This window comes from Cytobacillus sp. SAFR-174 (assembly GCF_051964675.1).
Classification (GTDB): Bacteria; Bacillota; Bacilli; order Bacillales; family Cytobacillaceae; genus Cytobacillus.
This window is the reverse complement of record NZ_JBQCMZ010000033.1, coordinates 1-41,999: the sequence shown is the minus strand read 5'-3', so window position 1 is coordinate 41,999 and position 41,999 is coordinate 1. Positions and strand designations below refer to the sequence as shown.

Annotated in this window: 45 protein-coding genes and 2 riboswitches; of the genes, 11 read left to right on the top strand and 34 right to left on the bottom strand. The window is 40.2% G+C overall.

Annotation, left to right across the window (positions count from 1 at the left end):
- Positions 1–292 precede the first annotated feature (292 nt).
- Together ACTHRG_RS22450 and ACTHRG_RS22445 are read right to left on the bottom strand one after the other, a co-directional pair.
- Positions 293–1,123, bottom strand: coding sequence for a hypothetical protein (locus tag ACTHRG_RS22450; RefSeq protein WP_076262898.1), 831 nt, complete (start codon positions 1,121–1,123; stop codon positions 293–295).
- 216 nt (positions 1,124–1,339) lie between these two features.
- Positions 1,340–1,549 (bottom strand): cold-shock protein, encoded by a 210-nt coding sequence (locus ACTHRG_RS22445; RefSeq protein ID WP_076262895.1) that lies wholly within the window; start codon positions 1,547–1,549, stop codon positions 1,340–1,342.
- 275 nt (positions 1,550–1,824) lie between these two features.
- Between ACTHRG_RS22445 and ACTHRG_RS22440 the strand changes: the two genes are divergently transcribed.
- Positions 1,825–2,118 (top strand): DUF6509 family protein, encoded by a 294-nt coding sequence (locus ACTHRG_RS22440; RefSeq protein ID WP_076262893.1) that lies wholly within the window; start codon positions 1,825–1,827, stop codon positions 2,116–2,118.
- A gap of 30 nt (positions 2,119–2,148) precedes the next feature.
- Here the strand turns inward: ACTHRG_RS22440 and ACTHRG_RS22435 are convergent, their stop codons facing one another.
- Entirely contained in the window at positions 2,149–2,541 is a 393-nt protein-coding gene (locus ACTHRG_RS22435; RefSeq protein ID WP_076262891.1) for a cytosolic protein, read from the bottom strand.
- A 156-nt stretch (positions 2,542–2,697) separates the two neighbouring features.
- Between ACTHRG_RS22435 and ACTHRG_RS22430 the strand changes: the two genes are divergently transcribed.
- Complete coding sequence (locus ACTHRG_RS22430; RefSeq protein ID WP_076262889.1) at positions 2,698–3,543, top strand: GNAT family N-acetyltransferase; 846 nt, start codon at positions 2,698–2,700, stop codon at positions 3,541–3,543.
- A 7-nt stretch (positions 3,544–3,550) separates the two neighbouring features.
- Here the strand turns inward: ACTHRG_RS22430 and ACTHRG_RS22425 are convergent, their stop codons facing one another.
- The 13 genes from ACTHRG_RS22425 to ku all read right to left on the bottom strand — a co-directional run bounded on the left by ACTHRG_RS22425 (position 3,551) and on the right by ku (position 16,686).
- The gene (locus ACTHRG_RS22425) at positions 3,551–4,057 is read right to left on the bottom strand and encodes a metallophosphoesterase family protein (protein WP_076262887.1); all 507 of its coding nucleotides are present in this window, start codon (positions 4,055–4,057) and stop codon (positions 3,551–3,553) included.
- Positions 4,058–4,134: 77 nt separating this feature from the next.
- A complete protein-coding gene (locus tag ACTHRG_RS22420; RefSeq protein WP_009332506.1) occupies positions 4,135–4,335 on the bottom strand; it encodes a cold-shock protein in 201 nt (66 codons plus the stop codon).
- Positions 4,336–4,473: 138 nt separating this feature from the next.
- Positions 4,474–5,928 carry a DEAD/DEAH box helicase gene (locus ACTHRG_RS22415; protein ID WP_076262885.1) on the bottom strand — a complete coding sequence of 485 codons (1,455 nt, stop codon included), beginning with the start codon at positions 5,926–5,928 and terminating at the stop codon, positions 4,474–4,476.
- A 296-nt stretch (positions 5,929–6,224) separates the two neighbouring features.
- A complete protein-coding gene (locus ACTHRG_RS22410) occupies positions 6,225–6,425 on the bottom strand; it encodes a cold-shock protein (RefSeq protein WP_076262882.1) in 201 nt (66 codons plus the stop codon).
- A gap of 213 nt (positions 6,426–6,638) precedes the next feature.
- Complete coding sequence (locus tag ACTHRG_RS22405; protein WP_076262880.1) at positions 6,639–7,520, bottom strand: bifunctional 5,10-methylenetetrahydrofolate dehydrogenase/5,10-methenyltetrahydrofolate cyclohydrolase; 882 nt, start codon at positions 7,518–7,520, stop codon at positions 6,639–6,641.
- Between the two features lie 84 nt (positions 7,521–7,604).
- Positions 7,605–7,687: riboswitch (ZMP/ZTP riboswitch) on the bottom strand.
- A gap of 569 nt (positions 7,688–8,256) precedes the next feature.
- Entirely contained in the window at positions 8,257–8,745 is a 489-nt protein-coding gene (locus ACTHRG_RS22400; protein WP_076262876.1) for a hypothetical protein, read from the bottom strand.
- 170 nt (positions 8,746–8,915) lie between these two features.
- Positions 8,916–9,875, bottom strand: a complete 960-nt coding sequence (locus tag ACTHRG_RS22395) for a nucleoside hydrolase (protein WP_076262874.1) — start codon at positions 9,873–9,875, stop codon at positions 8,916–8,918.
- 96 nt (positions 9,876–9,971) lie between these two features.
- Positions 9,972–11,636: a glycerol-3-phosphate dehydrogenase/oxidase gene (locus tag ACTHRG_RS22390; protein WP_076262873.1), complete on the bottom strand. Its 1,665-nt coding sequence runs from the start codon at positions 11,634–11,636 to the stop codon at positions 9,972–9,974.
- 258 nt (positions 11,637–11,894) lie between these two features.
- Positions 11,895–13,385, bottom strand: a complete 1,491-nt coding sequence (gene glpK / locus ACTHRG_RS22385) for a glycerol kinase GlpK (protein ID WP_076262864.1) — start codon at positions 13,383–13,385, stop codon at positions 11,895–11,897.
- Positions 13,386–13,420: 35 nt separating this feature from the next.
- Positions 13,421–14,245 (bottom strand): MIP/aquaporin family protein, encoded by an 825-nt coding sequence (locus ACTHRG_RS22380; protein ID WP_076262860.1) that lies wholly within the window; start codon positions 14,243–14,245, stop codon positions 13,421–13,423.
- Between the two features lie 174 nt (positions 14,246–14,419).
- Entirely contained in the window at positions 14,420–14,965 is a 546-nt protein-coding gene (locus ACTHRG_RS22375) for a glycerol-3-phosphate responsive antiterminator (protein ID WP_076262859.1), read from the bottom strand.
- A gap of 65 nt (positions 14,966–15,030) precedes the next feature.
- Positions 15,031–15,690 carry a phosphatase PAP2 family protein gene (locus ACTHRG_RS22370; RefSeq protein WP_076262858.1) on the bottom strand — a complete coding sequence of 220 codons (660 nt, stop codon included), beginning with the start codon at positions 15,688–15,690 and terminating at the stop codon, positions 15,031–15,033.
- Positions 15,691–15,831: 141 nt separating this feature from the next.
- The gene (gene ku / locus ACTHRG_RS22365) at positions 15,832–16,686 is read right to left on the bottom strand and encodes a non-homologous end joining protein Ku (RefSeq protein ID WP_076262857.1); all 855 of its coding nucleotides are present in this window, start codon (positions 16,684–16,686) and stop codon (positions 15,832–15,834) included.
- Positions 16,687–16,828: 142 nt separating this feature from the next.
- On the opposite strand from ku, the gene ACTHRG_RS22360 reads away from it, so the two are divergent.
- Positions 16,829–18,667, top strand: a complete 1,839-nt coding sequence (locus ACTHRG_RS22360) for a DNA ligase D (protein WP_076262855.1) — start codon at positions 16,829–16,831, stop codon at positions 18,665–18,667.
- 16 nt (positions 18,668–18,683) lie between these two features.
- Here ACTHRG_RS22360 and dapF read toward each other — a convergent pair whose 3' ends face one another.
- The 7 genes from dapF to ribD all read right to left on the bottom strand — a co-directional run bounded on the left by dapF (position 18,684) and on the right by ribD (position 26,298).
- Positions 18,684–19,667: a diaminopimelate epimerase gene (gene dapF, locus ACTHRG_RS22355; protein WP_076262854.1), complete on the bottom strand. Its 984-nt coding sequence runs from the start codon at positions 19,665–19,667 to the stop codon at positions 18,684–18,686.
- A gap of 126 nt (positions 19,668–19,793) precedes the next feature.
- A complete protein-coding gene (locus tag ACTHRG_RS22350; RefSeq protein WP_076262853.1) occupies positions 19,794–21,038 on the bottom strand; it encodes an EAL and HDOD domain-containing protein in 1,245 nt (414 codons plus the stop codon).
- Between the two features lie 269 nt (positions 21,039–21,307).
- Complete coding sequence (locus ACTHRG_RS22345; protein WP_076262851.1) at positions 21,308–22,606, bottom strand: NCS2 family permease; 1,299 nt, start codon at positions 22,604–22,606, stop codon at positions 21,308–21,310.
- Between the two features lie 228 nt (positions 22,607–22,834).
- A complete protein-coding gene (gene ribH / locus ACTHRG_RS22340; RefSeq protein WP_076262849.1) occupies positions 22,835–23,311 on the bottom strand; it encodes a 6,7-dimethyl-8-ribityllumazine synthase in 477 nt (158 codons plus the stop codon).
- Positions 23,312–23,325: 14 nt separating this feature from the next.
- Complete coding sequence (locus ACTHRG_RS22335; RefSeq protein WP_076262847.1) at positions 23,326–24,519, bottom strand: bifunctional 3,4-dihydroxy-2-butanone-4-phosphate synthase/GTP cyclohydrolase II; 1,194 nt, start codon at positions 24,517–24,519, stop codon at positions 23,326–23,328.
- Positions 24,520–24,544: 25 nt separating this feature from the next.
- The gene (gene ribE, locus ACTHRG_RS22330; protein WP_076262845.1) at positions 24,545–25,201 is read right to left on the bottom strand and encodes a riboflavin synthase; all 657 of its coding nucleotides are present in this window, start codon (positions 25,199–25,201) and stop codon (positions 24,545–24,547) included.
- A complete protein-coding gene (ribD, locus tag ACTHRG_RS22325) occupies positions 25,201–26,298 on the bottom strand; it encodes a bifunctional diaminohydroxyphosphoribosylaminopyrimidine deaminase/5-amino-6-(5-phosphoribosylamino)uracil reductase RibD (RefSeq protein ID WP_076262843.1) in 1,098 nt (365 codons plus the stop codon). The genes ribE and ribD overlap by 1 nt, the downstream gene beginning before the upstream one ends.
- 142 nt (positions 26,299–26,440) lie before the next feature.
- Positions 26,441–26,603: riboswitch (FMN riboswitch) on the bottom strand.
- A gap of 132 nt (positions 26,604–26,735) precedes the next feature.
- Between ribD and ACTHRG_RS22320 the strand changes: the two genes are divergently transcribed.
- Positions 26,736–27,557 (top strand): EcsC family protein, encoded by an 822-nt coding sequence (locus ACTHRG_RS22320; protein ID WP_076262841.1) that lies wholly within the window; start codon positions 26,736–26,738, stop codon positions 27,555–27,557.
- A gap of 18 nt (positions 27,558–27,575) precedes the next feature.
- On the opposite strand, the gene ACTHRG_RS22315 is transcribed toward ACTHRG_RS22320, so the two are convergent.
- From ACTHRG_RS22315 to ACTHRG_RS22280, 8 genes are all read right to left on the bottom strand, one after another.
- The gene (locus ACTHRG_RS22315) at positions 27,576–28,151 is read right to left on the bottom strand and encodes a TlpA disulfide reductase family protein (RefSeq protein ID WP_076262837.1); all 576 of its coding nucleotides are present in this window, start codon (positions 28,149–28,151) and stop codon (positions 27,576–27,578) included.
- Positions 28,152–28,240: 89 nt separating this feature from the next.
- A complete protein-coding gene (locus ACTHRG_RS22310; protein WP_076262835.1) occupies positions 28,241–29,029 on the bottom strand; it encodes a hypothetical protein in 789 nt (262 codons plus the stop codon).
- A 254-nt stretch (positions 29,030–29,283) separates the two neighbouring features.
- Entirely contained in the window at positions 29,284–30,129 is an 846-nt protein-coding gene (locus tag ACTHRG_RS22305; protein ID WP_076262832.1) for a patatin-like phospholipase family protein, read from the bottom strand.
- Between the two features lie 93 nt (positions 30,130–30,222).
- Positions 30,223–30,999: an ABC transporter permease gene (locus ACTHRG_RS22300; protein WP_076262830.1), complete on the bottom strand. Its 777-nt coding sequence runs from the start codon at positions 30,997–30,999 to the stop codon at positions 30,223–30,225.
- A complete protein-coding gene (locus tag ACTHRG_RS22295; protein ID WP_076262828.1) occupies positions 30,996–31,901 on the bottom strand; it encodes an ABC transporter ATP-binding protein in 906 nt (301 codons plus the stop codon). Before ACTHRG_RS22295 ends, ACTHRG_RS22300 begins: the two co-directional genes overlap by 4 nt.
- 2 nt (positions 31,902–31,903) lie before the next feature.
- Positions 31,904–32,101: a PLD nuclease N-terminal domain-containing protein gene (locus ACTHRG_RS22290; RefSeq protein WP_048011419.1), complete on the bottom strand. Its 198-nt coding sequence runs from the start codon at positions 32,099–32,101 to the stop codon at positions 31,904–31,906.
- 132 nt (positions 32,102–32,233) lie between these two features.
- Complete coding sequence (locus ACTHRG_RS22285) at positions 32,234–33,235, bottom strand: helix-turn-helix transcriptional regulator (protein WP_076262826.1); 1,002 nt, start codon at positions 33,233–33,235, stop codon at positions 32,234–32,236.
- 69 nt (positions 33,236–33,304) lie between these two features.
- Entirely contained in the window at positions 33,305–33,643 is a 339-nt protein-coding gene (locus tag ACTHRG_RS22280; protein ID WP_076262824.1) for a DUF4870 domain-containing protein, read from the bottom strand.
- Positions 33,644–33,869: 226 nt separating this feature from the next.
- Here ACTHRG_RS22280 and ACTHRG_RS22275 point away from each other — a divergent pair, with 226 nt between their 5' ends.
- From ACTHRG_RS22275 to ACTHRG_RS22260, 4 genes are all read left to right on the top strand, one after another.
- Positions 33,870–34,649 carry an undecaprenyl-diphosphate phosphatase gene (locus ACTHRG_RS22275; RefSeq protein WP_076262900.1) on the top strand — a complete coding sequence of 260 codons (780 nt, stop codon included), beginning with the start codon at positions 33,870–33,872 and terminating at the stop codon, positions 34,647–34,649.
- A gap of 15 nt (positions 34,650–34,664) precedes the next feature.
- A complete protein-coding gene (locus ACTHRG_RS22270; protein ID WP_076262822.1) occupies positions 34,665–35,249 on the top strand; it encodes a DedA family protein in 585 nt (194 codons plus the stop codon).
- Between the two features lie 138 nt (positions 35,250–35,387).
- Positions 35,388–36,509, top strand: a complete 1,122-nt coding sequence (locus tag ACTHRG_RS22265; RefSeq protein ID WP_440232071.1) for an amidohydrolase — start codon at positions 35,388–35,390, stop codon at positions 36,507–36,509.
- 314 nt (positions 36,510–36,823) lie between these two features.
- Positions 36,824–37,384: a GNAT family N-acetyltransferase gene (locus tag ACTHRG_RS22260; protein ID WP_076262818.1), complete on the top strand. Its 561-nt coding sequence runs from the start codon at positions 36,824–36,826 to the stop codon at positions 37,382–37,384.
- A gap of 143 nt (positions 37,385–37,527) precedes the next feature.
- Here the strand turns inward: ACTHRG_RS22260 and ACTHRG_RS22255 are convergent, their stop codons facing one another.
- Positions 37,528–37,686 (bottom strand): hypothetical protein, encoded by a 159-nt coding sequence (locus ACTHRG_RS22255; protein WP_175609174.1) that lies wholly within the window; start codon positions 37,684–37,686, stop codon positions 37,528–37,530.
- A 210-nt stretch (positions 37,687–37,896) separates the two neighbouring features.
- On the opposite strand from ACTHRG_RS22255, the gene ACTHRG_RS22250 reads away from it, so the two are divergent.
- Positions 37,897–39,264: an MATE family efflux transporter gene (locus tag ACTHRG_RS22250; protein ID WP_076262816.1), complete on the top strand. Its 1,368-nt coding sequence runs from the start codon at positions 37,897–37,899 to the stop codon at positions 39,262–39,264.
- Positions 39,265–39,306: 42 nt separating this feature from the next.
- Here ACTHRG_RS22250 and ACTHRG_RS22245 read toward each other — a convergent pair whose 3' ends face one another.
- Positions 39,307–40,080, bottom strand: a complete 774-nt coding sequence (locus ACTHRG_RS22245; protein ID WP_076262813.1) for an SDR family oxidoreductase — start codon at positions 40,078–40,080, stop codon at positions 39,307–39,309.
- Between the two features lie 219 nt (positions 40,081–40,299).
- Here ACTHRG_RS22245 and ACTHRG_RS22240 point away from each other — a divergent pair, with 219 nt between their 5' ends.
- Both ACTHRG_RS22240 and ACTHRG_RS22235 read left to right on the top strand, forming a co-directional pair.
- Complete coding sequence (locus ACTHRG_RS22240) at positions 40,300–40,785, top strand: Hsp20/alpha crystallin family protein (protein ID WP_076262810.1); 486 nt, start codon at positions 40,300–40,302, stop codon at positions 40,783–40,785.
- Between the two features lie 13 nt (positions 40,786–40,798).
- Positions 40,799–41,296: an Hsp20/alpha crystallin family protein gene (locus tag ACTHRG_RS22235; RefSeq protein ID WP_076262807.1), complete on the top strand. Its 498-nt coding sequence runs from the start codon at positions 40,799–40,801 to the stop codon at positions 41,294–41,296.
- Here ACTHRG_RS22235 and ACTHRG_RS22230 read toward each other — a convergent pair.
- Positions 41,293–41,790, bottom strand: coding sequence for a GNAT family N-acetyltransferase (locus tag ACTHRG_RS22230; RefSeq protein ID WP_076262805.1), 498 nt, complete (start codon positions 41,788–41,790; stop codon positions 41,293–41,295). The genes ACTHRG_RS22235 and ACTHRG_RS22230 overlap by 4 nt on opposite strands.
- Positions 41,791–41,999 lie beyond the last annotated feature (209 nt).

Genomic DNA, 41,999 nt, shown 5'->3' with positions numbered 1-41,999 from the left:
AGCTCGAGTTGTCTTTTCAAAAAAGACTAATGATTTAAACGTTGACGTATTGTTCGTTCAGTTTTCAAAGATCAATCTGTTCAGCTGCTATCTCTTAAAGCAACTTTATTATAATACCATTTACAGTCTTCCGTGTCAACAAACTTTAAAAATTTATTTTTTGTAAGATGTTTTGTGAAAGCTGTTCTTAAATAATAGCATTGTCTATGTTTCAGGTCAACGGATTATTCGTGGTATATTATTCCATTTGCTTTTTCTTTAATTCTCAGAAAGCCCTCATGAATGACATGAGTTAATTGCATGACGGGAACATATAATTATTTAATTTCCTGATTAACATTAGCAATAGTATAAGTATCACACTAAAGAAAATAGGATTCCAATAAGAGCTTATTTCTAAAATGTCCATCCTTACCATAATGATATGAAATGCAAAATCCGCAAAAAATAATAAAGTTAGCCATCTGAATCGATAATATTTTATTATAACAACGGTCAGCAGCATTGCATAAATAATCCAGATTAGCACACTGAAAGCTACATGGTCCTTATAAGGAGACTCAAACCAGCCGATTTTATATTGATGAGATCCTGCGATAGCCGTTAAACCAAAAGAGATTCCTTGAAAGATTGTGGTGATAGCCATATACACAGTTATAAATTGAATGAAAAAAGATGGGTCTTCGACTTTATTCCTCCACCATTTTATAACAAATACAGACGCAAACAATATTGCAGGAGTAAACCAGGATTTCCACCAGTTATGTTCATATATGCCAAGCCAAAGAAATAGCTCTTCTATTCCATAAATGCAGGCTATTATCAAAATTATCCACTTAAAGCGGATTCTAAAAGCGGCTATCGCCATCAATACACTAGGAATAAAAAATGCCTGTGAAATACTGGACCCAAAAACATCATCATACAAGTGGATTGAAAAGAAATTCGGATAATAGGAGTAAGCATCAAATAAAATTAAGACGATATATTCCATTAAAAAAGAAAGTCCCATGGCGAAGAAATAAACCGCCAGATTAAAACGAAAGTCAGTTTTTTTATAAGCTATATAAATAAGACCTATGCTTATGAGCACTAATCCAAGAAACCAAAGCAAATTTGACATTCTTCCACATCCAGTTTAGCTCGTTTCCATTATTTTGTTCATCCCGGACAAACATATACTTCTTCCCGGAACGAGAAAATTGTTCATAAAAAACGCGATATCCGAAATACAAGCGCCGTCTGCGGAACAAATATAAAACAGAGAAAGTATTTTAGTCGAGACTTTCTCATAATTTATTATGCAAAAATAAAAGGGCGATTAAGATCGCCCCTGCACTTATTTAGAAAATATGCTGTTATTGTTAACGACTTGCAATTCTTTAGTCGTTTCTTTCATTTCACTTTTGCAAATCGGACAAAGAGGTACCTGGCTGCTTTTGAAATTGTCCCTTATCCAGCAATTGCAGGCCTCAGATGTACACTCCCAAATTTTCACTTCTTCAACCTTGATTTCTTCCATGTTTTTTCTGCCAAATCCCATCGCCATTTAACGGCACCTCCCAAAGAGTAAGACCCTTACCCAAAATAAAAATCACTTGCTATATAAAGTGACGAACCACTGGCTCTATATAACAAGTGTTATGGGCAATATTATATTCTTTTAACTAAATTTAGTATAACATATTTAAAAGCTTCTGTCAAAAAGTTCTAAACCTGCAGCTGTAATCATTGAAAATCTTCAAAAAATCGATAAATACTATTAACCCAATCCGGGAAAAGTGTATAATGACTTGTACAGCAGCGATAGAAAGGGTGAAGTCCATGAACATTACAAGTTATACTGTTGAGTACATACAGGATCCTACTGGCATTTTAACAGGTGACCGCTACGAATTCTTTTTAGATATTGATGTGGATGAAGAAGATGAATTATATTCAGAAAATGGCATTAAGCTAAGAGTGCTTTATTTTAAAAATGGAGAAGACGAGAGGATTCTTAATTATCATTTTGTTGAAGGAGCTTCTGGAACGGTTTTGGATTTCGCTTTAGATGAAGATGAAGAGAAAACAGTTTCAGTTTTCTGCCGGGACAACCTTTCCCAGGCAGAAGAATAAGAGCAGGTTTCCCCTGCTCTTTTACTTTATTTAAATTCCCTTTCCCTCTTCAATAATGTGATACATTAAATGCGCTAAATGCTGTATAGGTGTATATGCCTCTTCCCTGTCCACATCATTTCCTTCATTAAAATCAAGGTCATTCAGATAAAGAGCAGTGAATTGATAAAAATCTTTTAATTCAAAAGCAAAGCATGCACTGGGCTCTTCCGATTCCCCTTCATATTGGAGAACCATATAAGATTCTTTGCCGTCCTTATCGAGAGCATCAAAAAATATAAAATAGCCAACATTTGAGTTCAATTCAAATAAATGCCTTGTTCCGCCTTCTGTATATTGCTCAAAGTCATTTTCATTCAGCTTCTGAACAACCATCTGCTGTATATTGTCTTCCTTATGGAACTTTACTGTGAAATTTTCCATTCAATCTCCCCCTTAATCCATACAATCCTAACATATTGCTATATTTATTAATATAAATTCAATCAGCATTCGTATGTTTTCAATTTTAGGACTATTCGTTTAATCCATTTTCTTATATTATTGGTTTATCCATTTTTTATACAGGAGGCCGCCTGATTGCTGACAAAAAAACAATTAGACGATATTCGATCTCTCCAGCAAATATGCGAAGAGACAGAGAATATCAAATTAAAATTGAATTGGGATACATTGAAATCAAGACCTGCAGATGAGAAACATGATTTTTTCCATTATGATAAAGGCGGAAAATTATTGGGGTACCTTGCTCTTTATAGTTTCGGAGGCCCGGTGGAATTATGCGGAATGGTCCATCCGGATCATAGACGCAAGGGCATCTTCTGCAGTTTGTTCAATGAAGCGGTAAAACAATTGACCCAGGCAAGCAAATTGCTTATTAATACACCAGCCTCTTCTGAATCCGCGAAAGGTTTTATAAAGTCATTAACTTGCAACTATTCTTTCTCCGAGTATCAAATGAAACGCCATAAAAGCGCGGAGATCGGATCCATAAACCAGGAAGTCACTATGAGGAAAGCAGTGAGCAGTGACCTGAATTTCATTAATCATCTGGATATAGTATGCTTCGATGTTCCAAAAGAAGAGGCAGAGGCGTTTAATAATAATATCTTGGGCAGCGAAAATGAAAAGACATTAATAATTGAATATAAAGGTGTAAAGTCCGGCAAAATCAGGATTCAAATAGAAGAAGATGCTGCCTGGATTTACGGCTTTGCTGTCGATCCTCTATTCCAGGGAAAAGGAATCGGCAGGAGTGCCCTTACTAATGCTGTTAACCATCAGCACAGCAAGGGAATCAGCTGGGTGCATCTTGAAGTCGCTGCAGAAAATGACCATGCTCTCTCATTATACAAATCATGCGGCTTCGAACCATACGGCACACAGGATTATTATGAAATTGACCTTGCTGCACTTAAGATTTAATGAGGATTTATTCCTTTGAATCGAAAAAAACATGATTGAATATTAACTCATCTGTAATTTCCAGGATGCCGAACGAATAGTTCGGCTGCCTGCGCTTGTCCGTTGGAGACCCGGGGTTAAAGAGAATAATCCCATTATGACATTTCTTGACCGGGATATGCGAATGCCCGAAAATAATAGCATCAACTTCTTCATCATTGAAAGCCTCAATACTTCTTTTTTCAGTTGTTTTCCCCTTTCCATGACCATGGACAACACCTATTTTAAAACCCTTTTTTTCAAGCAGAATTTTTTCCTTCAAAATAGCGCGCAGTTCATCATTGTCAGTATTTCCATATACCCCCTCAACCGGCGCGTGTTTCAGTAATTTCTCATAAAGTTCGATGCTCTGCCAATCCCCTGCATGAATAATTAAGTCACAGCCGTTCATTTCATTCAGCAATACTCCTGGCAGCTGTTTTGATTTCTTTGGCATATGGGTATCGGATAAAATGAGGATTCTAATCACTATCATCCCTTTCTCTTACTGTTGTACCTTATTTACCCCAAAATGAAAAGAGAGCCCCCATCTAGGGACTCTCTTTTCAATCATTATAACTTTGTTACATTTACAGCTTGCGGTCCACGCTGGCCCTGCTCTATGTCAAAGTTAACTTCCTGGCCTTCATCAAGGGTTTTGAAACCTTCTGTCTGGATTGCAGAGTAATGAACAAATACATCTTCTCCGCCTTCAACTTCGATAAAACCAAAACCTTTTTCTGAGTTAAACCATTTTACTTTACCTGTTGCCATGTAAATTTCCTCCTAATATCAATAACTCACAGAGTGATTATTACCCTGCATTTACTAATATGGGTAAAATCTTCAGTTTTTATAATAAAATATTCAAAAAGCAGTAAAAAAAATCTTTTTTTCCGCTATTCAGCCGCATTATCCCTTATTGCTATTGCTGCGTGGCTTACTGCTGCGTCTGTCGCGACCGCCTTTAAAATCTCTTCTATCGCGTCCGCCGCCTCTGGATCTGTCGCTGAATCTTCTTCCTCCGCGATCACCTTTTGGTTTTCTGGCACGGACAGGTTCAACCGCAGTTAATTTAACCGGTGTGACATCAGGACCTTTAGTCAGCAATTTAAAGGCTGCAGCAAGCAAAGTAACAGAATCTGTATCTTCAAGAAGATTTTCCGCCACTCTCTTGAAGTCTGCGTGTTCTTCTTTTTCAATAACTTCCATAAGTTTATTAATTGTCGCCTGCTGATTGCCTGCAACAACATCCTTAAAGGAAGGAACTGGCTTTTTCGCCATTTTGCTCTTTGTAACATTTTCAATTATTTTCAGGTGGTCAATTTCTCTTGGAGAAACGAATGTAATCGCAAGCCCCTTGTTTCCAGCACGGCCTGTACGTCCAATCCGGTGAACATAGCTTTCAGGATCCTGCGGGATATCGAAGTTATAAACATGGGAGACGCCTGAAATATCAAGGCCACGGGCAGCAACGTCAGTGGCAACCATGATATCAATTGTCTGTTCTTTAAATCGGCGGATTACCTGATCTCTTTTCGCCTGTGGAATATCGCCATGAATTCCTTCAGCCGAATATCCTCTCTTAATGAGTCCTTCCACCACTTCATCTACACGCTTTTTCGTTCTGCCAAATACAATCGCCAGCTCAGGTGATTGAATATCCAGAAGATTGCAAAGCACATCAAATTTTTGTTTTTCATGCACTTCCATATAATACTGTTCAATATTTTTAACAGTCATTTCTTTTGCTTTCACTTTTACCATTTCAGGCTCCTGCATGAATTTTTCAGCAAGTGACTGAATTCTTCTTGGCATTGTTGCCGAGAAAAGAAGGGTTTGGCGCTCACCTTTAATTTCACTCAGGATTCTTTCGATATCCTCGATGAATCCCATATTGAGCATTTCATCCGCTTCATCCAATACAACCATCTTGATATTGCTTAAGCGGATTGTTTTTCTTTCAATATGATCAATTAATCTGCCTGGTGTAGCAGCAATGATATGAGGGTGTTTTTTAAGCGCACGGATTTGGCGGTTAATATCCTGACCGCCGTAAACAGGAAGCGTCCGGACTCCTTTTACCTGTCCTATCCGGTTTAATTCTTCTGCCACCTGTACAGCAAGCTCCCGTGTTGGCGCAAGGACAAGACCTTGAATACCTTCATTTAAATCAATCTGCTCTAAAAGCGGTACACCGAAAGCAGTAGTTTTTCCTGTTCCAGTCTGCGCCTGGCCAATCATATCCTTCCCCTGCATTCCGATTGGAATCGCCTGTGCCTGAATTGGTGTTGGTTCCTCGAAGCCCATATTGGAAAGAGCTTTTACTATTTCATTACTTAATCCAAAATCTGAAAAAGTTGTCAAAATATGTGTTCCTCCTTGAATTATATATGTTATTAGGTTCTGAAAGACTTTTTTGTATAAAGACAATGACACTTTACTAGGCTTTCCAGTTTGCATCTCTTTTTTACATTTCCGTTTGCAATAATTTTAAACTTTTTGTAAGTGAAGAATTTTAATTGGGTGAAATGAAAAATACATATCCTAAAAGCAGGTGTTTCAGAAGATCTGTTTTGAGGAATGCTGAAGGCTACAAAGTGGATAAGCAAACATAAAAAGGTGATGCATGATTAGACATGCATCACCTCATTTAAGCAAAATTATGCTTTTGTTACGTTAGCAGCTTGAGGTCCACGGTTACCTTCAACGATTTCGAAATTAACGTCTTGACCTTCTTCTAAAGTTTTGAAACCTTCAGTTTGGATAGCGGAGAAGTGTACGAATACATCTTGACCTTCTGAAGATTCGATGAATCCGAAACCTTTTTCTGCATTAAACCATTTAACTTTACCTGTGTTCATTTGTGTTGCCTCCCAATAAGTTGTTTTTCACTATAATGTACCATATAAACTTAAACATAAAAAAGCCGCAGCTGCCAGAAATGAGGATGAAGGATCGCCTACATTTCTTTGCAGCTACGTCTACTTATCCAAAAAGTATATTACGAACTTTACAGCGTTAACTTAATAATAAACGACACCCATCTATAAGTCAATCCTTTTGGAGGTCAATTTTTAATTAGGGATAAATTGACTATTTATGATTTTCTTATTAGTTAGCGTCTTTTCCGTAGCCAGAACTGTATGTTTCAAAAGCATGGAAATCGTAACAGGTCCTACTCCACCAGGTACAGGTGTAATAGCAAACGCTTTTTCGAAACAGCTGCCATACTCTGCATCTCCAATATTTCCTTCATTATATCCGGCATCAAGAACAATAGCCCCTTCTTTAATCCATTCACCCTTAACAAAGTTAGGTTTTCCTACAGCTGCAACTACAATATCAGCCTGCTTTACAATTCGGGGCAGATCTTGGGTATATGAATGGCAGGTTGTGACCGTTGCATTTCGATTGAGTAAAAGGGCAGAAACCGGCTTGCCAAGGATTGGGCTTCTGCCGATGACAACAGCATGCATACCTTCAGCATTCAATTTATAAAAATCCATAATTTCCAAAATAGCTGCAGGTGTACAGGAAGGATATTCACCATAGCCGAAAGCAGTTTGACCATATCCGAGGCTTGTAACACCATCAACGTCTTTTTCAATTGCAATGGCTTCAAAAGCTTTGCGTTCATCTATATGTCCAGGTACGGGATGCTGAAGAAGGATTCCATGTACAGAAAGATCATCATTCAGTTCTGCAATTTTCTCCAGCAGTTCTACTGTTGTTGTATCCTTTGGCATATGGATACGTTTTGATAAGATCCCCAGTTTTTCACATGCATTTCCCTTCATTCTTACATACGTTTCAGACGAAGGATCATCTCCCACTAAAATAGTAGCTAAACAAGGCTCAACACCCTTTACCTTTAATTCTTCAATTCGATTCTTTAATTGGTCTTTCACATGTTTTGCCACAACAATTCCATCAAGAATAATCTTTTTTTCCGCCATGCATATTCCTCCTATAGGAAAAGCACCTATTCGGCTTGCGGGCTTTTCCATTTTGTTATGAAAAAAAGAGACAAGGGTATCCCTTATCTCTGCCCAGACGACCGGCTATACATAGACGCAGCTCCCCAGCGGTTGATTCCGCATTGTCGTCAGTCACTGCGATTTTGAAAAGCTATTCTAATGAGTAGATAATAGCACAAAAACACAAATAATTAAACTGAAATTTATTAAAATGTTCGTGTTTTTTTAAAGTAAATAAAAAAGGACAGCATATACTGTCCTTATAAGTGATATATTTGAGTTAATTAATTATTACCTAAAACAATGAAAGCCCTTCCTCTCTTCCATCCTTACGGCTCCTAGACCGCGCCAGTGGGAATCAGGTTGGTCGGAATCCTTTCCGACTTAGATGCTCTCTGAGATTTTAATATTAAATGGTAAGAAACTTACTGAAGTAAAAATACGGAGAAGTGTCTGGTTTACAGAAGATGATTAAGAAGAACATTCAGCGTTAAGCTGTCCACACAAATTATTCTTAATTACAAACACATACTTACTCTTTCAAAATCCTAAAGAGCATAAAACATAATAAAAAGCCGCAGTTCCACTAAAAAGAAGGTTCGGATGCCGAACATTCCAAGTGAATTAACGACTTCAAAATATACCTCAAATACTTCAATCACTATAATATCTTATATGCTGTTATCTGTCAAGAAAAAATCTTGTCACCCTTAGGTTAGCTTTCTCCCTTGTACTCGGTTACATCAAAATAATCGGTTGTATCTTTATAGTCATTAAAGCCTATATCCAGATCATGAAAATACCGGTGCAGTTTGATTAATACGTCTTTTTCTTTGGTGCCTGACTGCACAGTTTCTGCCAGACTTCTTATTGTGCCAAGGTCTGTCTGAAGATTTTTATTCTCCGCTGATATTTTTTTAAGCGAGTTGACGATTAAATCAGCCTGCTCTCTTTGCTTAGACCAGTTGACTTTACGGTCTCTGCCCCAGCCAAGTGTTTCATTATAAAAAGTATGATTGGAAGCAATAAAGTCTCCTAAATTATCGTACATTAATCCCTGTGCGGTTACCTCCGTATTTGCCGAGGTCTTTTGCATCTTAGAATCATCCTTATTTAAAAAGACAAGCACACTGTATGCCAGGGCAATGGCTATGACCATTCCGAGAATTGAAAGAGTCATGTTTAACTTTTTATTTTTCAGCAATTCGAAAGCCTCCATTTGATTTTGATTAATGAGACGCAAGTTTGCCATTTTAATTATTTCGAAAGAATCTTCCACTCACCGCAAAGGTCTTCCATGTTAATACATTCTATGTGAACTTCCCATTCCCCTTCAACCCAAATAAAAAAGCTTTTAACACAATGTGTCAAAAGCTATTTCTGATTTTTCTGAGATAGGAAAACCTCCATAAAATCAATGACAAACCGTTCCATATCAAGTTCCATCGCAATATTGTCAAGTGTCTCCTGCGGTTCCTCTTCCGGCTTAGGCCTAAAATCTGCTATGCTTTTTCCTTTGGCCTTTCCAAACTGTTCAATTCTCACTCTTCGTTTAACATATTTGACGAGATCTGGATTTGTAAGAACACTTAAAACAAGAACATCATGGAGAGGTGCACCCTGAATTCCCGGAACAAGCTTTTGGTAAGCTTCGTAATAATAATCATAAGCAGGTTTGATTAAATCTTTAAAAGGTGACTGGGTATTATTTGCGATAAAATTAATCGTCTCAGGACGGATAATCGCTTTATTTGTTACATTCAGAGGAAATATATAAATGTTTTTTGCTTTTTCCAGCACTGAATCCGCTGCGATGGGGTCAGCATAAAAGTTGGCTTCTGCCTCTGGCGTTACATTTCCCGGAACCAGAAACGCACCTCCCATTAAATAAAATGCATTCACATCTTGATATGCATCCTTTCCATAAAGAATGAGCGGCAATGCCAAATCAGTCTGCCTCCCGACACCAACGATCACAAGGTTATTTTTGTATTGATTTACAATTTCAATAATTTTGTCTATATCATATACCTTTATTTTGCTGCTAAAATCCTCCGGAGGCTGAATGGGCCCCAAGCCTTCCTCTCCATGAATTTCAGGATAAAAGACAGCAGCCTCACCGGATAATGGACCGCTTGCCCCTGCTATAATGGGAATGTCCTCTCTGCCGGCAAGCTTCAGTAAATAGGCAGTATTATTAATGGATTCTTCTTTGGTTATGTTGCCATAAGCGCTGACAACACCAACTAAATTAATCTCAGGATGCTGAAGGGCATACATTAGGGCAAGTGAATCATCAACCCCTGAGTCAACAAACATGAGAACATTATACATAACCCACCTCCGCTACCTATTTATACTATAGTATGCCTGTGGAATGTCCCTATTGTTTATATTCTCCTACTAAAAAAACTCCCCGAATGGAGAGCTTTAGTCCTGATCAGCAGGCTTTATCGCAAAGCTTAGTTCCTGGTTCAGCTGATTCTCAAAATTACTTTCTGCAGCCTGGTCCCATTTAAATGTATCTGCCATAAATGAAATTACTTGCCTTTGATAATTTCTTACCGTTTCAATATCAAATAGAAGCGCTCCTGTTCTGCGGTTAAAAAAGTCAACAGGAGTGGCAGCCATTTCATATTCAATGGCATATTTCAGCTTTGCCCACAACACAATCGGCAGGCCATAATTCTCAGCTTCACCGCTGTCCGCTTCAATCATATTAAAAATGATGCCAACGTTAGAACCATACATTTTAACGAGGTGATTAGACTGTTCAGCTGATAGACCAATACTAGTTCCTTTATCAATCTGGAACATAATAAATTCCTGGAACTTGGTTGATCCCCCTACATTCCCTCCAGAAATGGGCAGTGTTTTTGTGATACTGCTGCTAAATGTCCTATTCGAATCCTGTTTAAATTTTTCAGCAAGCAAATCAACAATGGTTTCGGCCATTTTCCGGTACCCGGTCAGTTTCCCGCCGGCAATTGTCAGTAAACCAGTATCCGACTCCCAAATTTCATCCTTGCGTGATATTTCGGAAGGGTCTTTTCCTTCTTCCCAAATAAGCGGACGAACACCAGCCCAGCTTGATTCAATATCATTCTCCGCTATTTTCACAGAAGGGAACATAAAGTTAATAGCGTTAATAATGTAGGTTCTGTCATTTGCAGTCATTTTAGGATTTACAGGATCTGAATCAAAGAAAGTATCCGTTGTCCCCACATATGTTTTTCCGTCTCGCGGTATGGCAAATACCATTCTTTTATCAGGAGTATCAAAGTATACAGCCTGTTTCAATGGGAACTTGGATTGGTCGATTACCAAATGAACACCTTTAGTCAGACGCAGGGTCTTTCCTTTCCTGGAACCGTCTTTCTCACGGATAGAATCAACCCAGGGACCAGCAGCGTTAATGATTTTTTTCGCTCTGATTTCATGAACCTTGTCTGTCAGCTGATCTGCAGCAGCAGCTCCGCATACTTTACCTTGTTCATCATATAAAAGATTTTCGACCTTCAAATAGTTAACTGGAAGAGCGCCTTTATCTGCTGCAGCTTTCATTACCTCTATTGTAAGACGGGCATCATCTGTGCGGTATTCCACATAATAGCCGCCGCCCTTTAGTCCATCCTTCTTTATAAGAGGCTCTTTTGACAGTGTTTCCCGGACACTGAGCATATTTCTTCGTTCAGACTTTCTGACGCCTGCGAGAAAATCGTATACTCTAAGGCCGATTGAAGTTGAGAATTTTCCAAACGTGCCTCCTTTATGCATTGGAAGCAGCATCCACTCCGGCGTAGTCACATGGGGCCCATTTTCATATACAATCGCCCGCTCCTTTCCGACTTCGGCTACCATTTTAACTTCAAATTGCTTAAGATATCTTAATCCTCCGTGAACCAGTTTGGTTGAACGGCTGGAGGTTCCCGCTGCAAAATCCTGCATTTCAACGAGCGCTGTTTTCATTCCCCGTGTTGCCGCGTCCAGAGCAATTCCTGCTCCCGTTATGCCGCCGCCAATAATCAGAACATCAAATTCTTCCGCTGTAAGTGTATTTAACATGTCAGTACGATTTAAATTAGAAAATGTCATTGCTGTCTCCTCCTTATTGAAAAGGCTAGTAGTTGTAACTGCCCTTTTAAAGCAGGGAATTAGAAAAGCGTAAGCGCCTTGCCCACCCCCGACACCTCGAGGGGGTAGGCGCTGTAGCTAGACATAAAAAGAGACCACAAAATACATTATCGATAAGACGATAATGATTTTGTGGTCTCTCCGCATCTCCTGCCGAACTATTAACTTAAGTTTATTATAACATATAGGATATGATTTGTGCAGAAAACTTACTTCAGATTATTTAAATGCAATAGCTGCGTTTACAGCTTTTTTCCAGCCTTGATAAAGATCTTCACGGACTTTCTCTTCCATTGAAGGATGATAAGATTCATCAATTGCCCACTGCTCAGCAATTTCCTCCTGTGATTCCCAGAACCCGACAGCCAATCCCGCAAGGTAAGCTGCCCCCAGTGCAGTAGTTTCATTGATTACCGGCCTTTCTACGGGAACGTCCAGAATATCTGACTGGAACTCCATCAGGAAATTATTTCTCACGGCACCTCCATCCACTCTAAGTGTTTTAAGTTCAATGCCAGAGTCAGCTTCCATCGCAGAGAGGACATCTTTTGTCTGATAAGCCAGTGCCTCAAGTGTTGCACGAATAAAATGTTCTTTGGACGTCCCACGTGTGACTCCAAAAACTGCTCCCCTTACATCACTATCCCAATATGGCGTCCCAAGGCCAACAAAGGCCGGAACTACATAAACTCCATCTGTCGAGTCCACTTTTTTGGCGTAGCTTTCACTGTCCTTTGCATCTTTAAGCATTCTCAACCCATCTCGGAGCCATTGAATAGCAGAGCCCGCAACAAAAATGCTGCCCTCCAATGCATATTCAATTTTCCCCTCAAGTCCCCAGGCAATGGTTGTTAGAAGTCCATGTTCAGACTGCACTGCTTTTTCACCTGTATTCATAAGCATGAAACAGCCTGTGCCGTAAGTGTTTTTAGCCATTCCTTTCTCGAAGCATGCTTGTCCAAACAGCGCAGCCTGCTGATCCCCCGCCGCACCGGCGATCGGTACTTCCTTTCCGAAAAAGTGATAGTCAATGGTCTTAGCATACACCTCGGAAGATGGCTTCACTTCAGGCAGCATCGCTTTCGGGACTTCAAGAATATTCAGGAGCTCTTCATCCCACTTAAGTTCATGGATATTAAACATTAATGTGCGGGAGGCGTTGGAGTAATCGGTCACATGCGCTTTCCCTCCTGATAGCTTCCAGATAAGCCATGTATCAATGGTTCCAAACAATAATTTTCCCTGTTCCGCCTTTTCCCTAGCCCCTTCCACATGATCCAATATCCACTTAACCTTTGTTCCTGAGAAATATGCATCAATTAATAGGCCGGTTTTTTCTCTGAACAGGCCGTTATAGCCTTTCTTTTTCAAGTCATCACAAATTTCGCTGGTCTGCCTTGACTGCCATACAATCGCATTGTAAATCGGGGTCCCGGTTTCTTTATCCCAAACAACAGTTGTCTCCCTCTGATTTGTAATGCCAATGCCCGCAATTTGCTCAGGCTTTATGCCGGATTCTGAAAAAACCCCTGCAATCACCGATAAAATTGAACCCCATATTTCATTAGCATTATGTTCAACCCAGCCAGGCTTTGGAAAATGCTGTGTGAACTCTTTTTGTGCCGTGTGCACAATTTCTCCTTTTTTATTAAAAAGAATGGCTCGTGAACTTGTAGTTCCCTGATCTAATGATAAAATATATTTTTCCATAATATACTCCTCCTAATCTCGTTCAATACTCTTATTTATGCAGCCACTTTAGAAGAATCAACTTCTCCCTGCTGTTTTCTGCCAAAAATATACGAAAGAATTAATACTATTATATTAACACCCAGCACTCCCCATAACATACCTGAAGCCTTGCCATCGAACATCACCTGATAGAACGCTGATCCCATTAATCCCCCAAGGATTGGCCCGGCTACCGGGATCCATGCATATCCCCAGTTCGATTTCCCTTTGCCTGCAATGGGAAGAAGAAAATGGGCAATGCGCGGCCCCAAATCACGGGCCGGATTAATTGCATAGCCGGTTGTCCCTCCAAGCGACATGCCGATCACAACAATGAGAAGGCCAACAGCAATCGGATTTAACCCTTCAGTAAATTGATTTGCTCCTATAAACATCAAACCCAATACAAGAATGAACGTCCCGATTATTTCACTCAATAAATTTGAAAAAGTATGTGGAATGGCAGGACTTGTTGAGAAAACAGCAAGCTTTGCCCCCTGGTCTTCTGTTTCCTTCCAATGCGGCAGATAGTGAAGGAATACAATCACCCCTCCAAGGAACCCGCCCAGGATCTGAGCCAGAATATACCCGGGTACGTCCTGCCACGGGAAATCACCGCTAAGCGCAAATCCAATGGTTACAGCAGGATTTAAGTGTGCTCCGCTAATCGATCCTACAGCAAAAACCCCCATGGTTACAGCAAGTCCCCAGGCAATCGTGATAACAATCCACCCTCCATTAAAAGAGAAAGTCTTTTTTAAGTTCGCCCCGGCAACAACGCCTCCTCCAAAAACAATCAAGATCATTGTTCCAATCATTTCTCCCATAAAAGCAGACATCCGATAATCCCCTTTCCATTTTTGGCTGATCGGAAAACAAAAAAGGAGACCCACGACAGATTAAGCCTAAAAAGGCTAAACTGTGTGAATCTCCTAATCTCCGACACATAAATTAACTTGTTACTCCCAGTATACAAATCTATGAAAACGTTGTCAAACGATACATGAACTTCTTCATGAAAACTTTTCCCATAATTCAATTTTTGAAGTTGTAATGGCAACCGCTCCCGCATCAAGCGCATTCCTCACCTCTTCTTCTGAACGGATGAGGCCTCCTGCAAAAATAGGGGTATTCAAACGCTCATTCACTTCTTTGATCATCCATGGCATGGCTCCAGGCAAAACTTCTATATAGTTCGGACGGGTTTTCTCGACTAATTTATAACTCTTTTCGAGTGCGTGCGAATCGATGAGGAAAATCCTCTGGACAGCAATCACACCCTTTTGCTTTGCTTTCAGGATGACGCTGGATTTTGTAGAAATTAACCCGTATGGCTTGTATTCCTGGCAAATATATTCAACGGCATAGTCGTCGCTTTTTAAGCCATGAATCAGATCAACATGATAAATCATTTTTTTGTTATGTACCTTTGCCATCTGCGAAACATGTTTCAGCTGTGAAATATGCATATCGAGAAACACACCAATTTCAAAGGGACTTTTTAGGAACTTTTCAAATTCTTTCATATTGGATGATGCGGGCAAAATTTTTTGATTCATTCTTTCCACTCCTGTTTCGGTTATTTCCCTATGTTATTAAGAATGTGCGTATTTCTCAATACCTATTATATATTTTTGCGGTACTCATAATAGCGGAATGCAATAATCATGATGGTCAGCCAGACACCTCCGGCTGCAAAACCAGCTATTACATCACTTGGAAAATGAACACCTAAATAAATGCGGCTTAATCCTATCATGATGATAAAGCATCCCAGCATCACTGTCCATGCAGCCTTCCAGCGCTTTCGTTTTGCCAGATGGATGATCATATAGGCAAGTGAGCCATAAAAAATAAAAGATCCCATTGAATGTCCGCTCGGAAAACTGAACCCCTGCTCTTCGATCAGAGGTCTGATATCCGGACGTTCTCTTTTAAAGATCCACTTCAGCAGCAGGTTGAATAGTGCTCCGAAACCCGATGAAAGAACCATGAACGAAGCAAGTGATCTCTTTTTAAACAGGCACAATAGTACAGCGGCCAAAGTTACAGAAATAGCCAGCCACTTTACGGACCCTAAAAAAGTAATTACACTCATATACTCTGTGAGCCGGGGAGAAATAAATGCCTGTATATAATGGATCACAGACTCGTCGAAACGAATTAGCTCATTTTCCTTTAATTCGTCGACTATTTCAATAAATAACAGCATAAATCCGCCGAAAACTGCTGCCGCCAAAGCTAGGTAAAAGATATTTACTAATGTTAAATTCTTCAATTTCATTTTCAACAAATCCTTTTTCTTATAGAATTACCACTGATTCCTATAAGAGGAACATATTTTTGAAGGTTTTATTAAATTTTCTGCATTTGCAGCTTTCCAGTAAAAAACCGGGTTTGCATCTGCAAATCCGGTTTCAGTTCATCAAGCTTGCTTTTTAGCCTTTGTTTTTGTTGAAGCACGTTTCTTTTTAGCTGCAGGCTTTTTCTTTGTTTCAGCATCACCAGGCTTCGTTTTATCAATGGATGCCTGCAGTGCAGCCATAAGATCGGTGACATTTGCGGCAGGCTCTTTTTCAACAGGGGTGACGATATCTTTGCCCGTCCGTTTTGCTTCAATAAGCTCCAAAAGGGCAGTACGGTAGTCATCATTATATTTCTCAGGCTTGAATTCCGTGGTTAATTGATCAATCAGCATGATGGCAGTATCGATTTCCTTCTCTGTCACTTTGTCTTCTGCAGGCACATTTGGCACATCAGCAGCCTTCCGTACTTCATCCGGGTAATGGATCGTTTCCATAACAAGCGTGTTTTCATATACACGGACCACAGCCAGCTGTTCCTTGGAACGGATAATGATTTTTGCCAAACCGACTTTTTCAGAAGTCTCAAGCGCTTTTCTCAAAAGAGAATATGCCTTTCCTCCACCGTCCCCAGGAGACATATAATACGTACGATTATAATAAATAGGATCAATCTCCTGTATATTTACAAAGTCCATAATTTCGACAGCTTTATCCTCATTTTCCTGTTTAAGCTTTTCTAAATCCTCATCCTCTAAAACGACAAACTTTCCTTTTGTGTATTCATAAGCTTTTACAATATCCTCGTTCTTAATTTCCTTTTCACAAACAGGACATGTTTTCTCATACTTAATTGGCGAATGACATTCCTTATGAAGATTTCTCAGCTTAATATCCTTATCTTCTGTAGCCGAATGCAGCTTAATTGGTATATTCACCAGCCCAAAACTGATGCTTCCTTTCCACATCGTATGCATAGTCAGACTCCCATTCTTTTTAATGTATTACTCCTAATTTGTGTATTAACAAAATCGGAAATACGCTAAAAGAATTGGAAACTGAGTAGTTTTAGCGGCAAATGACAAAACTATAATGACGATTGCAAAGGAGGCCAAATGAATGAGACCTATGCTTCCTACATTAACTTTCGATGTTCCGGATGAGAAGGAATGGCTGTTTGAAGCAAAGTATGATGGATTTAGAGCGATCTTGCACTGGGACAAGGAACCTGCGCTGACAAGCAGGAACGATAAACCTTTATTAAATCTTTTCCCGGAAATTAAAGCTTTCCTGGAACAGCACAAAGATAAATTCGAACCATACCTTCCACTTATATTAGATGGAGAATTAGTCTTGCTGGAGAATGCCTATAAAGCTCATTTTGGATCCATTCAGGTCAGGGGCAGAATGAGATCTGAAAAAAAGATTCTTGAGAAAGCAAGAACAGCTCCCTGCCGTCTTCTTATTTTTGACATTTTGATAATAAATGGCAGAAAAATTGCCAATAAAGAGTACTTCGCCAGAAAAGCAGAGCTTGAAGCCTTATTTAAAGATTGTAATTTACCTTTAAAACCGGATGAGAAGGATTCCAGACTGATACAATTAATCCCTCCATACCGAAGTTTTAACGAACTTTGGGAAAAAATCGTTCTTCATGACGGTGAAGGAATTGTGGCAAAGCAGAAGAAGAATAAATGGGAAGAAGGAAAGAGATCCTCTTTATGGCTGAAATTTAAGAACTGGAAATACGTTTCCTGCTTTATCACTGCTTATGAAAAATCAAATGGCTACTTTTATGCCGGTGTCTACCAGGGAGATTCTGTGATTACAATCGGGCAGTTTCTTTTTGGCTTGAAGCCGGACGAAAAACAAGCCTTATTTCAAATAATCAAAGAAAATAAAGCAGACGAGAACAGCCAATTCATATATGTAGAACCTGCGATCTGTGTGGATGTTAAATATCTCGAGATCTATGAAGAGCAGATGCGGGAGCCGCACTTTCACCAGTTTCGTTTCGATTTGAAGCCTGATGCCTGCACATATGATCAATTTTTACAGCAGCAGAAAAACCTGCCTCCCGAGATAGAAATCACGCATCCGGAAAAACCATTATGGAAAACGCCGGCTATTCAAAAGATTGATTACATTCATTTTTTAAGAGAAATTGCACCTTATATGCTGCCTTTTTTAAAAAACAGGCTTTTAACCGTTATCCGCTACCCCCATGGGATTTTTGGCGAACCCTTCTACCAGAAAAATTGCCCGGAATACGCACCAGGCTTTGTAGAAACCGAAATGTCAGAAGGTATTGATTATATAGTCTGCAATCATTTAAAAACACTGTTGTGGCTTGGCAACCAGCTTGCTTTTGAATTTCATATACCGTTCAAAACGCTGGAAAGCTCCGGACCAAGTGAAATCGTTTTTGATCTGGATCCGCCTTCCCGGGACGCTTTTCCCCTGGCCATTAAAGCCGCTGTTTACATTAAAGAGGTGCTTGATCAGCTGAAATTAATTAGCTTCGTTAAAACATCAGGCAATAAAGGATTGCAGGTTTATATTCCTTTGCCGGAAAATACTTATACCTTTGATGATACACGGCTGTTCACAGAATTCATTGCCCAGTATCTCCTAAACAAAGACCCGGATTCCTTTACAATTGAAAGATTAAAGAAAAACCGGGGCGGGCGGCTTTATGTAGATTATATCCAGCATGCAGAAGGAAAGACGATCATAGCCCCCTATTCACCAAGAGGAAATGAAGCGGCTACGGTTGCCGCTCCGCTGTTTTGGGAGGAAGTTGGCGAAAAGCTGTCCATGGAAAGATTTCAAATAACCAATATGATCAAAAGAATCAACAGCGATGGCGATCCTTTTAACACGTATTTTCAAACAAAGGAAATTCAGCCTTTTTCACCAGTGCTGGACTTCTTAAAGCAGAACAATAAAAAAGGATAAGGCCCCATGCCTTATCCTACAACCATTCATTAAGTACTGCCTGAGCATATTCCTGAAGTTTAGCATACTGCTTAATTTCTCCAGTATATTCCTCTTTAGGGGAAAGTGAAAACTCTGCAGGGTTTTCCATGTTGATATCTGCTTCACAGCGGTAAACATAGCTGGCATTTCCAATTAAGTCAATAGATTGCCTGCCGTTCTCTTCATGGACTACACAGCGCACCTTTCCGCCATTATTATATACCTCTACAGGCTCTTCGATTTTATTCAGCCCATTCATGCAAGTGACAAGTGTCGAGGCGGACATGGCCGTACCGCAGGCATTGGTAAACCCGACTCCCCGTTCAAATGTTCGTACATAAATCTGCCCTTGTTTTAATGGCTTCACAAAGCTGACATTTACCCCATCAGGAAAAAACTCATTCGGCCCGTTCAAATATTCGCTGATATCTTTTTGCAGATCAGATGCTATTTGCTCCTTCTCCACAATCGAAATAAAATGGGGATTAGGGACTGCTAAGGCTGTGAAATCCAAATCCTCTGATATTCCGCTGACTTTTTCATTAATGACAGTATCTTTATCGAGAACTAAAGGAAGATCCTTCAGGTCAAATGAAACAGGTGAAATCTCAACCAGGTATGTTGGAATGTCCTCAAAGATGTCTTCTTGCTTTTTCACCTGTAAATCAGCTTTCATGGTCTCTATGATAGCTTCTTTCAGCCCAAGAAGTTCACAAACATAACGGGCAACGCATCTCAATCCATTTCCGCACATTGAGGCTTCAGATCCATCCGGATTAAAAACACGCATCCTGGCATCTGCTTTTTCGCTTTTTAATACGAAAAGAATTCCATCGGAGCCCAGCTCAGTGCTGCGGTCGCATATGGCTCTCGCAAGCTCAGCGCGATTATTTTCTGTAAAATGATACGTATTGGAAATCTCATCTATAATAAAGAAATCATTTCCTGATCCATGACATTTCAATAATTCAATGTTCAATGTAATACCTCCAGACCATTAGTAACTCAACTTATAGATAAGAGTGCCATAAAAGCTTTTATTATTCAATAATTGTTTTCTATATTATATAGACTCGGAGAATATAGTTCTACAAACCTTGCGGCCTTAGTTTGTGATCTTTTCAGGGTTCAGCAGCTGATTGGACCAGGCTAATGCTTCTGCATAGATCCTAAAAATAGTTTTTTCATCAACATTCAGCTTCTCGCACATTTCACTGATGCTGCTCCATTGTGCTTTCTCTACTGCAACAGCAAGATCTAGTATCTCTTTAAGATTATTATTTTCTCCGCGGAGGGCTTCACAAATATTATCCTGCAGGGGAAGCTCATCAAGAATTTGCTTCATCGGGATATTAAGCAATGAATCCATTAATGAAAACATTCCTGTCATAAAATAGCTTGACGAAACGCTTTTTCCCGTTTGAAGTCTGCCAATTTCCTCACACATTTTCGCGCGAGTCATTGATAACCTGATGGTCTCTTCAGCCATCTGAGAATTTTTAACGATATTTTCCCTTACTGCCAGTACATAGATCCATTTTTCAAGTTCTATCAGACCCAGGAGAACGATGGCCTGCCGGATTGAATTTATCTTTTGCTTAGGACGATAAGCCGGTGAGTTTATCAGTCTCAGCAATTTATAAGAAAGTGATATGTCACGTTCTATTAACTCGGTTATGCGGTCAAGACTTGGCTCCTCTTTTGACAGGTTTTGAATCATCTCATAATAGGATTGAAAATATGCCGGTACATCATGTGTAGACATAATAACAGGCTTCGCAAAAAAGTAACCCTGAAAATAATCATATCCCTTGCTTTTGGCTTCCTCGTATTCCTCTCTGGTCTCAACCTTTTCAGCCACTGTTTTTATTTTAAGCTGGTTAACAAGCATTTCTATTTTTTCCCGCATATCCTTTGGGGTGTTAAGAAAATCCACCTTAATGATGTCTGCATATTTCAGCAATTGTCTTGCAAATGGATTGGTTAGATTGAATACATAATCATCCAATGCTATCTGATAGCCAAGCTCCTTTAAATCCCTGCATATCCTGACAAGATCTGCGCTCGGTTCCACCGTTTCAAGGATTTCGACAACAATTTCACGAGGCCTGAAATAAGCAGGCACCCTGAGCTTCAGCAATTTTTCCGTGAAATTTATAAAGCACGGTTTTCCATCAGATAGCTGATCAATACCGATATTTAAAAAACTATTAATAATAACCTCAGCCGTAGCCTGATCTTCGTCTATATCAGGGAATGCATTTACCTGATTATTTCTATAGAGAAGTTCATAAGCGAACACTTCTTCCTTAGAGTTAAAAATCGGCTGTCTTGCTACAAACACTTCCATTGACATACCTCCGAAAACGCCTATTACTATAGACCTATTCTAACTCAGGTTAGTTATTACGCGTGTCGAAACTTGTTGAATATATAGAATTTTTTTATTTTATTTAGAATTTTCCTTTTTTCGCAGTGTATTTTTCTATTAATGTTGTCCGTTTATTTCCGCCCCAATCAACTCAGCAAAGAATATACATAAAGCAGCAAACCTTGCGAAAAACAGTTTTCCACAAAAAGAAAAAGGATGCCCCATATAAAGGCATCCCATTATCTATATTAACTAATCACATGAAAAACAAAGTTGAATAAAAACAAAGCAGCTATTACATATAAAGCAAATGAAACTTCCTTTGCTTTGCCTATCGAAATCTTTAAGATTGGATAAAGAATAAATCCAATGGCAATGCCGTCCGCAATACTGTAAGTGAACGGAATCATGGCAATGATAAAGATAGCCGGAAAGCTTTCGCTCATATCCTTTAAATCAAGATTGCGGATGTTTTGAAGCATCAGTCCGCCAATAATGATCAGAATAGGGGCAATCGCGCTGTTGGGGATCAACTTAATAACAGGAATAAAGAATGCGGATAGCACAAACAGCATCCCGGTTGTAACTGCTGTCAATCCTGTACGTCCCCCGGCAGCCATACTTGCTGCACTTTCAACCGTTGCAACAGTCGGGCTTGTCCCAAAAATACCGGACAATAATGCTGAAACAGAATTTGCCTGAAAAGCACGCTTAAACTGTTCCGGCCTGTTAATAAAACCAACATGACCATGGACTAATCCGATATTTTCAAAAACCAGAACCATTGTCAAAGAAAAAATGGCAATCCAAAAAGTGACGGAAAGCAAGTTATCAAATGACATTGCCCCAAATACTTCCATATAATCAGAGAGTGCGAACGACTTTTCATCAGTCTTCTGCACATCTATCAGCCCAAAAGCCCATGCGATCAGTGTTCCTGCCACAACAGTAATTAAAAAGTTGCCAGGTACGTTCCGCATGAATAAAATGATGGCCAGCAGGAACGTTAAGATGGTTGCAAGCACTTGCGGGTCGCCAAGCTCACCTAAAGCAATAATGGAGTTCGTCCCTTTTTCAACGATACCGCCTTTTTCAAGTCCAATCAGCATCAGGAAAAGCCCCAGTCCCACTGTGATCGCTTCTTTCAGTGAATTTGGAATCGATTCACTTAATGTCTGTGCAAATCGCGAAAAAGCCACGAAAACAAAGATCAGACCGGATATGAATACTACAGCCAATGCTTCCTGCCAGGATAAGCCCATGGACTGGACCATAGTATAGGAGAATAAAGCATTGATTCCCATTCCAGGCACAAGGAGGATCGGTACATTTGCCCAAAACCCCATAATCAAACAGCCGACAACCGATGTTATAATGGTTGCAAAAATAGCTGCTTCCAAAGGTATTCCTGCTTCAGAGAGAATTAGAGAGTTAACTGCAATAATATAAACAATCGTAAAAAAGCCGATTGCCCCAGCCATAACCTCCCTTTTAACAGTTGTTCCATTTGAATTCAGCTGAAAAAGCCGGTTAAACCACTTATTCATAAATACTACCTATCTATTCAATTAGCCCTCTCCCTACCCGCTCTCCCCGCAGATATAAACACGGGTGAGCCACAAGCAGTATTTTATCAAAAAAAATTCATTCTGCCAATAGAAAGGTCAGACGTCTGCTCATATTTATTTTTAAAAAAATCAGCGTGAATTCTCACGCCGATTTGATATGCCGCTCCCTATCTTTCCAACAACCATACTTAATAAGATATGAAACCTTTATTCACCATCTGTTAACTGTCTATACAGATTGCCCATTTCAATAGCTCCAACAGCTGCTTCCCATCCTTTGTTTCCTGCTTTAGTGCCAGCACGCTCAATAGCCTGTTCAATCGTGTCAGTTGTCAGAACTCCGAAAATAACAGGGACACCGCTCTGCAATGCTGTCGCTGATACTCCTTTTGCCACTTCGCCGCTGACATAATCAAAATGTGGAGTAGCTCCGCGGATTACTGTGCCAAGTGTAATAACTGCATCATATTTTCCGGATTGGGATAGCTTTTTAGCTGCAAGCGGGATTTCGAATGCTCCAGGAACCCATACTACTGTCACGTCTTCTTCACTCACTCCATGGCGCTTAAGTGCATCTTCCGCTCCGCTTAAAAGCTTGCCCGTAATGAATTCATTAAAACGCGACACGACAATTGCCATTTTTAATCCTGTTCCTACTAAATGTCCTTCGATTACCTTTTTCATCTCAAATCGCTCCCTTAAAATTGTAATAAATGCCCAAGTTTCGTTTTCTTTGTTTTTAAGTAATTCTCATTTTCAGATTTGGCAGGCATTTGAAGAGGAACCCGTTCGGCTACCTCCAGGCCATAACCTCCTAATCCTGCAATCTTGCGGGGATTATTGGTTAGGAGGCGCATTTTTTTTACCCCCAGATCCCTTAGGATTTGTGCACCTACCCCATAGTCGCGAAGATCGTCCTTAAATCCGAGCTTATGATTTGCCTCAACGGTATCATATCCCTCTTCCTGAAGCTTATAGGCTTTCAATTTATTAATCAGGCCGATGCCGCGTCCTTCCTGTCTCATGTATAAAAGAATTCCCCGGCCTTCTGTCTCAATCTGTGCAAGTGCTGCTTCAAGCTGGGGTCCGCAGTCACAGCGGTTAGACCCGAATACATCTCCGGTCAGGCACTCAGAATGAACACGAAGCAATACGGGTTCATTTTCATCAATTTCTCCTTTTACAAGAGCAACATGGTCTTTTCCATCAACAGTGTTTGTATAGCCTACTGCTTTAAAATCTCCAAATTCTGTTGGAAGCTGAATCTCCACTTCTCTTTTTACAATGGAGTCATGTTTCAGTCGATACTCGATCAATTGCTGAATCGTGATCATTTTTAAGTTAAACTTTTCTGCCACTTTTTCAAGGTCATCTACGCGCGCCATTGTTCCATCATCTTTCATGATTTCACAGATAACCCCGGCAGGTGCAGCACCGGCAAGACGAGCCAGGTCAACTGCCGCTTCAGTATGGCCAGCCCTCCTAAGGACTCCTCCTTTTTTTGCAACTAAAGGAAAAACATGTCCCGGACGGGAGAAATCTGAGGGCTTAGCGTCACCCTCGAGCATTTCTTTTATTGTGAAAGCACGCTCAAAAGCACTTATGCCTGTAGTGCTTTTCACATGATCAATACTGACTGTGAAAGCTGTTCCATGGCTGTCAGTATTGACTTCTGCCATCGGATTCAGTTCCAGTTTTTCAGCCAGCTCCTCAGTGATGGGTGTACAAATCAGGCCTCTTCCTTCTTTGGCCATAAAGTTGATGGTTTCCGGTTTCGCATATTCCGCGATTGCCAGGAAATCCCCTTCATTTTCCCTGTCTTCATCATCACAGACAATGATGACTTTTCCTGCTTTTAAATCTTCCAAAGCCTCATTTATTTCACTGAACATGGTTTATTGCCCCTCCTTTTGCAAATTATAAAAAGCCATTCTCCTTAAGGAATCCTTCTGATATTCCTTCTTTAGGCGGTGTGTTCTCCTGCTGCTGCCTGTTCATGAAGGAATATAGGTATTTGGCAAGCATGTCAAACTCGAGATTGACAATGTCTCCAACTGTTTTGAACCCTAGTACCGTTTCACTCGCTGTGTGGGGAATGATCGAGACGGTAACGGTATTGTCTTCATTGCCGAATACAGTCAGGGAAATCCCATCCACAGCGACAGAACCTTTCATAATAAGCAAATGGCTTAAGGCAGCCGGCACAGATATTTGTATATAAATAGCATTTTCACTCGATGTCTTTTTGAGGATCTGACCTGTACCATCCACATGCCCTGTCACAAAGTGCCCGCCAAAACGGCCATTTGCCGACATCGCCCTTTCCAAATTGACTTTTGTTCGTTCTTTAATGGCTGAAAGCGAAGTACTTTTGAACGTTTCAGGCATGACATCTGCTGAAAATTCATTTTTTGCAAATTCCGTAACCGTGAGACACACGCCATTTACCGAAATGCTGTCCCCCAATTGGACATCTGATAAAACTTTGGAGGCCTGAATCGTCAGTTTCATCGCCTTGCCTTGCTGGACTACTTTTTTTACGGTTCCAAGCTCCTCAATAATTCCTGTAAACATTATTGCCTGGCCTCCCTCAGCGGTTTTGCGGTTATTCGAAGGTCTCCGCCAATCCTTTTGATTTCTGTGAATTCCAGTACAGGGGAGTCTATTACATAGTCGGCACCATCCCCGCCAATAAATGGAATCGCCTTATTGCCTCCAATAATTTTAGGAGCCATATAGAGGATCATCTGCTGAAAGAAACCTTCTTTAATAAATGAAGCATGGATCTCAGACCCGCCTTCAACAAATAAAGTCATGATGTTTCTTTCACCTAAGTTTTTTAATACTTCTTTAATCGGCACTTCATTAGCAGGAAAAGAAAAAACTTCTGTTTTATACTTCCTTATTTCCTCTGCTTTTGTCGAATCTATTTCACAGCCGGTAAAGATGATGGTCTTAACTGACTGATCTCGGATGACATTTGCGTCTGCCGGAATTCTGAGATTTGTATCTAAAACAACTCGAATGGGATTTTTTCCGCCTTGGGGCAGCCTGGCGGTTAAAAGGGGATTATCGTGAATGATCGTATTTACACCTGTAAGTATTGCGTCATGTTCATGCCGTAGACGGTGTACATCCTGCCTGGATTCTGGAGAGGTAATCCATTTGCTGTCACCGGTTTTTGCAGCTGTTTTCCCATCAAACGATGAAGCTGCTTTAATGGTTACGTATGGTGTCTTTGTTTTTATAAAATGGAAAAATGGTTCGTTTAAGGCATCTGCTTCCTCTTTCAATAAACCGGTCACCACGTCAATACCGGCATCCTGCATCCTTTGGATTCCTTTGCCTGACACCAGAGGATTTGGATCGGCAGAAGCAATAAAAACCCTATTAATTCCTGAATTAATAATTAAGTCTGCGCATGGTGGAGTCCTGCCAAAATGGCTGCACGGTTCAAGAGTGACATAAATATCAGCGCCTTTAACCTCATCGCCAGCCGCAGCAATCGCATGGACTTCTGCATGGGGAGTTCCCGCTTTCAGGTGAGCACCCATCCCCAGAATTTCACCATTTTTAACAACAACCGCACCCACCTGCGGGTTAGGACTTGTTTGTCCTTTGGCTGCCGCTGCCAGACTGATGGCTAACTTCATATATTCCTGGTGGTTCAAATTATGTGAGTCCTCCTTCCTTTATAATTTCTCCAAATTAAATATGAAACGGCAAAACCCCGTACACCAGAAGGTGAAACGGGGCAAAAAATCATGACGAAATAAGCGTTTAAAAAATGAAATTTTAAACGCGTTACTATACTCATTCCTTCTCCCATCCAGACTTTCACTGTCGGCTTTGGAATTTCACCAAATCCACCGCTATTATTAAGCACCTATCTCTGCTAATAAAACCGGGTCACGGACTAAGAGGGCATACCCTCATCACCGCCGGTTGGGAATTTCACCCTGCCCCGAAGGAAATCCTATTCTATTAAAAGAATCTTACCATGAATAGCCGGAATATACAAAGAGAATTGGTTATCACAGATTTGAAACTTTTGCTTTAACCAGCCGTATACTTAAAATATAGAAGAAGGAAAGAAAGGGCGGTACTAATGATTGAACCGAAAGAACAGCTTATAAATGAATTAAAGAAATGCGAAGAATGGGAAAAAGACCAAGGTGATTTGTGGTTTTGGGAGAAGCTCGGGAGGCTTCCTTTCAAACTTATTGATAGATTCACACCGGAGTTCATACAAAAAAAGGTTGGAGTGATTCTTGATGAGCTTGGCACGTATATTCAATCAGGAGGAAGATATTTAAGTTCAGCAGCAGCTTTAAAGAATTATTATCCTGGACAGAATATACATACCCTGAAGGATGTAGAAGCCCTGCCTATAGTTAAGATGGATGAAGCCGCGGAAAAGCTAACCTCAAACCGAAAAAGAACCGCTGCATTGCAGGGTGCGGGAACAGGAGTCGGAGGGATTTTCACCCTGACCATTGATATCCCCCTTCTCCTCGGCATTCAATTAAAAACACTGCAGGATATTGCGATTTGCTACGGCTTCGATCCTGCAGATAAAAATGAAAGAATGTTCATCGTCAAAATCCTTCAATTCGTTTCCAGTGATATTGTTGGAAAAAAAGCTATTCTGCAGCAGCTTACCATGTTTGGTTCTAAAGAAGAAGGACCGAAGAGGGAAGTCGTTTCTGAGCTTCAAGGCTGGAGAGAGGTTGTGTTTTCTTACAGGGACCAAATAGGCTGGAAAAAACTATTTCAAATGATTCCTATTGCCGGATTGCTTTTCGGGGCATTCATAAATCGCTCTGCCGTTAATGATATTGCAGAAGCCGGCATTATGCTATACAGAAAAAGGGTAATCGTTAATCGACTTCACCAGGATATGATTGCAGATATAAAACCGGAGAGCTAATAAGGCTCTCCGGTTTGTTTATGGAAGCTTTTTGATTTCCTTCTCCATATATTCTTCATTTAAGGCTCCCAAAACTTTTTCTCTAATAACTCCATCAGAGTCAATAAAATAGCTAGTAGGATAGGCCATAATATTATAATCCGCACCAACAGTGCCTTTTACATCCATAGGGATTGTAAAAGTCAGACCCAGCTCTTTCACGAACTTCTCAGCGTCTCCGTTATTCTTTTCAGTGTTTGTTAGATTTACGGCAAGAATATCGAATTTTTTATCTTTGTACTTTTTATACAGCTTCTCCATATGCGGCATTTCAGCGCGGCATGGAGGACACCAGCTTGCCCAAAAATTCAGAAGTACAGATTTGCCTCTGTAGTCACTGAGTTTCACTGGATTTCCTTCCATATCTGTAAGTTCAAAATCTGGAGCAAGGCTGCCTTTCTCCAAACCAATAGGCAAATCCTCAGGATCATCAATTTTATCGTATTTTTGCATTTGTCCAGCTTGCTCTACTACTCCCTTTTCCTTAAGAATGGTCTTGTCAACAATGAACAGTAAAAGGACAATAACTGCAGCTGCCAGTAAAAACTTTTTCATTCCAACACCTCTAAACTGATTTCCCTATACTTAAGCTGAATTTATCATACTATATGGGGAATGCAGAATCTATAAATGTGCACATGGCTTTAATGATTGCGATAAAGAAACAGTGCCGCAAAAATGGCATAAATTCTGCACTTTTCTTTTGCATCCAGACTAATATTGAAGGATAGGACAGGTGTGTTTGGATCCTTAAAGCGCTTTCCCCACTCAAAGGGCATCCACCCTTTGCGAAGACGTGCAATTCTATTCGATTGATCATCCAAAACCTGCAGATCTGTGTGTAAAAAGGTTTTAGGAAGGGCATACTGCATATCTCCATTCTGAAACAGCAGAGTGTTTCCATCCTTTTTAGATTCGATTATTTCCCTGCAGCGGCCATCTGATGACAAGATTTCGATTCCCTTTTTACGGATGATGATTGATGCCTCAAGATTTTCAGTATGGTCATATATTCCCAGCCTTTTTGGAAAGAATCGGTCAATAAAATAAGGAAGGAACCAGCGAAGCTTCCGCATTTTCATATCTCTGATTTCACCTATCAACATTCCTTCGGGATCAAAAATAACCATTCTGAGAGAAGGAGCCGGCAAAAAAGCGATCAGCACACTTGACTGCTCTAAAAACGATAGTGGGGCTTGTCCTTTATAGTAATAATTACTTGCAGCTGCCTCGGCTGCCCTTTGTTTATTCAGCAGATACATTTGATGACACAAAAAACTATAAATAACAAAAGGGATTAAAATAACAATGAAAATAGCCCCCGGAAATTTGTTAAAGAATAACAATAGAAAGAAAGTTGGGGGCATAAGTGCTGTAAGGCTTGCATTCAAAGAGATGTCAGCTGTTTTCTGGTAATAGTGCTGGATATTCATCAGTAAGTCTCCCCTGCATTATTTAATTCTCTCTATATTCTATTAATCAGGTCCAATAAAAATGAATTATGAGAGGATTTAATTATTGGGAGCTCTTTATAATTCACTCAAAAAATAAAGCTGATGGAAAGTTTCCGCCAGCCTGATTGATAGAATTATTTTAGCGCATTAACTGCATTTTTTTCATTTTATTCAAATTAAGGATACCGGCAATTTTTGTTATACGACATATCCCCGCACCCTGATAGATACGGTTAGAATTGATTGATTCTATCAAATGATTTTCTTGCATCATCATATCCCTGGAGATATAACTTTTCCAATTTTTGAGGATTCCGTTCCATCCGACCCACTGTTAATGGCTCCTGCGGCTGGACGACAAGAACTGTCCCCTTCTTTTCTTCCTGCTCTACATAGCGAAGGGTCTCGTTATAGGTCAGGTACCGTTCTGACAGTGCTTTTTGCAGCCCGGTATAATGGGGATATTTCCTTTTTACCATAAAAGCAAATTTAGATGGCTTTTTGGAATAGCCCCGGTTTCTTGTCAGGATTACTATATTTTTATTGAATCCATCCTGCTGTGCTTTTTTGATTGGTATGGGATCGCTGATTCCTCCATCAAGGAGGACCCTATTATTAAAAGCGACCTCAGGTGCAATAAAAGGCAGGGAACTGGATGCTTTTAAAACCTTCAGCACATCTTTCCCATAGTCTTTTCTATTGAAATAAACAGGCTTTCCTGTATGGCAATCTGTTGTTCCAATTACAAATTCAGACTGGTTTTTATAAAACTCTTCGTAGTGATACGGGACAAGCTTATTCGGTATTTCATCAAAAATAAAATCCATTCCGAAAAACTGACGCGATTTAAAGAAATTCCGCCATGAGATATATCGCGGATCTGTTACATAATCCACGTTTACAATTTTGTTTCTGCCCTTTTGTTTGGACAAATAAGAAGCGGCATTGCATGCCCCTGCAGAAACACCAATAACATAAGGAAAGCTGAGGTCCTGTTCAAGAAAATATTCGAGAACACCTGCTGTATACACTCCACGCATTCCTCCGCCTTCAAGCACCAGGCCCGTTTCACTGATCACCTTTCATCTTCCTTTCTATCTTTTAAAGCCATACTACCAAAATAGCACACTCCGATATACAAATATGCCCAAAAGGAAGGAACTTGCATGAAATCAGGCAAGTTCCCTTCGTTTAAATATCGCAATGGATGCAAGTATGGAAAACGTAATGGCAATTACAGAAACAATGATACTCGGCAATAATTCATCAGGGAAGTTACCGCCCATGATAAAAGTATTTGTATAAGCAGACAGAAGGGCCGGACTCCACTCCAGCAGATGAGAAAGCGAAGTGCTCAATAAAGTTACTATGACTATAATGCCAATTGAGATAAATCCAACTGCCCCAGGCGATTTCACAAAGGTATTGAAGAGGATGACTATAGTGATTATAAGGGTAAGCCAGATACCATAAACAAAGAAGGATTGAAGAAAATCCGCGAAAGGAATAAATTCAAATAATATGCCCACATAGTACCAGGAGAGGAAGTAACCCAGAAAATATGATAACCATATGAGTATCATCAAACTGGTCCACTTAGCTGTTACAAAACCGGCGTACGATACGGGTTTTACCAGGATTAGTTCTGCAACACCGCTTTTCCTTTCACCGGCAATGCTTCCCATTGTAATTAAAACAATAATAAGCACACCAAGCGTATTGAACTGACTAAGACTTGCAGCAAGCGCTTCACCGGCTGAAGGAACAGGAAGCTCGATGACCGCCCCTTCAGGCAGCCCGCCAAGTGAATCAACAATTTGAGGCAAATAATATAAGGTCAGAGGCTCTTTTACAGCTATCAAAATAAAAGTTAACGGCACCCAGATCCATTTGAAGTTTCTGGCCAGCTCGAGCATCTCTTTTTTTAATAATGTTACCCATTGCTTCATTTTTTCACCACCTTCATGAAAACATCCTCAAGGCTCGTTCTGCTGATTTCAAACTTAACCAGCGGCCATTTCTGTTTCGCAATTTCAGCTAGAAATAAATTCCTGGCATCCTCAATATTCTTCACCAAAAAGCTTGCCCTATCTCCATTCACTTCCATTGAAGAAACAGGCGGAAGCAGAGATATCTCTTCAGCATATTCACCAGTATTCGTTTTAAAAACCAGGTCAATCTTAGCCTGCTGATGCCTGGTTCTAAGCTCTGCCAATGTCCCGGATTCAATCAATTCACCACCATGGAGGAATAAAATTTCATCACATATTTCTTCTGCATCATTTAGAATATGGGTGGAAAACAGAATTGTCGTTTCTTTTTTCAGCCTGTTCAACAGCTCCAGCACTTCCCTGCGTCCAAATGGATCAAGCGCTGAAACCGGTTCATCGAGCATGACAAGCTTGGGGCGGTGAATGATCGCCTGAGCAATGCCAAGCCGCTGCTTCATACCTCCTGAGTATTTTCCAATCCGGCGGTTTTTAGCTTCGGATATACCGGTAAGTTTAAGAAGCTCCGCTGCTCTGTCTTTTGCTTCTGCTTTGGGAAGTCCTGCAAGCTGACCTGCGTATTCAAGAAATTCCCTGCCTGTCATCCATTCATAAAAAACAGGAAATTGAGGAAGATAGCCTATTAATCTTCGAAAATCCGCTTTTTCTCCCCCTTCATACACAATCGTGCCGGAATCCGGCTTCACCAGGCCGGCAAGCATCTTAAGTGTAGTTGTTTTTCCTGCTCCATTTGCTCCCAGCAGGGCAATACATTTTCCTTCAGATAATTGAAAATCCAGACCTTTTATTACCTCCTGATCCTTAAACTTCTTTTTAAGATTTGTTATGCTTACAACCGGCATATTCAGCTTCTCCTTCCGAAAATAAAGTAAATGATTGGCCCTAGCAGATTAATAAATAAAATGACGAGAGCCCATACCCATTTCGGGCCATTTGCTTTTTCTATTTTTACGAGATCAATAATCGCAACGGCCATCAATATTAGCTGAATAATGACAATGGGTGCAAGAATTGCCCAGTTAATGCTCTCTAAAATTTCCATTTCGATGTCCTCCCTTATTGTACTGTCATTCATATGACGTTTAAGTACAAAAATCGTTCATAGGGATTTCAACTATTTTTCTAATGAAAAGACACCCCACTATTGGAGTGTCTATAAGTTTAATAGCTGAGATTAATCCATTTCTTTTTCATACACAGCCATCATATTTTTGATTTCGTTTGTTACCTGATCAATAAGTGAGGATGGTGAAAGCACCTTGGCCTGATTACCCCAGTTGAGGAGCCATTTGACAAGTCCATCACTCACAATGGCTTTTGCTGATAAAACGAAATGGTTCTCATCCAGTTTTCTTATGTCTGCATCCCGCCCAAATTTATCAATTATCACGTTGATCAAATCGTTGTGGAATCGGATTTTTATCCACTCTTCAGATCCGGCATACATATGAAAGGTTGAACTCACATACTTGGATACATCAAAGGGTTCATATGCGAATTGTTCTTCCGTTATATGAACATTGCGTAGACGGTCAATCCGATAATGGCGGATTTCTTCTTTGGCAAAATAGTAGGCTATTAAATAATAAAAGTCATTTACCCATGTGAGCGCCAGCGGTTTGACCCTGTATTGCCCTCCATTATGGCTTAAAACAAATTCCTTGTTGAGATTATATCTTCCATATTGAAATGTGACGATTCTCCGCTCGGAAATGGCTTCATGCAAGTCATTGATAGCCAGCCGAACCAGTTTACTTTCACTTTTCACAGAGGAATCGATCAATATTTCATTATGGAGCTTTTTGGCATGATGAATGCTTGTCAGCTTTTTAATTTTCCGGATCAGCTGTCTTGTCTCATCTTTTGTGATGAATCGTGCAGAAGCAACGGCATCAATCAGCATGCGCAATTCATAAAGCTCGAATAGACGGTATTGATGGCTGTAGAACTTTGGCATTCCCTCTTTTTCCTGGTTAATGGTAATATCAAATTTAGCTTCAATCAGATGTTCAATATCGTCTCTCAATGAATTTTTGTTTAATTTCACATCCGGTCCATATTCCTTTTTAAAGCATTCAGTTATATCGTCCAGTGTATATTCATTTTCTTCATCTGTCTGCTCTCTCAAAATATCCATAAGCTTGAGCAGCCTTTGTTTGTTATCAAGTCTATTCATCACATCACCCCGCGACCTTTATTATCCATTAAAAAAAGCCCAGCGGCAACAAGCCCTGGACTGTGTTCATCATTTTAATATCCTGAAAACTAAAGGTATTCTGTATTCCTTTCCTTCATATGCTTTGACAGCAGCTACTACTGTAAAGATAAAAGCAAGGATTCCCACGATCCAAATCGTAATGACCCCAATTAATATGATCATTAGCACTACGCTGATTGCGCTGTAGATTGAATAGGAAATTAAAAAATTCAAATATTCCTTTCCATGGTAATCTACAAACTCCGAGTCATTCTTTTTCAATAGCCAAATGATCAGCGGTCCGACAAAAACGGTAAAAAAGCTGGTTACATAGATTGCTGCTGCTATAAGCCTTTCATCATTGGAAGGCATTTTATAATCATTCATCCTGTTTCCTCCTAGGCTAACCTCAAATATAAATGATGTTTCTTTTATATTATTTACGATATTCACTGTAAAAGGTTTCATGTATTTTTATATTTTTTTATATTCCCTCTGCAGCCTTAATTTCCTGTTCTCGATTGGGACAACTTGAATACACATGTTAAAGACAGGCATTGCGCATCTACCTGTGCCTATTCTTAAACCTGCCTAGGAAGGTGATATACAGATGATGTCAAAGCTGGAGGCTTTCATTCTGGGAATCATCCAGGGGCTTACCGAGTTCCTGCCTATTTCCAGTACTGGACATTTATATTTGGGGAGACATCTATTTGGCCTTGATGAAGCAGGCCTCTTCCTTGATACAATGCTGCACATAGGAACTTTACTGGCAGTCCTTGTCGTATACAAAAATGAATTGCTTCAAATTATTAAGAAGCCCTTCGGCAAGCTATCGATGCTTCTGATAGTCGGGACGATTCCGGCCGTAATCGTGGGACTCCTGCTGAGTGACATGTTCGATTCAATTTCGAAATCCGGTGTTACAATCGGCTGGGAATTTCTATTTACAGGGTTCATACTCTGGATTGCAGATGGTGTTAAGAAAGGCGCAAAAAAAATGGACAGCATCACGTACGGAGATGCCTTGTTTATCGGCACCTTTCAGGCTGCTGCCATTTTTCCGGCAGTTTCAAGATCCGGCTTAACCATTGCAGCAGGCCTCTTCAGGAAGCTTGACAGGGAAACAGCTGCCTATTTTTCATTCCTGTTATCCATACCTGCCATCGCTGGCGGCATTGTCATGCAATTTGGCGAATTGATGTCCGGTCACACAGAAGCCATAACCCTTGGCAGCATGTTAATGGCGACATTGTCATCAGCAATTTTCGGTTATGCAGCAGTCGTGTGGATGATTAATTTTCTAAAAAGAAAATCCCTGAAGATATTTGCTGTCTACGTTTGGATTTTAGGGTTCTCAATTATAATCCTGCAAATGACCGGAACATTTTAAAGGGGAGGTATTAGAATGGATGAAATAATTGCCGGCATTTTTGGACTGCTATCCCAGCTTGGTTATGCCGGCATTGCACTTGGGTTAATGGTTGAAGTGATCCCAAGCGAAATTGTTCTGAGCTATGGCGGCTTTTTAGTAAGTACCGGGGATATCCATTTTCTAGGGGCCCTCCTTGCAGGGATTGCAGGCGGAACACTTGCCCAACTGTTTCTTTATTGGCTGGGCGCGTATGGCGGACGGCCTGTTCTTGACAAATATGGAAAATATCTTTTGATTCAAAAAAAGCATTTGGATAAATCAGAGAAATGGTTCGAAAAGTATGGGACTGGAGTAATTTTCACGGCCAGATTTATACCTGTAATACGGCATGCCATTTCAATCCCAGCCGGAATAGCCAAAATGCCTTTATCGGTCTTTACTGTTTATACACTAGCAGCTATGGTGCCTTGGACGGTTCTCTTTCTATTATTGGGGATGGAGCTTGGTGATCACTGGAGAGACATCAAAGAATATGCAAAACCATTTATCTTGCCGATCATTGTTATTGCTTTGGTCTCCGGCGCTATTTACTTGTTTTATATGAAGAGGAAAAGTTAACTTAGAAAATTTACCAAAAGTGTAGAATTCCAATTTTACACTTTTTTTATTTGAGCTAAAGATGTTGAGAAAATTCTTCACACTTTCGATTCATTTTTGTAAAATAAAGCAAATACTTAGGTTCAAAGGACGATATAGATGAAAATTTTATTAAAAAATGCAGTCATATATCCTGTGACATCCCCCTCCTTCCATGGGGATGTACTAGTAGAAAACGGAAAAATACTAAAGATGGGCAAGAACTTAAAGTCTGATTCCAATGTAAAAATTATAGACTGCCATAGCCACCACCTGTTTCCGGGCTTCATTGATGTCCATACTCATCTGGGTCTTTATGATGAAGGCACCGGATGGGCAGGCAATGATGCCAACGAAACAATTGAACCCTTAAGCCCGCATATTAGAGCGATGGATGGTGTATATCCTCTTGATCCCGCCTTTTATGATGCAGTGAAATATGGCATAACAACTGCCCACATCATGCCGGGAAGCGCCAATGTAATTGGAGGAACAACCTCTGTTATTAAGACATCCGGGAAAAACATCAGCAAGATGATTATCCAGGAAACAGCCGGCCTTAAAATTGCCCTAGGTGAAAATCCAAAGAGGATTCATAGTCATGGCAACAAGGATTCCATAACAAGAATGGGGATAATGGGAATGCTGAGGGAAGCCTTTTATGAGGCTTTACATTGCGATAATCCCGACTCTCTAAGATTTGCACCGCTTGTCAGGGCGCTCAAAAGAGAAATTCCCGTCAGAATACATGCACACAGGGCAGATGATATTATTTCTGCCATCCGCTTTGCAGAAGAATTCAATCTCGATCTTCGAATCGAACATTGCACAGAAGGCCATTTAATTGCAGACGAATTGGAAGGCTTAAATTTAAAGGTATCAGTGGGGCCTACGCTAACAAGAAGATCGAAAGTGGAACTGAAAAATAAAACCTGGAAAACGTATCAGCAGCTGACAGAGCATGGAGTGGAAGTCTCCATCACTACAGATCATCCATACACACCTGTGCAATATTTGAATATGTGTGCAGCTATTGCAGTCCGGGAAGGCCTTTCCGAGCAAAAAGCCCTAGAAGGAATCACCATTTTGCCGGCAAGAAACCTCAGAATCGATCATCAGCTTGGAAGCATAGAGGAAGGAAAAGATGCTGATTTAGTTCTATGGAATCATCATCCATTTCACTTTCTAGCCAAGCCAAAATGGACAATGTCAGGCGGAAATTTTGTGTACAGGGAGTCATAGAACGGTGTCGAATATTGCTGGTGATATTTGACATAAAATCGCAAAAAAAATAATCAAAAAACCTATTTCCTTTTTGAAATTTTTTTAGTATTATACCTAAAGTGAAGTGAAATTTTTGCTTCCTATATGACAGACAATCAAATATCGGAAACGATAGTAATAGGGAAGGCAAATGGTGCGCCACCAGTTATCTGGTTCTAGTGGGTTCGATTCCCACCCCGAAATTTTTTAGCAGCATAATAAAAAATTTCGAGGGTGGACCGAAGGCTCTATTTGGCATGGAGTAGGACTGCCCTCAATTGGAGGGATAACCTATGCTCAAGAAACGTGATCTTCACGACTGCCATGCTTTATTTGATTTAATGACGCACCCTGATGTCTTCCCTTTTGTTCGCCAAAAAGCCAATTGTTATGATGAGTTTATATTTATTACAAAGCAGACAATCGAATCCGAAGAGCGCGGTGAATTAATTTCACGCACAATTCTTGATGAATGGGGCTCTCCGATTGGGACGATTAATTTGTATGACATCCAGGACAATGCCGGCTTTCTCGGCACATGGCTTGGCAAACCTTATCATGGCAAGGGGTATAACAAATTAGCAAAAGATGCTTTCTTTGAAGAGCTCTTTTTTGAAACAGGCATAGAAACCATTTTTATGAGGATCCGCAAGGAAAATATCCGCTCGCAAAAAGCTGCAGAAAAGCTACCTTATGTCATTCTTGCAAATGAAACGAGAAAGTCTGTGTATGATCAGCTGAATGCAAATGGTGATATTTACAATCTGTATGAGATCCCAAAAGATTTATATACTCTTCATGTAATGCGTCATGGAGCAGCAGTCCAAGAATCGTCCCAATTATTGGAGGCTTAAAGAAAAGCGGAAGCGCCTTGCCCACCCCCGACACCTCGAGGGGGTAGGCGCTGGAGCTAGACAGCTCTCGAAGTACAAAAGTATATACTCTATAAGTAATAAAAACGCTAAGCACTTGCATAGAGCAAGTGCTTTTTATTTTTTCAATTAATAATATTGGTTTCCGGTTCATCTGTTTTTTCTCTTATTCCGTAATGGGACAGCAATTCATCCAGCTCTTCATTGGTAAGAGTTTCAAAACGCCCGTCCACAAATGAAACTTGTGTCTGATTGGGATTAATCCTATTTATATTGAAGCTCATCTTTCTGCCTCCTTCAGCCGTGTTTTGGAAATGGCTGTTTTTACTATTTATACTCGCCGATTGAAGGATTTTTATTCCCGTTATGCAAAAGTTCACATAATTGAAACATTTATTAAGGACTCACTATACTGAATAAAAGACCTGCTTGGGGCCGGCTTCTCTTTAGTATGATATAATTCTCTAGTCACATTATAGGAAGAGGAAAGATTTATGAATCAGACATACAGCAAAAAACAAAAACTGCATCAGCTGCTGGTTATTTTAGTTCCAATACTAGTAACCCAGCTGGCTATGTACTCCATGACATTTATTGATACTTTAATGACCGGCCGCTATGATTCACAGGACCTGGCAGGTGTAGCGATTGGATCTTCTCTATGGGTTCCTGTATTCACCGGGCTCAGCGGAATACTCCTTGCTGTTACCCCGATTGTGTCCCACCTCGTGGGAGCAGGAAAACAGCGTGAGGAAGTTGCTTTTTCTGTTATTCAGGGCGTTTATCTGTCCATCATTATGGCCGTAATTGTTTATGCAGGAGGAGCACTCTCCTTAAATCCAATCTTAAGTGGAATGAATCTCGAGAACAGGGTCGAGGATACAGCTTTCAACTACCTTGCTGCCTTAAGCACAGGGTTGATTCCCCTGTTTGTCTACAATGTATTAAGATCGTTTATTGATGCTCTTGGAAAGACCAGAGTCAGTATGATCATCACCCTTCTAACACTGCCAATCAATGCTTTTTTTAACTATATACTTATATATGGCAAATTAGGTTTTCCGGAACTCGGCGGAGCAGGTGCAGGCTATGCTTCATCTATTACTTACTGGCTGATCATGGTTATTTCGATTAATATTATTCATAAAAATTCCCCGTTCTCGAACTATGGAATTTTCAGAAGAATGCATGCTGTTTCTATCGGCAAATGGAAGGAAATCCTTCTTATCGGGATCCCAATCGGCTTATCGATTTTTTTCGAAACCAGTATCTTTTCAGCAGTTACTTTATTAATGAGCACATTTGAAACAGCCGTAATCGCAGCTCACCAGATTGCCCTCAATTTCGCATCACTTCTTTATATGATCCCGCTAAGCATTTCAATGGCATTAACAATCGTTGTAGGCTTTGAAGCGGGGGCTAAGAGATTCAGGGATGCAAAAGAGTACAGCTGGATCGGTGTCGGCATTGCTGTATTTATGGCATTAATTTGTGCAGCTGTTCTTTTGGCTTTCCCAAAAGAGGTGGCATCGATTTATACAAAAGACGACCATGTATTGCAATTAACAGCTGCATTTTTAATATATGCCATGTTCTTTCAGCTTTCAGATGCCATTCAGGCACCCGTACAGGGAGCGCTGCGCGGATATAAGGACGTGAATGTCACCTTCATTATGTCGCTTATTTCTTATTGGATCATCGGACTGCCGTTTGGCTATTACCTGGCCAATCATACGGATTGGGGAGCCTATGGTTATTGGATCGGTTTAATTACAGGACTTGCAGCTGGGGCCATTACTTTAACAAGCCGGCTGATCTATCTGCAAAACAGAAAATACCCTGCATATATGGAAGCGAAGTAAATATAAAAAGGCAGAAGAATACGGTTCTTCTGCCTTTCGCTTTCATTCCTGATAAATCTTCCCCAGGACGTCTTTTCCGCCAGTAACCGGGATTATGCCGCCTGTAATAAAATCGGATTTTTCATCGGTCAGAAAACTGATTACACGGGCAATATCCTCACCTGTACCCGGCCTTCCGACTGGTGATGCATGATCATGAACCTTCGCAGCTTCTTCGATATTTCTTTCCTTCCATTCACCGATAATATCTCCCGGACAAACCATATTTGCGGTAATTCCGTTACCGGCCTCTTCAAGTGCAATGGATTTCGTTAAAGACGCTGCCCCCGTTTTTGCAGCCGCGAATGCAGAACGGTATATCCACCCAGATGCTGATTCTACACGGTCAAAGCCTATCGTGATAATTCTTCCCCATCCATTTTCCCTCATTTTCGGTATAAACAACTTGGATAAATAAAAGACCGCATTTAAGTTTCCATTAATAAGGTAATTCCATTGTTCAAAAGAATAATCCAGCATCTCTTTTCTTTCGTGCACATAAGGACCGGCATTATGAATGACTATGTCGATGACTTGAAATTCATTAAGAGCTTTTTCGGACATCTTTATACAGTCCGCCGGTAAAGAAATATCTCCCTGCAAAGCAATATTTTTAGTGCCGAATTTTTCGGTCAGTTCCCTGCACAATGAGACAGCTTCCTCTTGACTGCTACGGTAATTGATCACCAGATCGATGCCTTTAGCGGCAAGCATATTCGCCGTTCTTTTCCCGATCCCTGTTGCCCCTCCCGTGATTAAAGCTGCTTTATTTCTCACAAAATTACCCCTCAGTATTTAATTATTTTATATACATTGATATCAATATAGTAGTAATTACAGTGTATTAATGCAAATAATAAGAAGCTTTCGCCCATGATTCAGCAGACAAGCAAGAGAGTCCATTATTAACAGATAGGCGTTTATCTGCATAGAATATATGACTCAGTATTGAATCATTAGCCGTTGCGGCAGTTTAGCAAGGAAAGGATGAGAAGGATGTTCCCGTGGAATCTTTTTCCGTTTAATAAAGATATGAAGAATCCTCCCAGCCAAATGAAACCGGAGGAAATTGATAAATATATTAAAAATATCATGGGGCAAATGTTTCCTCAGAATATGCAGGGAATGACTGGAGCACCGGATTTTATGAAAGGCTTTAATGCTGCAGCCCCCGGAACTAGTCAACAGTCAAATTATTCTGCACCACTTAATTCATCCGTCTTCGAAACCCATGATTATGTTTTTGTGAGATTTCCAATAAAAAACGAGGAATGGCTAAAAGAAATGAAGCTTTACCACACTTCTAACCAAATGATTATCGAGCATATTCCCGAAAAAGACGATAAACATATTATTACCCTCCCTGCCATTGTCAGGAAAAAAGGATCATCCGCCAGCTGCAAAGAGGGCTATATGGAGATAAAAATACCTAAAAATGTCGATATGCAATATTCAGAGATAGATGTAACGGAAATATTATAAAGGAGGCCTCCTTATGGAACTGGAAAAATGGAAGGATTTAATCAAAATGACCGCACATTATCAGGATCAGGGTTTCTGGGAAACGCTTATTTCACCTGGGGATTCCAATCACAATAAAAAACTTTCTTTTTCAGGTCTGGAGCAGGAAAAAATAAATCATTTTCTTTCAAATCAGGAAATTTTTCCGCGCTGTGACATGTATGAAAACAATGGCAATATCAAAATTGAAGCAGAGCTCCCCGGTATAAGCAAAAATGATATTAAAGTATCTCTTGTTCAAAATGAACTAATTATTAAAGGAAAATGTTCATCATTTCAGCAGCACTTGCGCTATTTTCTGAAAGAAAGACATAGCAGATCTTTTGAAAAAGTTCTGACCCTCCCTATGCCTGTTGATAAATGTTCGATAGAATCCTCATTTGAAAATGGGATACTTTCCATTTCTCTACCCATCTTATTCGAAGAGGAAGAAATAATACCCATTATTGTAAAGAATGAAGAGCAGCTTTAATCAAGCAGCTTATCATAGCAGTAAAAAGGATTTTCCCGATCCATGAAGATTGTACCCGCTTTAACATATCCATTTTTCTCAAATAAACTTTGAGCTTTTTTATTCAGCGAGTATGTATCTGTTCTCATATACGATATACCGTTATTCAATGCATGATCTTCAGCAAATGCAATTAACCTGCTCGCAATCCCCTCGCCTCTTATCTCAGGATCTACGGCCAGACGGTGAAATACAAAGCAGGGCTCATCTATTCTCCATGAGGCATTTTTATATTCCTCCGCCTGGATTTGATCGACAGTAATGGAACCTGCGACATTTCCTTCAAAGATGGCAGTGTGCAAAGTGCCTGCTTCCACATCAGCTAAAAAATCTTCCTTCCGGGGATAGGTCCGGTTCCATTGATCATTCCCCTCAGATTCCATAATACTGACCGTCCTCTGGACAATTTCCATTATTTCCTTCAAATCGTCTTTTGTTCCTTTTCTAATTTCCATTTAAATCACCTGTTGTTTTTCATTTTGAGCAGCTATTACTAATGTTCCAAGGAATGATTGAATACATACATGGAGCGGAAGTTCATACTATATTGAATAATAATGCAAAAAAAGACAGCCTAAAGAGGCTGCCTTTCAGACTGTCGACAAACTCGATTAAAATCGTGCTTGTCTTCAGTCTTTTTTGTTTTACAATAGAAGTAATACAA

Bases quoted from the DNA above. Each gene is read 5' to 3' on its own strand.
- ACTHRG_RS22420 (WP_009332506.1), bottom strand. From the start codon at position 4,335: ATGGCAACAGGTAAAGTAAAATGGTTTAACTCAGAAAAAGGTTTTGGT.
- ribH (WP_076262849.1), bottom strand. From the start codon at position 23,311: ATGAAAAAGGTAATCGAAGGACATTTAGTAGGAACAGGATTAAAAATG.
- ribE (WP_076262845.1), bottom strand. From the start codon at position 25,201: ATGTTTACAGGAATTATTGAGGAGCTTGGAACCGTAAAAAAAGTAGTC.
- ACTHRG_RS22265 (WP_440232071.1), top strand. From the start codon at position 35,388: ATGAAAATTTTATTAAAAAATGCAGTCATATATCCTGTGACATCCCCC.
- ACTHRG_RS22255 (WP_175609174.1), bottom strand. From the start codon at position 37,686: ATGAGCTTCAATATAAATAGGATTAATCCCAATCAGACACAAGTTTCA.
- ACTHRG_RS22315 (WP_076262837.1), bottom strand. From the start codon at position 28,151: ATGAAAAAGTTTTTACTGGCAGCTGCAGTTATTGTCCTTTTACTGTTC.
- ACTHRG_RS22250 (WP_076262816.1), top strand. From the start codon at position 37,897: ATGAATCAGACATACAGCAAAAAACAAAAACTGCATCAGCTGCTGGTT.
- ACTHRG_RS22395 (WP_076262874.1), bottom strand. From the start codon at position 9,875: ATGTATAATGTTCTCATGTTTGTTGACTCAGGGGTTGATGATTCACTT.
- ACTHRG_RS22350 (WP_076262853.1), bottom strand. From the start codon at position 21,038: ATGGAAGTGTTTGTAGCAAGACAGCCGATTTTTAACTCTAAGGAAGAA.
- ACTHRG_RS22230 (WP_076262805.1), bottom strand. From the start codon at position 41,790: ATGGAAATTAGAAAAGGAACAAAAGACGATTTGAAGGAAATAATGGAA.
- glpK (WP_076262864.1), bottom strand. From the start codon at position 13,385: ATGGAAAAATATATTTTATCATTAGATCAGGGAACTACAAGTTCACGA.
- ACTHRG_RS22410 (WP_076262882.1), bottom strand. From the start codon at position 6,425: ATGAACACAGGTAAAGTTAAATGGTTTAATGCAGAAAAAGGTTTCGGA.
- ACTHRG_RS22370 (WP_076262858.1), bottom strand. From the start codon at position 15,690: ATGAAATTGAAGAATTTAACATTAGTAAATATCTTTTACCTAGCTTTG.
- ACTHRG_RS22275 (WP_076262900.1), top strand. From the start codon at position 33,870: ATGTCAAAGCTGGAGGCTTTCATTCTGGGAATCATCCAGGGGCTTACC.
- ACTHRG_RS22380 (WP_076262860.1), bottom strand. From the start codon at position 14,245: ATGTCTGCTTTTATGGGAGAAATGATTGGAACAATGATCTTGATTGTT.
- ACTHRG_RS22390 (WP_076262873.1), bottom strand. From the start codon at position 11,636: ATGACATTTTCTAATTTAAATCGTACTGACATGTTAAATACACTTACA.
- ACTHRG_RS22310 (WP_076262835.1), bottom strand. From the start codon at position 29,029: ATGAATATCCAGCACTATTACCAGAAAACAGCTGACATCTCTTTGAAT.
- ACTHRG_RS22335 (WP_076262847.1), bottom strand. From the start codon at position 24,519: ATGTTCAGTGAAATAAATGAGGCTTTGGAAGATTTAAAAGCAGGAAAA.
- ACTHRG_RS22320 (WP_076262841.1), top strand. From the start codon at position 26,736: ATGATTGAACCGAAAGAACAGCTTATAAATGAATTAAAGAAATGCGAA.
- ACTHRG_RS22360 (WP_076262855.1), top strand. From the start codon at position 16,829: ATGAGACCTATGCTTCCTACATTAACTTTCGATGTTCCGGATGAGAAG.
- ACTHRG_RS22435 (WP_076262891.1), bottom strand. From the start codon at position 2,541: ATGGAAAATTTCACAGTAAAGTTCCATAAGGAAGACAATATACAGCAG.
- ACTHRG_RS22240 (WP_076262810.1), top strand. From the start codon at position 40,300: ATGTTCCCGTGGAATCTTTTTCCGTTTAATAAAGATATGAAGAATCCT.
- ACTHRG_RS22405 (WP_076262880.1), bottom strand. From the start codon at position 7,520: ATGGCGGAAAAAAAGATTATTCTTGATGGAATTGTTGTGGCAAAACAT.
- ku (WP_076262857.1), bottom strand. From the start codon at position 16,686: ATGCATACGATGTGGAAAGGAAGCATCAGTTTTGGGCTGGTGAATATA.
- ACTHRG_RS22300 (WP_076262830.1), bottom strand. From the start codon at position 30,999: ATGAAGCAATGGGTAACATTATTAAAAAAAGAGATGCTCGAGCTGGCC.
- ACTHRG_RS22345 (WP_076262851.1), bottom strand. From the start codon at position 22,606: ATGAATAAGTGGTTTAACCGGCTTTTTCAGCTGAATTCAAATGGAACA.
- ACTHRG_RS22445 (WP_076262895.1), bottom strand. From the start codon at position 1,549: ATGGCGATGGGATTTGGCAGAAAAAACATGGAAGAAATCAAGGTTGAA.
- ACTHRG_RS22375 (WP_076262859.1), bottom strand. From the start codon at position 14,965: ATGAATCAAAAAATTTTGCCCGCATCATCCAATATGAAAGAATTTGAA.
- ACTHRG_RS22440 (WP_076262893.1), top strand. From the start codon at position 1,825: ATGAACATTACAAGTTATACTGTTGAGTACATACAGGATCCTACTGGC.
- ACTHRG_RS22450 (WP_076262898.1), bottom strand. From the start codon at position 1,123: ATGTCAAATTTGCTTTGGTTTCTTGGATTAGTGCTCATAAGCATAGGT.
- ACTHRG_RS22280 (WP_076262824.1), bottom strand. From the start codon at position 33,643: ATGAATGATTATAAAATGCCTTCCAATGATGAAAGGCTTATAGCAGCA.
- ACTHRG_RS22260 (WP_076262818.1), top strand. From the start codon at position 36,824: ATGCTCAAGAAACGTGATCTTCACGACTGCCATGCTTTATTTGATTTA.
- ACTHRG_RS22235 (WP_076262807.1), top strand. From the start codon at position 40,799: ATGGAACTGGAAAAATGGAAGGATTTAATCAAAATGACCGCACATTAT.
- ACTHRG_RS22290 (WP_048011419.1), bottom strand. From the start codon at position 32,101: ATGGAAATTTTAGAGAGCATTAACTGGGCAATTCTTGCACCCATTGTC.
- ACTHRG_RS22295 (WP_076262828.1), bottom strand. From the start codon at position 31,901: ATGCCGGTTGTAAGCATAACAAATCTTAAAAAGAAGTTTAAGGATCAG.
- ACTHRG_RS22425 (WP_076262887.1), bottom strand. From the start codon at position 4,057: ATGATAGTGATTAGAATCCTCATTTTATCCGATACCCATATGCCAAAG.
- ACTHRG_RS22270 (WP_076262822.1), top strand. From the start codon at position 34,665: ATGGATGAAATAATTGCCGGCATTTTTGGACTGCTATCCCAGCTTGGT.
- ACTHRG_RS22285 (WP_076262826.1), bottom strand. From the start codon at position 33,235: ATGAATAGACTTGATAACAAACAAAGGCTGCTCAAGCTTATGGATATT.